57 protein-coding genes and 1 pseudogene (2 of these 58 cut by a window edge) are annotated in these 57671 nt (G+C 75.7%); 14 read left to right on the top strand and 44 right to left on the bottom strand.

Features of this window, described 5'->3' with window-relative positions:
- The 6 genes from F1641_RS02825 to dxr all read right to left on the bottom strand — a co-directional run.
- Nucleotides 1-639, bottom strand: the 5' portion of a protein-coding gene (locus tag F1641_RS02825; RefSeq protein ID WP_194902923.1) for a hypothetical protein. 252 nt of this gene lie to the left of the window's left edge; the window shows 639 of its 891 coding nt (coding positions 1-639); its start codon is at nt 637-639; its stop codon lies off the left edge, out of view.
- Nucleotides 640-793: 154 nt separating this feature from the next.
- Nucleotides 794-2149 (bottom strand): uracil-xanthine permease family protein, encoded by a 1356-nt coding sequence (locus F1641_RS02820; protein WP_194902922.1) that lies wholly within the window; start codon nt 2147-2149, stop codon nt 794-796.
- Nucleotides 2150-2258: 109 nt separating this feature from the next.
- The gene (locus F1641_RS02815; RefSeq protein ID WP_194902921.1) at nt 2259-3137 is read right to left on the bottom strand and encodes a DUF4081 domain-containing GNAT family N-acetyltransferase; all 879 of its coding nucleotides are present in this window, start codon (nt 3135-3137) and stop codon (nt 2259-2261) included.
- A gap of 96 nt (nt 3138-3233) precedes the next feature.
- Nucleotides 3234-4397, bottom strand: a complete 1164-nt coding sequence (gene ispG, locus F1641_RS02810; protein ID WP_194902920.1) for a flavodoxin-dependent (E)-4-hydroxy-3-methylbut-2-enyl-diphosphate synthase — start codon at nt 4395-4397, stop codon at nt 3234-3236.
- A 61-nt stretch (nt 4398-4458) separates the two neighbouring features.
- Nucleotides 4459-5877: an RIP metalloprotease gene (locus tag F1641_RS02805; RefSeq protein WP_194902919.1), complete on the bottom strand. Its 1419-nt coding sequence runs from the start codon at nt 5875-5877 to the stop codon at nt 4459-4461.
- A 3-nt stretch (nt 5878-5880) separates the two neighbouring features.
- On the bottom strand, nt 5881-7128 hold the full coding sequence (gene dxr, locus F1641_RS02800; protein WP_194902918.1) for a 1-deoxy-D-xylulose-5-phosphate reductoisomerase: 1248 nt from the start codon (nt 7126-7128) through the stop codon (nt 5881-5883).
- Between the two features lie 32 nt (nt 7129-7160).
- On the opposite strand from dxr, the gene F1641_RS02795 reads away from it, so the two are divergent.
- The 3 genes from F1641_RS02795 to F1641_RS02785 are packed head-to-tail and all read left to right on the top strand — an operon-like array spanning nt 7161 to nt 10664.
- Complete coding sequence (locus tag F1641_RS02795) at nt 7161-8294, top strand: lysylphosphatidylglycerol synthase domain-containing protein (protein ID WP_194902917.1); 1134 nt, start codon at nt 7161-7163, stop codon at nt 8292-8294.
- A 10-nt stretch (nt 8295-8304) separates the two neighbouring features.
- On the top strand, nt 8305-9720 hold the full coding sequence (gabT, locus tag F1641_RS02790) for a 4-aminobutyrate--2-oxoglutarate transaminase (protein WP_194902916.1): 1416 nt from the start codon (nt 8305-8307) through the stop codon (nt 9718-9720).
- Nucleotides 9721-9770: 50 nt separating this feature from the next.
- Nucleotides 9771-10664: a neutral zinc metallopeptidase gene (locus tag F1641_RS02785; protein ID WP_194902915.1), complete on the top strand. Its 894-nt coding sequence runs from the start codon at nt 9771-9773 to the stop codon at nt 10662-10664.
- 26 nt (nt 10665-10690) lie between these two features.
- Here the strand turns inward: F1641_RS02785 and F1641_RS02780 are convergent, their stop codons facing one another.
- Both F1641_RS02780 and F1641_RS02775 read right to left on the bottom strand, forming a co-directional pair.
- The gene (locus F1641_RS02780) at nt 10691-11929 is read right to left on the bottom strand and encodes an esterase family protein (protein ID WP_194902914.1); all 1239 of its coding nucleotides are present in this window, start codon (nt 11927-11929) and stop codon (nt 10691-10693) included.
- Nucleotides 11930-11936: 7 nt separating this feature from the next.
- Nucleotides 11937-12326 (bottom strand): hypothetical protein, encoded by a 390-nt coding sequence (locus tag F1641_RS02775; protein ID WP_194902913.1) that lies wholly within the window; start codon nt 12324-12326, stop codon nt 11937-11939.
- Between the two features lie 348 nt (nt 12327-12674).
- Between F1641_RS02775 and F1641_RS02770 the strand changes: the two genes are divergently transcribed.
- A complete protein-coding gene (locus F1641_RS02770; protein ID WP_194902912.1) occupies nt 12675-14504 on the top strand; it encodes a glycosyltransferase family 2 protein in 1830 nt (609 codons plus the stop codon).
- Nucleotides 14501-16555, top strand: a complete 2055-nt coding sequence (locus F1641_RS22815) for a galactose oxidase early set domain-containing protein (protein WP_206690408.1) — start codon at nt 14501-14503, stop codon at nt 16553-16555. The genes F1641_RS02770 and F1641_RS22815 overlap by 4 nt, the downstream gene beginning before the upstream one ends.
- Before the next feature lie 75 nt (nt 16556-16630).
- Here F1641_RS22815 and F1641_RS02760 read toward each other — a convergent pair whose 3' ends face one another.
- From F1641_RS02760 to F1641_RS02750, 3 genes are all read right to left on the bottom strand, one after another.
- Nucleotides 16631-17725, bottom strand: coding sequence for a glycoside hydrolase family 6 protein (locus tag F1641_RS02760; protein ID WP_194902911.1), 1095 nt, complete (start codon nt 17723-17725; stop codon nt 16631-16633).
- Nucleotides 17726-17803: 78 nt separating this feature from the next.
- Nucleotides 17804-19168 carry a glycoside hydrolase family 6 protein gene (locus F1641_RS22810; RefSeq protein ID WP_206690407.1) on the bottom strand — a complete coding sequence of 455 codons (1365 nt, stop codon included), beginning with the start codon at nt 19166-19168 and terminating at the stop codon, nt 17804-17806.
- 183 nt (nt 19169-19351) lie between these two features.
- Nucleotides 19352-19867 (bottom strand): GNAT family N-acetyltransferase, encoded by a 516-nt coding sequence (locus tag F1641_RS02750; RefSeq protein WP_309225333.1) that lies wholly within the window; start codon nt 19865-19867, stop codon nt 19352-19354.
- 93 nt (nt 19868-19960) lie between these two features.
- Between F1641_RS02750 and F1641_RS02745 the strand changes: the two genes are divergently transcribed.
- Complete coding sequence (locus F1641_RS02745) at nt 19961-20377, top strand: hypothetical protein (RefSeq protein WP_194902910.1); 417 nt, start codon at nt 19961-19963, stop codon at nt 20375-20377.
- A gap of 72 nt (nt 20378-20449) precedes the next feature.
- On the opposite strand, the gene F1641_RS02740 is transcribed toward F1641_RS02745, so the two are convergent.
- Together F1641_RS02740 and F1641_RS02735 are read right to left on the bottom strand one after the other, a co-directional pair.
- Nucleotides 20450-21178, bottom strand: a complete 729-nt coding sequence (locus tag F1641_RS02740) for an AAA family ATPase (protein ID WP_194902909.1) — start codon at nt 21176-21178, stop codon at nt 20450-20452.
- Between the two features lie 26 nt (nt 21179-21204).
- On the bottom strand, nt 21205-22476 hold the full coding sequence (locus F1641_RS02735) for a saccharopine dehydrogenase family protein (RefSeq protein WP_194902908.1): 1272 nt from the start codon (nt 22474-22476) through the stop codon (nt 21205-21207).
- A gap of 109 nt (nt 22477-22585) precedes the next feature.
- On the opposite strand from F1641_RS02735, the gene F1641_RS02730 reads away from it, so the two are divergent.
- The 4 genes from F1641_RS02730 to F1641_RS02715 all read left to right on the top strand — a co-directional run bounded on the left by F1641_RS02730 (nt 22586) and on the right by F1641_RS02715 (nt 26634).
- Nucleotides 22586-24145 (top strand): APC family permease, encoded by a 1560-nt coding sequence (locus tag F1641_RS02730; protein ID WP_194902907.1) that lies wholly within the window; start codon nt 22586-22588, stop codon nt 24143-24145.
- A 102-nt stretch (nt 24146-24247) separates the two neighbouring features.
- The gene (locus tag F1641_RS02725) at nt 24248-24724 is read left to right on the top strand and encodes an Lrp/AsnC family transcriptional regulator (RefSeq protein ID WP_194902906.1); all 477 of its coding nucleotides are present in this window, start codon (nt 24248-24250) and stop codon (nt 24722-24724) included.
- Complete coding sequence (locus tag F1641_RS02720) at nt 24721-26151, top strand: aspartate aminotransferase family protein (protein ID WP_194902905.1); 1431 nt, start codon at nt 24721-24723, stop codon at nt 26149-26151. The genes F1641_RS02725 and F1641_RS02720 overlap by 4 nt, the downstream gene beginning before the upstream one ends.
- 84 nt (nt 26152-26235) lie before the next feature.
- Nucleotides 26236-26634 (top strand): pyridoxamine 5'-phosphate oxidase family protein, encoded by a 399-nt coding sequence (locus F1641_RS02715; RefSeq protein WP_309225332.1) that lies wholly within the window; start codon nt 26236-26238, stop codon nt 26632-26634.
- Here F1641_RS02715 and F1641_RS02710 read toward each other — a convergent pair.
- Complete coding sequence (locus tag F1641_RS02710; RefSeq protein WP_194902904.1) at nt 26609-27121, bottom strand: hypothetical protein; 513 nt, start codon at nt 27119-27121, stop codon at nt 26609-26611. The two genes, F1641_RS02715 and F1641_RS02710, sit on opposite strands and share 26 nt — an antisense overlap.
- Nucleotides 27118-27375 (bottom strand): helix-turn-helix domain-containing protein, encoded by a 258-nt coding sequence (locus F1641_RS02705; RefSeq protein WP_309225331.1) that lies wholly within the window; start codon nt 27373-27375, stop codon nt 27118-27120. The genes F1641_RS02710 and F1641_RS02705 overlap by 4 nt, the downstream gene beginning before the upstream one ends.
- Nucleotides 27376-27463: 88 nt before the next feature.
- On the opposite strand from F1641_RS02705, the gene F1641_RS22805 reads away from it, so the two are divergent.
- Complete coding sequence (locus tag F1641_RS22805) at nt 27464-28066, top strand: YdeI family protein (protein ID WP_206690406.1); 603 nt, start codon at nt 27464-27466, stop codon at nt 28064-28066.
- Nucleotides 28067-28085: 19 nt separating this feature from the next.
- Here F1641_RS22805 and F1641_RS02695 read toward each other — a convergent pair whose 3' ends face one another.
- Entirely contained in the window at nt 28086-28592 is a 507-nt protein-coding gene (locus F1641_RS02695) for a hypothetical protein (RefSeq protein ID WP_194902901.1), read from the bottom strand.
- Nucleotides 28593-28665: 73 nt separating this feature from the next.
- Between F1641_RS02695 and F1641_RS02690 the strand changes: the two genes are divergently transcribed.
- Nucleotides 28666-29235 (top strand): hypothetical protein, encoded by a 570-nt coding sequence (locus F1641_RS02690; protein WP_194902900.1) that lies wholly within the window; start codon nt 28666-28668, stop codon nt 29233-29235.
- Nucleotides 29202-30578: a chorismate-binding protein gene (locus F1641_RS02685; protein ID WP_309225398.1), complete on the top strand. Its 1377-nt coding sequence runs from the start codon at nt 29202-29204 to the stop codon at nt 30576-30578. The genes F1641_RS02690 and F1641_RS02685 overlap by 34 nt, the downstream gene beginning before the upstream one ends.
- A gap of 127 nt (nt 30579-30705) precedes the next feature.
- Here the strand turns inward: F1641_RS02685 and F1641_RS02680 are convergent, their stop codons facing one another.
- From F1641_RS02680 to rpsB, 10 genes are all read right to left on the bottom strand, one after another.
- Nucleotides 30706-32118, bottom strand: coding sequence for a family 43 glycosylhydrolase (locus F1641_RS02680; protein WP_194902898.1), 1413 nt, complete (start codon nt 32116-32118; stop codon nt 30706-30708).
- 101 nt (nt 32119-32219) lie between these two features.
- Nucleotides 32220-32783 (bottom strand): DivIVA domain-containing protein, encoded by a 564-nt coding sequence (locus tag F1641_RS02675; protein ID WP_194902897.1) that lies wholly within the window; start codon nt 32781-32783, stop codon nt 32220-32222.
- A 50-nt stretch (nt 32784-32833) separates the two neighbouring features.
- Complete coding sequence (locus F1641_RS02670; RefSeq protein WP_194902896.1) at nt 32834-34579, bottom strand: ATP-binding cassette domain-containing protein; 1746 nt, start codon at nt 34577-34579, stop codon at nt 32834-32836.
- A 177-nt stretch (nt 34580-34756) separates the two neighbouring features.
- Nucleotides 34757-35812 (bottom strand): LLM class flavin-dependent oxidoreductase, encoded by a 1056-nt coding sequence (locus tag F1641_RS02665; RefSeq protein ID WP_194902895.1) that lies wholly within the window; start codon nt 35810-35812, stop codon nt 34757-34759.
- Nucleotides 35813-36114: 302 nt separating this feature from the next.
- Nucleotides 36115-37317, bottom strand: a complete 1203-nt coding sequence (rlmN, locus tag F1641_RS02660) for a 23S rRNA (adenine(2503)-C(2))-methyltransferase RlmN (RefSeq protein ID WP_194902894.1) — start codon at nt 37315-37317, stop codon at nt 36115-36117.
- A gap of 61 nt (nt 37318-37378) precedes the next feature.
- The gene (locus tag F1641_RS02655; RefSeq protein WP_309225330.1) at nt 37379-38302 is read right to left on the bottom strand and encodes a phosphatidate cytidylyltransferase; all 924 of its coding nucleotides are present in this window, start codon (nt 38300-38302) and stop codon (nt 37379-37381) included.
- Nucleotides 38303-38324: 22 nt separating this feature from the next.
- On the bottom strand, nt 38325-38882 hold the full coding sequence (frr, locus tag F1641_RS02650; protein WP_194902893.1) for a ribosome recycling factor: 558 nt from the start codon (nt 38880-38882) through the stop codon (nt 38325-38327).
- Between the two features lie 61 nt (nt 38883-38943).
- On the bottom strand, nt 38944-39729 hold the full coding sequence (gene pyrH / locus F1641_RS02645) for a UMP kinase (protein ID WP_194902892.1): 786 nt from the start codon (nt 39727-39729) through the stop codon (nt 38944-38946).
- A gap of 2 nt (nt 39730-39731) precedes the next feature.
- Nucleotides 39732-40568, bottom strand: a complete 837-nt coding sequence (tsf, locus tag F1641_RS02640; RefSeq protein ID WP_194902891.1) for a translation elongation factor Ts — start codon at nt 40566-40568, stop codon at nt 39732-39734.
- Nucleotides 40569-40704: 136 nt separating this feature from the next.
- A complete protein-coding gene (rpsB, locus tag F1641_RS02635) occupies nt 40705-41682 on the bottom strand; it encodes a 30S ribosomal protein S2 (RefSeq protein WP_194902890.1) in 978 nt (325 codons plus the stop codon).
- A gap of 332 nt (nt 41683-42014) precedes the next feature.
- Here rpsB and F1641_RS02630 point away from each other — a divergent pair, with 332 nt between their 5' ends.
- Nucleotides 42015-42653 (top strand): M23 family metallopeptidase, encoded by a 639-nt coding sequence (locus tag F1641_RS02630; protein ID WP_194902889.1) that lies wholly within the window; start codon nt 42015-42017, stop codon nt 42651-42653.
- Between the two features lie 4 nt (nt 42654-42657).
- Here F1641_RS02630 and whiG read toward each other — a convergent pair.
- From whiG to ffh, 18 genes and pseudogenes are all read right to left on the bottom strand, one after another.
- Nucleotides 42658-43465, bottom strand: a pseudogene (gene whiG / locus F1641_RS02625) (RNA polymerase sigma factor WhiG); the annotation flags it as partial.
- Nucleotides 43466-43615: 150 nt separating this feature from the next.
- On the bottom strand, nt 43616-44494 hold the full coding sequence (locus tag F1641_RS02620; RefSeq protein WP_194903323.1) for a tyrosine recombinase XerC: 879 nt from the start codon (nt 44492-44494) through the stop codon (nt 43616-43618).
- Between the two features lie 73 nt (nt 44495-44567).
- On the bottom strand, nt 44568-45860 hold the full coding sequence (gene dprA / locus F1641_RS02615) for a DNA-processing protein DprA (RefSeq protein WP_206690404.1): 1293 nt from the start codon (nt 45858-45860) through the stop codon (nt 44568-44570).
- A complete protein-coding gene (locus tag F1641_RS02610) occupies nt 45857-47398 on the bottom strand; it encodes a YifB family Mg chelatase-like AAA ATPase (RefSeq protein ID WP_194902888.1) in 1542 nt (513 codons plus the stop codon). The genes dprA and F1641_RS02610 overlap by 4 nt, the downstream gene beginning before the upstream one ends.
- Nucleotides 47395-47814, bottom strand: a complete 420-nt coding sequence (locus tag F1641_RS02605; protein WP_194903321.1) for a YraN family protein — start codon at nt 47812-47814, stop codon at nt 47395-47397. Before F1641_RS02605 ends, F1641_RS02610 begins: the two co-directional genes overlap by 4 nt.
- Nucleotides 47815-47960: 146 nt before the next feature.
- Nucleotides 47961-48284, bottom strand: coding sequence for a DUF2469 domain-containing protein (locus F1641_RS02600; RefSeq protein WP_194902887.1), 324 nt, complete (start codon nt 48282-48284; stop codon nt 47961-47963).
- The gene (locus tag F1641_RS02595) at nt 48281-49069 is read right to left on the bottom strand and encodes a ribonuclease HII (protein ID WP_309225328.1); all 789 of its coding nucleotides are present in this window, start codon (nt 49067-49069) and stop codon (nt 48281-48283) included. Before F1641_RS02595 ends, F1641_RS02600 begins: the two co-directional genes overlap by 4 nt.
- Before the next feature lie 55 nt (nt 49070-49124).
- On the bottom strand, nt 49125-49961 hold the full coding sequence (gene lepB / locus F1641_RS02590) for a signal peptidase I (protein ID WP_194902885.1): 837 nt from the start codon (nt 49959-49961) through the stop codon (nt 49125-49127).
- Between the two features lie 64 nt (nt 49962-50025).
- Entirely contained in the window at nt 50026-50376 is a 351-nt protein-coding gene (gene rplS, locus F1641_RS02585; RefSeq protein ID WP_194902884.1) for a 50S ribosomal protein L19, read from the bottom strand.
- 190 nt (nt 50377-50566) lie between these two features.
- A complete protein-coding gene (gene trmD / locus F1641_RS02580) occupies nt 50567-51373 on the bottom strand; it encodes a tRNA (guanosine(37)-N1)-methyltransferase TrmD (protein ID WP_194902883.1) in 807 nt (268 codons plus the stop codon).
- 22 nt (nt 51374-51395) lie between these two features.
- Nucleotides 51396-51926 carry a ribosome maturation factor RimM gene (rimM, locus tag F1641_RS02575; protein WP_194902882.1) on the bottom strand — a complete coding sequence of 177 codons (531 nt, stop codon included), beginning with the start codon at nt 51924-51926 and terminating at the stop codon, nt 51396-51398.
- A gap of 11 nt (nt 51927-51937) precedes the next feature.
- Nucleotides 51938-52192 (bottom strand): RNA-binding protein, encoded by a 255-nt coding sequence (locus F1641_RS02570; RefSeq protein WP_194902881.1) that lies wholly within the window; start codon nt 52190-52192, stop codon nt 51938-51940.
- A gap of 32 nt (nt 52193-52224) precedes the next feature.
- Nucleotides 52225-52692, bottom strand: coding sequence for a 30S ribosomal protein S16 (gene rpsP / locus F1641_RS02565; protein ID WP_194902880.1), 468 nt, complete (start codon nt 52690-52692; stop codon nt 52225-52227).
- Nucleotides 52693-52885: 193 nt separating this feature from the next.
- A complete protein-coding gene (locus tag F1641_RS02560) occupies nt 52886-53656 on the bottom strand; it encodes an amino acid ABC transporter ATP-binding protein (protein WP_194902879.1) in 771 nt (256 codons plus the stop codon).
- Nucleotides 53653-54498 (bottom strand): amino acid ABC transporter permease, encoded by an 846-nt coding sequence (locus tag F1641_RS02555; RefSeq protein WP_206690402.1) that lies wholly within the window; start codon nt 54496-54498, stop codon nt 53653-53655. Before F1641_RS02555 ends, F1641_RS02560 begins: the two co-directional genes overlap by 4 nt.
- Nucleotides 54499-54524: 26 nt before the next feature.
- The gene (locus tag F1641_RS02550; protein WP_194902877.1) at nt 54525-55415 is read right to left on the bottom strand and encodes an ABC transporter substrate-binding protein; all 891 of its coding nucleotides are present in this window, start codon (nt 55413-55415) and stop codon (nt 54525-54527) included.
- 71 nt (nt 55416-55486) lie between these two features.
- Entirely contained in the window at nt 55487-56599 is a 1113-nt protein-coding gene (locus F1641_RS02545; protein ID WP_309225327.1) for an amidohydrolase family protein, read from the bottom strand.
- A 22-nt stretch (nt 56600-56621) separates the two neighbouring features.
- Nucleotides 56622-57671, bottom strand: the 3' portion of a protein-coding gene (ffh, locus tag F1641_RS02540; protein ID WP_194902875.1) for a signal recognition particle protein. Its footprint extends 561 nt past the window's final position; only the last 1050 of its 1611 coding nucleotides appear in the window; its start codon lies off the right edge, out of view; the stop codon is at nt 56622-56624.

Raw genomic sequence — 57671 nt, 5'->3', positions numbered from 1 at the left:
GCGCACCCGCCCGTCACCGCACTCGAGCACCACCTGGGGCTCGAGCCCGAGCACCCCTGCCTCGACCGCGATGCCGCGCAGCGCCGACTCGAAGGGGTTGGCGGCCTTCTCGCTGGCGTGCTGGGCGACGCGCCGCACCGCCGAGCGCCCTGCTCCGCGCGTCGCCTCCGCCCTGGCGCGCAGCTCGCGAGGCCGCACGAGGCCGCGGCGCAGCGCGGAGTCGGCCACGGCCAGGGCGTCGGGGAAGGGCATCGAGCGGGCGCAGTCGACCACCGTGCGCAGCGGCGTGGTGACCCCGCCTTCGACGTCGGCGGGCGGGAGGTCGGCCCAGTGCCGGACGACGTCGGCGTCGCTGAGCCTGCGGTTGCGCGGCACGGTCACGTGGGGCAGCGCCGGCGCCGAGACGACCTCCATCAGCCACAGCTGCGCCGCGCTGGCGTGCGAGACGACGCCGCGCAACCGCGCCGCCGCCTGCTGGGCGGGCTGCCGGCTCGCCAGCGCGTACGTCCCACGCGCCAGGCGCAGCAGCTTCCCGCTGGCGAGGGCGCGGTCGAGCGAGCGCCAGTCGCAGGGGAGGTCGGTGCGGCGCACCGCACCACCGGCGCGCCAGACCAGGCGGCAGATCTCGTCGACGTCCACGCCGTCGAGCCTGGCGACGGCTCGCGGGAGATGTGGATCTTGTCCACAGGTGACGTCGGACGGGCAGAAGTGCCCTGGGCGGGGCGCCCGAGGCCCCTGAGGAGACTTCTGCCCGTCCGGCGTCACGCCACCCGGCCTGCCAGCCGAGGCGGGGTCAGCGGGTGAGGTCGGGGCGCGGCGCCGAGGCGGGGCTGGCGGGCTCGACGGCAGCCTCGCGGCCCCGGTCGGCGCCGGTGGCGTCACCCGGGTCGGTGCCGCGCCAGCGGCCCAGCGCCGCCATCAGGTGGTAGAGCCCGACGGCCGCGACCGTGCCCAGCGCGATGCCGGTGAACGTGAGCCCACCGACCGTCAGCGTGTAGTTCGCGATGCCGATGACCAGCGCGACGCCGGCGCTGGTCAGCACCGCGGGGCGGGAGAAGTCGACGCGGGCCTGCACCCAGATGCGGGCGCCCAGCACGCCGATGAGGCCGTACAGCACCGTGCCGGCGCCGCCCAGCACGCCGGCGGGCACGCTGGCGATGACCGCCCCGAACTTCGGGCTCAGCGAGAGCAGCAGCGCCGCGGCGGCCGCCACGGCGTACGCGGCGGTCGAGTAGACGCGGCTGGCCGCCATGACGCCGATGTTCTCGGCGTACGTGGTGGTGCCGGAGCCGCCGCCGAGGCCCGCGAGGGTGGTGGCCAGGCCGTCGGCGACGAGCGCGCGGCCGGTGAGCGGGTCCAGGTCGCGCCCGGTCAGCGCGGCGACGGACCGGACGTGCCCGACGTTCTCGGCCACCAGCACGAGCACCACGGGGATGAAGACGGCGATGACGGACAGGTCGAACGAGGGGGCCGTGAACTCCGGCAGCCCGACCCACGCGGCCCCGTCCACCTTCGAGAAGTCCACCTCCCCGCGCACCAGCGCCACGAGGTACCCGACCACCACGCCGAGCAGGATCGACAGGCGCCCCAGCAGCCCGCGGAACAGCACCGACGACAGCACGACCGCCGCGATCGTCGCCACCGCGGTCACCGGGCCCGCCTGCACGCTCCCCCACGCCGCGGGCGCCAGGTTGAGACCGATGAGCGCCACGATCGTGCCGGTCACCGCCGGGGGCAGCAGCCTGTCGATCCACGCCGAGCCGGCGCGCTGCACCAGCAGGCCCACCAGCGCCAGCAGCACGCCGGTGACCACGATGCCGCCGAGCGCCGCGGCGGGCCCGCCCGCCGCCTTGGCCGCGGCGATCGGCGCGAGGAAGGCGAAGCTCGACCCGAGGTAGCTGGGCAGGCGCCCGCGCGTGAGCAGCAGGAACAGCGCCGTGCCGACCGCCGAGAAGAACAGCGTGGTCGACGGGGAGAACCCCGTGATCGTCGGGACCAGCACCGTGGCCCCGAACATCGCCATCACGTGCTGCACGCCGATGCCGACGGTGCGCGGCCAGCTCAGCCGCTCGTCGGGGGCGACGACGGCACCCGGTCCGGGCACGCTCCCGTCACCGTGCAGCTTCCAGAACCCACCCGTGCGCGCCACGAAGAACCACCTTCACCAGTGCCGTCGACCCGCCGCCCGTGCTGCGCGGCCAGCAGACGGTAGTGGCTCGGAGCACCCTGCGGGTGACGCCGCTCGCGAGCGGGTGCCCTCAGAACAGGACGGTCGCGAAGGTGCCCACCCGCTCGAAGCCCACCGCCTCGTAGGCGCGGACCGCGCGGGTGTTGAAGTCGTTGACGTAGAGGCTGACCACGGGGTAGCCCGCGGCCTGGGTGGCGAGCACCACGGCGGACATCCCCGGCTCGGCCAGGCCCCGGCCTCGGTGGTCGGGGTGCACCCAGACGCCCTGCACCTGCGCGACCCCCGGCGCGACGGCCCCCAGCTCGGCCTTGAAGACGACCTGGCGGTCGTCGCCGGACCCCTCGATGCGCACGAAGGACCGCCCCGCGGAGACGAGCTCCTCCACGCGGCGGCGGTAGGTCGCGCCGCCGTCACCGGCGGTCGGCGAGTACCCGACCTCCTCGGTGAACATCGCGATGCAGGCCGGCACGAGGACGTCGAGGTCGGCGGGGGTGGCCCTGCGGACGGCGGTGTCGGGGGCGACCAGCGGCGGGGTGCGCACCGCCATGAGCGGCTGGTCGGGGCGCACGTCGCGGGCCGGGCCCCAGGAGCTCTCCAGGCGCGACCACAGGCCCATCACGGCGTCGGCACTGCCGACCAGCGACGAGCAGCGGCGGCCGCTGCGGCGGGCGCGGGTGGCGAAGGCGTCGAGCGCCGCCTCCGCGGCAGGCCCGGCTCCGCCCGGCAGCACGGGGACGAGGTTCGCGCCGTCCCAGCACAGCGCCTCGAGCCGCCCCGAGGGGCACCAGCCCCAGAGCTGCCCGCCCAGGCGCGCGGGGTCGGCGCCCACCGCGGCCACGCGGCTGGTGACGAAGATGCTCGCCACCGGGTCCTGGGCGCACAGGGCGAGGACGTCGGCGCGGTCGGCGTCGTCGAGGACGCGCAGCGGGCTGCGGAACACGCTGCGCATCCTGCCGGTCAGCGGCGCGGTCCGCGCCGCCAGCCGGTCGATGGACGCCCGCTCAGCCCCGGACCGGCCCTGGCCCGGGCTGGGACCGGACCCGGCTCAGCCGACGGAGACGGACGGCGCGGCGCCGTCGACCTCGCCCATCTCGGCGGCCAGGCGGTTGGCCTCCTCGATGAGGGTGGCGACGATGTCGTGCTCGGGGACGGTCTTGATGACCTGCCCCTTGACGAAGATCTGGCCCTTGCCGTTGCCCGAGGCGACGCCGAGGTCGGCCTCGCGGGCCTCGCCGGGGCCGTTGACGACGCAGCCCATGACGGCCACGCGCAGCGGCACGCTCATGCCCTCGAGGCCGGCGGTGACCTGCTCGGCGAGGGTGTAGACGTCGACCTGGGCGCGCCCGCAGGAGGGGCAGGAGACGATCTCGAGCTTGCGCTCGCGCAGGTTCAGCGACTGCAGGATCTGCAGGCCGACCTTGACCTCCTCGACGGGGGGCGCCGAGAGGGACACGCGGATGGTGTCGCCGATGCCCTGGGAGAGCAGCGCGCCGAAGGCCGTGGCCGACTTGATGGTGCCCTGGAAGGCGGGACCGGCCTCGGTGACCCCGAGGTGCAGGGGCCAGTCGCCGGAGGCCGCGAGCAGCTGGTAGGCGCGCACCATGACGACGGGGTCGTTGTGCTTCACGGAGATCTTGAAGTCGTGGAAGTCGTGCTCCTCGAAGAGCGACGCCTCCCACACCGCGGACTCGACGAGGGCCTCGGGGGTGGCCTTGCCGTGCTTGTCCATGATCCGCTTGTCGAGCGAGCCGGCGTTGACGCCGATCCGGATCGACGTGCCGTGGTCCTTCGCCGCGCGGGCGATCTCCTTGACCTGGTCGTCGAACTTGCGGATGTTGCCCGGGTTCACCCGGACGGCCGCGCAGCCGGCCTCGATGGCCGTGAAGACGTACTTCGGCTGGAAGTGGATGTCGGCGATCACGGGGATCTGCGACTTCTTGGCGATGATGTGCAGGACGTCGGCGTCGTCCTGGCTGGGGCAGGCCACGCGCACGATGTCGCAGCCCGAGGCCGTGAGCTCGGCGATCTGCTGGAGCGTGGCGTTGATGTCGGTGGTGGGCGTCGTCGTCATCGACTGGACGCTCACCGGCGACTCGCTGCCGACGCCGACGGACCCGACCTTGATCTGCCGGGTGGTGCGCCGCGGCGCGAGCACGGGCGGCGCCTCCTTGACGCTCGGCATGCCGAGGCTGACGGGGACCGATGCCATGAGCCAAGTATCACCCGCGCCGCGCACGGCTCCACCGCTCAGGCAGCCCTCACCCGGTGCCTCACCCCAGGGTGATCGGCCTGACGATGTCGGCGTAGAGCAGCAGCACGGACATCCCGATGAGGAGCGCGGTCACCACGTAGGTGACCGGCAGCAGCCGCGCCAGGTCGAACGGGCCCGGGTCGGGGCGCCCGCGCAGCGCGGCGACGCGGCGGCGCAGGCCCTCCCACAGCGCCCCCGCCACGTGGCCGCCGTCGAGCGGCAGCAGCGGCACGAGGTTGAAGACGAACAGCGCCAGGTTCAGCGAGCCGAGCACGGTGACGATCGCCGAGACGCGCTGGCCGGTGGAGGTGAACAGGTCGCTGCTGGCGATCTCGCCCGAGAGCCGCCCCACGCCGACGACGCCGATCGGCCCGTTCGGGTCGCGCTCGCCGCTGCCGAACGCGGCCTGGGCCACGCCGACCATGCGCTGGGGCAGCGTCAGCACGATCTTGGCGACGTTCCAGGTCTGCTCGGCCACGAACCCCGGCACGGCGGTGACGGGCTGCTCCACGAGCTCGGCGGTCGGCGTCACGCCGAGGAACCCGACGGTGTCGGTGAGGACGGTGCCGTCGGGGGCGGTCTCGACGGCGCCCGAGGAGCTCAGGCGGGCCACCTGGTTGGCGATGACGGGCGCCTGCAGCACCAGCTGCTGCGCCGAGCCCTCCGGGCCGCGCTCGACGACGACGGGGACGGTGCGGCCCGCGGCGGCGCGGATGGCGTCCTGCACGCGGGTCCAGTCGCCGTCGGCGGCGACGCCGTCGACGGACAGGATCCGGTCACCCGGCTGCAGCCCCGCCTGCGCCGCAGGGCTGGGGGTGTCGCCGGGGGCGCACTCGGTCTGGGTGCTGCCGGCGGGCAGCACGCACTGCGAGACGGTGCTGACGGTGGGCACGGTCTCGGGCAGGCCGGTGGTCGTGATGTAGGCGCCCAGCAGCAGCGTGGCGATGACGAGGTTGACCACCGGGCCGCCGAGCATGATGACGATGCGCCGCGGCACGGACAGGCTGTGGAAGGAGCGGTGCTCCTCCCCCGGCACGACCTCCTCGGCGGCCATCTCGCGGGCGTCGCTGACCATCTGCGCGAACGGCCCCGGCCTGCGCCGGCGCCGCCGCGCGGCCGCCTCCCCCGCTGCGCCGCCCTCCAGCTCGGCCACCTCGTCGTCGAGCCGCTCCTGCGCGACGGCGGTGAGCGGGGCGTACATCCCCACCATCCGCACGTAGCCGCCCAGCGGGATCGCCTTGACGCCGTACTCGGTCTCACCGCGACGGCGCGACCACACGGTGGGCCCGAAGCCGACCATGTACTGCGTCACCTTCACGCCGAAGCGCTTGGCGGGCACCAGGTGCCCCACCTCGTGCAGCGCGATGGAGACCCCCAGGCCGAGCACGAAGGCCCCGACGCCGACGACCCACGCCAGCACCTCGCCGAGCTGCCCCATCCGTCAGACCCCCACCAGCTCGCGGGCGCGCTCCCGCGCCCAGTCCTCCGCCGCCAGCACGTCGTCCACGGTCGTCCCGCTCCCTGTGAGGGGGCTGTGCTCACCGACGACGCGCGCGACGACGTCCACGATGCCCAGGAACGGCAGCCGCCCGCCGAGGAACGCCGCGACGCACTCCTCGTTGGCGGCGTTGAAGACCGCCGGCGCCGTCCCCCCGCTGGTCGCGGCGGCACGGGCCAGGGAGACGGCGGGGAAGGCCTCCTCGTCGAGCGGCTCGAACGTCCAGGAGGCCGCCGTCGTCCAGTCGATGCCGTAGCCGGGGCGCGCCACCCGGTCGGGCCAGCCCATGCCCAGGGAGATGGGCAGGCGCATGTCCGGCGGGGAGCACTGCGCGAGGGTGGAGCCGTCGGTGAACTCGACCACGGAGTGCACCACCGACTGCGGGTGGACGACGACGTCGATGCGCTCCAGCGGCAGGTCGAACAGCAGGTGCGCCTCGACCACCTCGAGGGCCTTGTTGACCATGGTGGCGGAGTTGGTGGTGACCACCGGTCCCATCGCCCACGTCGGGTGGGCGAGCGCCTGCTCGGGGGTGACCTGCGCCAGCGACGCCCGCGAGCGTCCGCGGAAGGGGCCGCCCGAGGCGGTCAGCACCAGGCGGCGCACCTCCTCGGCGGAGCCGCCGCGCAGGCACTGCGCGATGGCCGAGTGCTCGGAGTCGACCGGCACCACCTGCCCGGGGCGGGCGGCCGCCTTCACGAGCGGCCCGCCCGCGACCAGCGACTCCTTGTTGGCCAGCGCCAGCACGGTCCCGGCCTCGAGGGCCGCGAGCGTCGGGCGCAGCCCCACCGAGCCGGTCATCCCGTTGAGGACGACGTCGCAGCGCCGGCCCGCCAGCTCCACGGCCGCGTCCGGCCCGGCGAGCACCTCGGGCGCCCACCCGGTGCGGCCCGCGGCGCGGGCGGCCTCGGCCAGCGCCTCGCGCAGGGGGGCCTCGGCGGCGGGGTCGGCGACGCCGACGGCCTCGACCTCCAGGCGCACCGCCTGCTCGGCGAGCTGGCGCACGCGGGCGGGGTCGGAGCCGCCCGCGGCCAGCGCCGTGATGCGGAACCTGTCGGGCGCGGCGGCGGCGACCTCCTCCGCCTGCGTGCCGATCGAGCCGGTGGACCCGAGCACCACGACCTCGCGCACGGCCGGGGGCGCGGAGGGACCGCCGTGCTCGGAGGGGCCGGTCGGGCGCGCGAGGCTCACGCCACCATCCTCGCGCGCCGATGATGGGGGCGATGTCCACCCCGCCCGCCCCGTCCGCCCCGTCGTCGGCGCCCCCGGCCGCCGTGCGCCCGGGCGCCGCCTGGTGGCGGGTGGCGCGGTGGTTCCTCGGCGTCCTGCTGGTCGGCGTCGTGGTGGTCGAGCTGGTGGAGGGGCGCCAGGACCTGGCCCGCGCCGTGAGGGCCGTCAGCGACCCGCACTGGGGCTCGCTAATGCTCGCCGTCGTGGTCGACCTGGCCTCGATGGTCGCCTACGCGGTGATGCAGCGCCGGCTGCTGCTCGGTGCGGGGGCCCCGGCCCGGGGCGCGGGCCGGCGGGCCGTGACGTCGCTGGCCTTCACGGCGCACTCCCTGAGCGTCACGCTGCCCGGAGGCCCGGTCTTCTCCACCGCCCTCAACTTCCGCCGGATGACGGCCATGGGGGCCTCCGGCCCGGCGGCGTCCTGGGTGATCGCGGTCAGCGGGTTCCTCTCGGCGGCGGCGCTCGCCGCCCTGGGCGCGGTGGCGGGCCTGGCCACCGGCGCGCGCGGTGACGGGTCGCACCTGCTGGTGGCGGTCGGCGTGGTCGTGGTGGTGCTCGTGGCCGCGCGGGTGGTGCGCCGCCAGCCCGCCGTCGTCGCCCGCAGGCGGGCGCTGCGGCGGCGCGCGGCCGCGGGCCTCGCGGAGCTGCGCGAGCGCCGCCCCCGGGTGGGGGCCGCTGCCGGCGCGGCGCACTCGCTGGCGGCGCGCCTGGCGTCGGTGCGCGTCGGGCCGGCGACGTGGGCCTGGGCGGGCGGTGGGGCGCTGCTGAACTGGCTGCTCGACGCGCTCGCGCTGGCGCTGGTCTGCCGCGCCGTCGGTCTCGACGACCTGTCCGTGCTGCACCTGCTGCTGGCCTACACCGCGGCGATGGCCGCGGCGTCCTTCCCGGTGGTGCCCGCCGGGCTGGGGGTGGTCGACGCCGCCCTGGTGGTCGGCCTGGTGGCCGCGGGCGCCACCACGGGCGAGGCGCTGGCCGCCGACGTCCTCTACCGCGTGGTGAGCCTCGGCGTGGTCGGCGGTGCCGGGTGGGTGCTGTGGGGGGTCCACCGGGTGCACGAGCGCCGCGGGGCCGCGAGCGGGGCCGGCGCCACCCGAGAGGCCCTCGGCGGGGTCGGCGGCGAGGACTAGCCTGCCGCGCATGACGACGACGGCGCCCCGCCCCCAGACCGCTGCCAGCGCCGGCGGTGCGGCCAGGGAGCCGCTGGAGCAGGTGCGCCGGCTGGTCACCGAGGTGCCCGGCCCCCGCTCCCGCGCGCTGCAGGAGCGCCGCCTGGCGGTCGTGTCGAAGGGCGTCGGCTCCACGCTGCCGGTGTTCGTGGAGCGCGCCGAGGGCGCGGTGCTGCGCGACGTCGACGGCAACCAGCTCATCGACCTGGGGGCGGGCATCGCCGTGGTCAACGTGGGCCACGCCCAGCCCCGCGTGGTCGAGCGCGTGCAGGAGCAGGTGGCCGACTTCACCCACACCTGCTTCATGGTCACCCCCTACGAGGAGTACGTGGCCGTCTGCGAGGCGCTGGTGCGCCTGGCGCCGGTCGACGGGCCCGCCAAGGCCGCGCTGTTCAACACCGGCTCCGAGGCGGTGGAGAACGCCGTGAAGATCGCCCGGCACGCCACCGGCCGCGACGCCGTCGTCGTCTTCGACCACGCCTACCACGGCCGCACCAACCTCACGATGGCCATGACCGCCAAGGCCATGCCCTACAAGTCCGGCTTCGGGCCCTTCGCCGGCGAGGTCTACCGCGCCCCCATGAGCTACCCCTTCCGCGACCCGCAGGGCATGACCGGTGAGCAGGCCGCCCAGCGGGCGGTCCGCGTCATCGAGGCCCAGGTCGGCGCCGACCAGGTCGCCTGCGTGGTCATCGAGCCGGTCCAGGGCGAGGGCGGCTTCATCGAGCCCGCCCCGGGCTTCCTGCCCGCGCTGGCCGCGTGGTGCCGCGAGAACGGCGCGCTGTTCGTGGCCGACGAGGTCCAGACCGGCTTCGCGCGCACCGGCGACGTCTTCGCCTGCGAGCGCGAGGGCGTGCGCCCGGACCTGGTCACCCTCGCCAAGGGCGTCGCGGGCGGGCTGCCGCTGGCGGGCGTCGTCGGACGCGCCGACGCGATGGACGCGGTGCACTCCGGCGGCCTGGGCGGCACCTACGGCGGCAACCCCGTGGCCTGCGCCGCCGCGCTCGGGGCGCTGGAGGCCATGGCCGACCTCGACCTCACCGGGGCGGCCCGCGCCGTCGAGGAGCGCATGACGGCCCGCCTGCGCGCGCTGCAGGCCCAGCGCCCCGGCATCGGTGACGTCCGCGGCCGCGGGGCGATGCTGGCGGTCGAGGTCGTGACGACCGAGGACGACGGCGAGGGCGGCCGACGGGCGACCCTCGAGCCCGACGCCGCGGGCGCCGCCGCGATCAGCGCTGCCTGCCACGCCGCGGGCGTGGTCACGCTGACCTGCGGGACCTTCGGCAACGTGCTGCGCTTCCTGCCTCCGCTGACCATCGAGCAGGCACTGCTCGACGACGCGCTCGACGTCCTCGAGGCGGCGGTGCTGTCCGCTCTCGCCGGCTGACACCGGCTGAGCGCTGGCGGGCGGGGCCCGACGGGTCCAGGCTTCCGGGCGTGACCTTCGACCCCGGCGGCAGGATCGACCCGGGCCGCGCCTCGCGCGGCGGCGGAGGTCGACGCGGCGCCGCTGTCGGCGGCGGCATCGGCGGGCTGCTCCTGCTGCTCGTCGGCGCCTACTTCGGCCTGGACCTCACCGGGGTGGTCGGGGGCGGCTCCACGGGCGGTCAGCAGGCCGGGTCGCAGGAGCAGGCGACCGACGGCTCCGAGGCCTTCGCCCGGTGCACCTCCGGGCAGGCGGCCAACGAGGACGTCGACTGCCGCGTCATCGCCACCGCCGAGTCGCTCGACGCCGTCTGGTCGCAGCTGCTGCCCGGGGAGTACTCCGAGCCGGAGCTGGTGCTCTTCACGGGGTCCGTCTCGACCGCGTGCGGCGAGGCGACGAGCGACGTCGGGCCCTTCTACTGCCCCGGCGACCGGACGGCGTACTTCGACACCGCCTTCTTCCAGGAGCTGACGGACAGGTTCGGCTCCAGCGGCGGGCCGCTGGCGCAGGAGTACGTGGTCGCCCACGAGTTCGGCCACGCCGTCCAGGACCAGCAGGGCCTGCTCGCCGGGGTCGCCGGTGACCGCGCCGGCGCCAGCTCCGCCGCAGTGCGCAGCGAGCTGCAGGCCGACTGCTTCGCCGGCGTGTGGGCGCACCACGCCACCTCGACGCCCGACCCGGACACCGGCCAGCCGCTGCTGCAGCCGCTGACCGAGACCGACGTCGCGGACGCGCTCTCGGCCGCGGCGTCCGTGGGCGACGACCGGATCCAGGAGGCGGCCACCGGTCGCTCCGACCCCGAGACCTACACCCACGGCACGTCCGAGCAGCGCCAGCGCTGGTTCTCCACCGGCTACGACGGCGGCGACCCCGCCGCCTGCGACACCAGCACCGCCACCCTCTGACCCGCGCCCCCCGGGTCGAGGGGCGCTCAGCGCGTGGCGCTCGCGCTGCTGGTCGCCGACGGGCTGGTGGTCGCCGACGGGCTGGTGCTGGCCGGGGCGCTGGTGGTGGCCGACGCGGTCGCCGTCGCGCCGCCCTCGGGGGCGAAGCCCGCCTCCGTGGACCCGAGCCACTGGAGCGCCTTCGGCATCTGGGCGAGCCACACGTCGCTGCGGTGACCGCCGGTCTTCGCCACCAGCGAGGTCACCGACAGGGGCGCCTGCACCGCGGCCAGGAAGGTCCTGGTCGTGGGCCAGCTCTCCGGGTCGTCCTGGCTGCTCGAGACGAACATCGACACCGCCGGGGCCGAGGAGCTGCCGGCGAGGGCCACGAGGTCGTGCTGCTGGGCCTGCGCGCTGCCCCGCGGGAAGGGGACGTAGTCGGCCGGGTCGTACTGGAAGTACCCGCCCATGACGATGCCGGCGCCGTACTGCTGCGGGTGCAGCATCGTCAGCACCGCTGAGCACCACCCGCCCATCGAGAAGCCCATGCTCGCCCAGGCCTGCGGGCTGGTGCGGGCCCGGTAGCTGGCCTCCACGGCCTTCGGCAGGTCGGAGGAGAGCCAGGTCTCCAGCTGCGGCTGGCCGGCCGGGCCGTCGAGGCACTCCGTGTCGCGCCCGGCGGGCTGGGCGAGGTCGGGGATCACCACGATGGGCTCGTCGACCTGCCCGGCGTCGGCGGCGGAGTCGAGCGCGGAGCGCACGTCGAGGGCGGTCAGCCACTGCTCGGGACTGCCCGGGAAGCCGTGGAGGGCCACGAGGACCGGGTACGTCCGGCCGGCCTGCGCGGCGTCGTGGTACCCCCGGGGCAGCACCACCAGGACCCGCCCGGAGGTGCCGTCACCCGTGACGGTCATCTGCTGGACCCGGCCGCCGTAGCCGTCGACGGCGGTGCCCTCGGCAGCGGTGGGGGCGGTGGTGCCGGCGCGCACGGCAGCGGCCTGCGCCGCGGTGACGTCGCGGGGGGCGGCGCCGGCGATGTCCTCGGCGGCGTTCGCCGGGCCGCCCAGCAGGTCGTCCCAGCCGCTGTAGAAGGCGTAGTGCCGGTTGGCGGAGACCAGCAGCGCGAGGACCACCAGCAGGTTCACCACCACCAGCGACGTGGCGCGCAGGCCGACGCTCACCAGACCGGGGCGCCCCAGGCGGGGCCAGAGGAGCACGAGGGCCGCGCCCGCGAGCAGCGCGAGGAGGGCGGTCGCCCACTGGAGGGGGACACCGGTCAGCGACACGAGTCGATCATCCTCGGGGCGATGCGCCCGTCCTGGGGAGCGCCTGGGCGGGCGCTGGGAACCCGAAGCGGACCGCGAAGGCCCCGAGGCGGCGCAGCAGGGCCACCGCCTGCGGGCGCCACAGGGCCGGCTCGCGCTCCAGACCGCCCAGGCGCGGGGGCTCGGGCAGCAGCGCGAGGAACCGCCGGCTGCCCGGCACGTGCCGGCGCAGCACCAGCGCGCGGCCGACCCGGTCACCGCCCGCGGACTCCCACCCGAGCACGAGGGGCGACCAGGCCGGGTCGGCGGCGGCCCAGCCCGGCGGCCGCAGCTGCTCGTCGAGCACCGCGACGCGCAGCAGGTCGCCGTCACGAGCCCCGGGTGGGGCGTGGCGGAGCGGTGCGGCGGCGTCGTCCATCCCCCGAGCGTGGGCGGCCCGGCGCGCGCAGCGCGACCACCGAGGGGCGGGCAGCCGGCGCCCGCGCGTCATCCCCAGGGCTGACCCCGGGCCCGCGACGATCCCGCCCCTTCGCTCACCAGCACGACCGTTCGTGACTCTGCGTAGCTTCACCCACCCGGTGGGACCCGCGAAAGGTCCGGTTCGCCCAGGTAGGCGCTTACGTTCCGTGACGACGGCGAGTGCTTCGCCCCTGGGCCCTCACGCCCTGTGACCACCGCCGTCAGGGCCCCAGCTCGTGGGCCCACTCCCCGCAGGCCGCATCCAGACCCGAGGAGCACGGTGCCCTCCAGCACTCCCGCACGCCCGATGAGGCTCGTCCCCGGCGTCCCCGACCCCCGCGACGGGACGACGGACGACGCCCTCCACGACGACCCGACCCCGCTGGAGCGCTCCAGCACCCTCGCCGGCCCGCTGCAGCCGGCGCCGACGGGCCCCTACCGCGTCGAGCACCGGATGCTCACCCGCGAGCACGGCCGCCTGTGGCGGACCCTGGCGCTGGCTGTCGCGTGCATCGCCATCGAGGTCGCCTTCTTCACGTGGCTGCTCAAGCCCGCGCACCACCCGCAGTTCCTGCTGACCACCACCGCCGTCGTGCTGAACGCCGTGGTGATCGGGACCGTCGCGGTCATGGAGGTCCTGCGCCTGGTCAACGTGGTGTCGCTGGGTCGGGCCTCCGTCACCGCCTCCTACCCGGTGCCCGTCGAGGCCGAGCGCGGCACCCGCCTCGCCTTCGTCACCTCCTTCGTGCCGGGCAAGGAGCCGCTCGACATGCTCGAGCGCACGCTGGCAGCTGCCCGTCGCATCGAGGACCCCAGCGGCCTCGGCATCGACGTCTGGCTGCTCGACGAGGGCGACGACGCCGACGCCCGGCGCGTCTGCGCCGACCTCGGCGTGCGCCACTTCTCCCGGCGCGGGGTCGCTCGCTGGAACACCCCCCGGGGGGCGTTCCGCGCGAAGACCAAGCACGGCAACTACAACGCCTGGCTCGACGCCCACGGCGACGACTACGACTACTTCATGTCGGTGGACACCGACCACGTCCCGCTACCGGTGTACGCCCAGCGCATCCTGGGGTACTTCCACGACCCGGACGTCGCCTTCGTCGACGGCCCGCAGGTGTACGGCAACGTCGCGGACGGCTTCGTCACGCTCGGCGCGGAGAGCCAGCAGCGCCCCTTCCACTCGACGATCCAGCCCGCCGCCAACACCTCCGGCGGCGCGATGCTCGTGGGCACCAGCAACGCCTTCCGCATCAGCGCCCTGAAGCAGGTCGGGGGCCTGGCCGACTCCATCACCGAGGACATGGCCACCGGCCTGGTCATCCACACGTCGCGGAACCCGGCGACCGGCCGGCGCTGGCGCTCGGTGTACACGCCGGACGTCCTCGCCGTCGGAGAGGGCCCGACCGGCTGGGGCGACTACTTCCAGCAGCAGGACCGCTGGTCCCGCGGCACCTTCGAGGTGCTGCGCTCCCTGTGGTGGCGCCGCGCGCACCGGATGCGCCCCGGCCAGCTGCTCCACTACGCGCTGATCACCACGTTCTACCCGTCCATGGCGCTGGCCTGGCTGCTCGCCGCCTTCAACGCCGGCCTCTACGCGTTCACCGGCACCGCCGGGCTCGACGTGCCGCCGCAGGCGTGGGCCGCGTTCTACCTCGACGCGACCCTCCTCCAGGTCTGGCTGTACGTGTCGAACCGCCGCTACAACGTCAGCCCGTTCGAGCACCGCGAGTCCTACGGCCTCGGCGGCATGCTCATGTCGGTCCTGGCGGCGCCGATCTTCGCCGGCGCGCTCCTGAAGACGCTCCTGCGGCTGCCGGCCCGCTTCGCCGTCACGCCCAAGGGCCTCGGGGAGCAGCGGGAGTCGCTGCACTCCTTCCGCTTCCACCTCGCGTGGGCGGCGTTCTTCGCCCTGGCCCTCGTCGGCGCCGTCGTCAACGGCTACGCGACCCCGGCCTCCAGCGTCTGGCCCGTGGCCGCGATGGCGATCTGCCTGGCCCCGCTGGCCATCAGCGCCGTCGAGTCGCGCCGCCGCAGCCGCGCCGCGTCCGCCGGCTCCGACGCCGACGGCCCCGCCGCCGGCACCACCGCCCCCCAGCACCTGCAGCTCGTCACCGCCGCCCAGGAGGCCTCGTGAAGCTCCCCAGCCCCCTCCCGCTCCAGCGACTGCGACGGCCCGGCCGGCGCGGCGCCCTGTCCGGTGGCGCCTTCGCCGTCGCCCTGGTCCTGTCCGCCTCGCCCGTGGCGGCGTTCGTCCAGCAGGTCCAGCACGACGTCGAGATCGGCACCCAGGAGTACAAGGCCGCCAACGGCTCCTGGAGCACCTTCGAGTTCCCGGAGGAGTTCCGCGTCAACGCCATCCACGCGGCGCTGCTGAAGACGGGCAAGGTGCTGGTCGTGGCCGGGTCCGGCAACGACCAGGAGTCGTTCGACGCCGGCACCTTCAAGACCGTGCTCTGGGACCCGGCCACCGACCAGTACACGCAGGTCCCGACGCCCGCGGACCTGTTCTGCTCCGGGCACGCCTTCCTCCCCAACGGCGACCTCGTCGTGGCCGGCGGCACGCAGCGCTACGAGCTGCTCGAGGACCAGGTCACCCACGCCTCGGGTGCGGTGACGCTGAAGAACGAGAACCCGCACGACGCCGTCCGCACCTTCCCGAAGGGGACCCGGCTGGTCGGGCCGAACGGCAAGGAGTACGAGACCACCAACGAGTCCGTGCTCGGCCCGGCCGTGAAGACCGAGCTCGCCGGCGGCGGCGTGACCGTGACCGCGAGCGAGACCGTCGTGTGGGTCCAGGCCGTGGAGGAGGGCGCCGCCGCGGTGCTCGACACCGGCGGCCAGTTCGCCGTCGAGGGCCTCACCGGCCAGCTGGGCCAGGACGTCTACGGCATGGCCGAGAAGATGACGATGGACAAGCAGGACTTCCAGGGCCTGCAGACCACCTACGTCTTCAGCCCCGAGACCGAGCGCTACGAGCGCGTCGGGGACATGGCCCACAAGCGCTGGTACCCGACCATCACCCCGCTCGAGGACGGCACGCTGCTGGCCTCCTCCGGGCTGGACGGCACCGGCGAGGTCGTGCAGGGGCAGACCGAGGTCTACGACCCGGCCACCGCCACGTGGACGGAGCGGCCCGACCTGACGCAGTACTTCCCGACCTACCCGTGGCTGTACCCGATGGCCGACGGCCGGCTGTTCTACTCGGGCTCCAACGCCGGGTACGGCCCCGCCGACAAGGGCCGCCAGCCCGGCATCTGGGACCTCACCACCAACACCCTCACCCCCGTGCACGGGCTGGAGGACGCCGACCAGCTGGAGACCAGCGCCTCGGTGATGCTCCCGCCGGTGCAGATGCAGACCGCCATGGTGGTCGGCGGCGGCGGCGTCGGGGAGTCGGAGCTGTCGACGGCCCGCACCGCGCTGGTCGACCTCACCGCGCAGGACCCGTCGTTCCGCGCGGGGCCGGACCTGCAGGCGCCGACGCGCTACCCGAACGTGGTCAACCTGCCGGACGACACCGTGCTCATCACGGGCGGCTCGAAGGACTACCGCGGCAAGGGGCTGTCGGACAACCTCCTGGCCTCCGTCTACCACCCGAGCACGGGCGCCATGCAGACCGTGGCCTCGCCCTCCATCGGCCGCGACTACCACTCCGAGGGCATCCTGCTCCCGGACGGCCGCGTCGTCGTGATGGGCTCCAACCCGCTGTTCGCCGACGCCGACGACACCATCGTCGCGCCGTTCGAGCAGCGCCTGGAGATCTACTCGCCGTCCTACCTCTTCCGGGGTGAGCGGCCGGTCGTCGACAGCGCACCGGACGAGGTGGAGCGCGGCGCCTCCTTCGACCTGACGACGTCGGGGCCCGCGGTCACCTCGGCGCGCCTGATGCGCCCGAGCGCGGTCACCCACGCCACCGACGTCGAGCAGCGCACCGTCGCCCTCGACCTCGTGGTCGGGGCCGACGGCCGGGCGAGCGCCGCGGTGCCCGCGGAGCGCGGGCTCGTGCCGGACGGCTGGTACATGCTCTTCACCGCCACCGCCGACGGGATCCCCTCGGTGGCGCGGTGGGTGCACGTCCAGGGCGGCACCGGCGCGGACGACGGCTCGGCCAGCGGCACGCCCGCTCCCGTGGCCGACCCGGTGGCCGACATGCCGGGCATGGACCACGCGGCGATGGGTCACTGACCAGGCGCTGACGACGAGGGGGGAGGCCCGGCCGGGCCTCCCCCCTCATCGCGTCCGCGGGCTCCCCGCCCCGCCTCAGGAGCCGAGCTGCACCGCGAGGTCGTGGTACCACTGCCCCGCGGCCGGCTCCCCCGGGCGGCAGTCGCCGTCGGAGTCGCCGGGCTGCTTGACCCACAGCAGGGCGTCGAGCAGCGGGTCGTCCGTGGTGGTCGTCGGCGGCTCGCCGATGCGCGCCTCCGGCGGGTTGCACCACTCGACCCCGCCGGGGGTCCCGGCCGGGACGACGGCGCCGTTGCGCGAGGTGTCCACCACGAAGTGCGCGCCGCCGAGCTCGGCGGACAACCGCCGCCCGTACTCGACGCTCTCGGCCGTGGAGACGAAGTTCGACGTGTTGAGCGCGAAGCCCGCGGCGTCGTCGACGCCCGAGCTGCGCAGCGCCTCGGCCAGGCCGGGCAGGTCCTGCACCCAGGTGGCGTTGCCGGCGTCGACGTAGACCCTGGTGCCCGGACGCTCGGTGAGGATGTCGACGGCCGTCGCCAGCTGGCGGTACCGCCCCTGGGCGGCGGTCTCCTCGGCGCAGCCCGCGAAGGTGTGGGCCACCGCGTCGGGCTCCAGGACGACGACCGCGTCGGCGTCGCCGATCCCGGCGGCCAGCGCGCCGATGCCGTCGAAGTAGGAGCCGTCGTCGGGCGCGCCGCCGGCGGAGTACAGCCCGCAGTCGCGGTCGGGCAGCGTGTAGGCCACCAGCACGGCGGTCTGGCCCGCGGCGCGCGCGCCGTCGGCCACCGCCTTCGCCGTGGTGTAGGCGCCGTCGGGGTCGTGGTCGGCCACCCACGTGGCGGTCGGCTGCTCGGCGATCCGCCGGATCTGCGCGGTGGCGGGGTCACCCGTGGCGAGCGCTCGCTCCAGCTCGGCCGGGGCCGGGCCCTGCGGGTCCAGGTACAGGGGCACGCCGAGCCCGCCAGCACCGGGTGCGGCCGCTCCGCTGGGGCTCCCCGTCCCGCCCGAGCCGGGGCTCGCGGACGGCGCCCCGCCGGACGGGCCCGACGAGCACGACGCGAGCACCAGCGCCAGCGAGGCGCCGGCCACCGCCAGGACCGGCGAGCGGCGAGCGCTCCGCCCCGCGGCGTGCTCCGCCGTCGTGCCGCCCGTGCGCTCGTGGCCCCTCATCGACACCGATGGTAGGCAGCCGGAGCACCACCGGCCGGTCTCGCTGGGCCGTCCGGGGGCGGTGGTGACCCAGGTCGGTCAGCGCGCCCGCTGCGCCAGCCCGACGGCGTAGGCGGGCCACCAGGTGCCCGGGGCGGGCTCGCCCCGCCCGCACTGCCCGTCGCTCTCCCCGACGCGCTTCACCCACAGGTACGCGTCGGCGTGCGCCCCGCTGGTCGTGGTGGTCGGCGGCACGCCGAGGGCGCGGCCGGCCGGGTTGCACCACGACTCGGCGCCGGAGGCCGGGCCGTTGCCGTTGCGGCTGGTGTCGACGACGTAGTGGCTGCCGCCCAGGGCCGCGGACAGGCGCTCGCCGTAGGCCTCCTCGTCAGCGGTGCGCTTGAAGTTGGACGTGTTCAGCGCGAACCCGCGGGCCCGGTCGACCCCGGCGTCGCGCAGGCGCTGCGCCATGGTCGCCGCGTCGACCCAGCCGGAGTTGCCCGCGTCGAGGTAGGTCACCGCGGCGGTCCCGGCCAGGACGCCCACCGCGTCGCGCAGCATCGCTGAGCGCTCGGTGCGGGCCCCGCCGGAGAGGCAGTCGACCTGCGCGAGGGCGTCGGGCTCGAGCACCACCACGGCGCGGCGGTCGCCGATGCCCGCCGCGACGGCGCGCACCCACGCCCCGTAGGCGGAGGCGCTGCCCAGCCCGCCGGAGGAGTAGCCGCCGCAGTCGCGGCCGGGGACGGCGTAGAGCACGAGCACCGGCACGCTCCCCGCGGCGGCGGCGCGGTCGACGACGCCGGCGGTGCGTGCGCGGACCTGGTCGGTCGGCACCCAGTCGCCGAGCCAGAGGGCGCTCGGCGCGTCGGCGATCCTCGCCAGGGCGGGGTCCCCACCGCGGGCGAGCTCCCGGCGCGCGTCGCTGTCCGGGTCGACCCAGAACCGGGCCCCGGCGAGGGGGCCCCTGCCACCCTGGACGGCCGCGGGGGCCGACGAGGCGGAGGGGCGGGTCGTCGTGGGCGTCACGGCCGCACCGGCCGAGGCGCTGCTCGACGTGCTCGTCGCCGGGGTGCTGCTCAGGCCGCTCGGCGGGGTGCTCGTGGCGCTGCCGGGGGCGCTGCTCGTGGCGCTGCTGGGGGCGCTGCCCTCGACACCGGCCGACGCCGCGGCGGCCCGGGCGGCCACGGCCAGGGCCGCCGCCTCCTGGGCGCGGGCGAGCACCTCGGAGCGGTCACCGACCGGGGCCGCCTCGACGAGCGCCCTCGCGGCGGGAGCCGCGGAGGCCGGGGCGGCCTGCTCGTCCGGGACGCCACCCACCGCGCTGGTGGCCCAGGCCGCGGGGACCACCGCTGCTGCGGCCAGGGCGGCGACGACCAGGGCCCGGCGGCTGGTGCTCCCCCGGCGGGCGGCGCGGCGCGGCGCTCGCCGGCCCTCGGGGGTCTCGCGGCGGGTGCGGTCGGTCACAGGAGCTCCTCGGCCGGGCGCCGGGACGGTCCCCGGTGCGGCGGGCCCATGCTGGACGGCGGCCCGTGCGCTCCGCAGGCGTTTGCGAGGACTCGTCCGGTTCGTCCGGCCACCCCGGTCGCGGCCGGCAGCGGCCGGGCAGCGGCCGGCAGCGGCCGGCAGCGGCCGAGGTCGGCCGGGGGCTCAGGCGGGGAGGGCCTTCGCCAGGTGCAGGCTGTGCTCGGAGTCGGCGTAGTAGCCGTAGGGCGCCGTGTCCTCGTACCCCGCGGACCGGTACAGCGCCACCGCCTCGGGCTGCATCAGGCCGGTCTCCAGCACCAGGCGGCGGTGGCCCAGCGCGCGGGCGCGCTCCTCGACGGCGGCCAGCAGCAGGCGCGCGTACCCGCGGCGGCGGTGGGCGGTGCGCACGTACATGCGCTTGAGCTCGACGTCTCCCCCGCCGTGGTCGCGCAGGCCGGCGGTGCCCACGGGCTCGCCGTCGACCAGCGCCACGAGGAAGGCGCCCCCGGGCGGGGCGAACTCCGCGGGGCTCAGCGGGGTGTCGTCGGGCCCGCCGTAGCGGACCACGTACTCGGCCTGCACCTCCTCCACCAGGGTCTGGACCAGCGCGGAGTCGTACGCGGCCTCGACGAGCACGAGGCGGTGCCCGCCGGGGTGAGCGGGAGGGAGGGGAGGGACCGGCGCGGACGGCGGGAGCACGGCGCCAGCGTGCCAGGCCGCCCGGACAGCGGTAGACACGTCCTCCAGAGGTCAAGACGCGAAGCCTTCCCCGACCAGACCCGGAGGTCCCCCGTGGGCAAGAAGTCCCTCATCGTCGGTGCAGCGATCGGCTACGTGCTCGGTGCGCGCGCCGGGCGCAAGCGCTACGACCAGATCGTGGCCCAGGTGTCGAAGCTGTGGAACGACCCGAAGGTGAAGTCGAAGGTCGACCAGGCCCAGACCGCCGCCGTCGACACGGCCAAGAGCGCCGCGTCCTCCGCGAAGGACGCCGTCTCGAACAACCCGACCGTTCAGAGCGCGGTGCAGACCGCGAAGGACAAGCTGCCCGGCTCCGGCTCGGACGCCTCGTCCTCGGGCGGCGCCGCGACGAACGGCGGCACCCAGCCGGGCTCGGCCACCCCCGCCACCCCGCGCACCGGTGGCGGCACCGGCACCACCACCCTGCCGACCACCCCGGCGAGCGCCAGCAACACCGGCGGACGCCCCTGACGTCCTGTGCCCCGCGAGCGCGAGAGGCCCCCGGATCAGCTGGTCCGGGGGCCTCTCGCGCGGTCAGCGCCGTCAGAGGTGGCGCAGGTAGCGGCGCGGGTCGTCCAGGAAGGCCCTCCAGTGGCCCACGAGGGGCAGCTCCTCCCAGCGGGTCTCGGTGAGCCCGTCGCCGTCGACCAGCAGCAGCCTCGCCCCGGGCAGCGCCGCGAGCACCGGTGAGTGCGTCGCCACGAGCACCTGCGCCGTCCCGGTGGCGACGACGTCGCTCAGCTGGGCCAGCAGCGCCAGCTGGCTCGTGAACGACAGGGCGCTCTCGGGCTCGTCGAAGCAGTAGAGGCCCGGCCCGTCGTAGCGCTGGGTGCCGAGGAGCGCGGTGAAGGCCTCGCCGTGGCTCATGGCGTGGAAGTCCTCGGGGTCGTCCCGGCTCCCGGCGACGGTGTCGAAGACCTGGTGCATCGTCTCCGCGCGCAGGAAGAAGCCCCACCGCCCCGCGCCGTGGCCGCGCAGCACGCGCAGGGCGCGCCCGACGGGGTCGGGCTCGTCGTCGTCCACCAGGCCGCGGGTGTTGACCGACCCACCGCGCGCGTCCAGGCCGTAGGCCCAGGCGACCCCCTCCAGCACGGTCGACTTGCCCGCGCCGTTCTCCCCCACGAGCACCGTCGCCGGCCCGAGGTCCAGGCCGTCGCGCAGCAGCTGCGCGACGGCCGGCACCGTGGCGGGCCAGGCGCTCGGGTCGAGCCCCTGGGCACGGGGGTTGCGCTCGACCCTGCGGACCGGCAGGCCCCAGCGCGTGGTGTCCACGTCGGTCAGGGGCGATCAGGAGGCGATCAGGAGGCCGTGGGCGTGCGCTCCTGCAGGCCCCAGGGGCTGGCGTACCCGTCGTCGGCCGCGAGCAGGTCGAGGAAGGGCCGGTGCGGGAGCGCCTCCGGTCCGAGCACGCCGGCGCCCGACCAGCGCCCGTCGGCGAGGAGCTCGAGGGCCACCGCCGGGTTGACGGCGGTCTGCCAGACGACGCACTGGGCGCCGTACTCCTCCATCGACCAGGCGTTGTCGACCACGTGGTGCAGGTAGACCTCGCGGGGGCGCCCCTCGAAGCCCTCCCCCCTGCCGGTGCCCGTGACCAGCAGGCCCGCGCACGTGGAGCCCGTCATGAGGGGGCCCAGCGTGGCCGGGTCCGGCAGGGCCGCGGCGACCAGGTCGCGCGGGCTGACCGGAACGCCCTTGACCATGACCGGCTCGGTGCGGTCGAGCCCGAGCTTGTGCAGGTCCTTGAGGACGGCGATGAACTCCGCCCCGAGGCCGTACTTGAAGGTCACCTTCTCGGCCTCGAGCCAGCGGGGCATGAGGAGCACCTCCTCGTGCTCGACGTGCACGCACTCGACCGGGCCGATGCCGCCGGGGAAGTCGAAGACCTCGGGGTCGCTGAAGGGCTCGAGGGTGTGCCAGGCGCCGCGCTCCCAGACCACCGGCGGGTTGAGGCACTCCTCGATGGTGGTCCAGATGGAGAACGACGGCGCGAAGTCGTAGCCCTCGACCTGCAGGTTCGCGCCGTCGCGCACGCCCAGCTCGGTGACGTGGGTGAAGAGCTCCTCGGTGGCGTAGCGGGCGAAGACGTCCGCGAGGCCGGGCTCGACGCCGATGCCGACCAGGGCCAGCTGCCCGGCGTCCTCCCACTGCCGGGCCATGGCGAACTGCTCGTCGCCGAGCTTCACCCCGGTCAGCTCGTGGGGGCGCTCGGGGTGGGGGTGCGACAGCGACATCGCCATGTCCAGGTAGCCGGCGCCGGCCTCCAGCGCGCCCGTGAAGACGGGCATGACGAAGCGGGGGTCGACGGCGTTCATGACGTGCGTCGCCCCCACCTCCTTCGCCAGCGCCGCCACCGAGGCGGCGTCGGAGGCGTCGACCCGGGCCGCGCTGAATCGCGCGGCGACAGCGGCGCCCTCGCGCTCGCGGAGCACGGCGACGGTGCGCTGCGCGCGCGCCTCGTCGTAGTCGGCGACGACGACGGCGTCGAAGAAGGCCGCGGAGCGCGAACGCCGCGCGAGGATGCGTGCCAGGGCGTCACCGACGCCACCCGAGCCGACCACCAGGAGCCTCATCTGCGGAGGCTAGCCCCGCCGGGGCCGGGTGGGGCCTGTCGCCGTCGCCCGTTCAGGGCCATGATGCGGCGTCCGCTCGTGGAAGGACACGGGCAGCGAGGAGGACGGCGTGGCGCAGGCGGTCGGAGCCGGGTCCGGGGCGGGCAGCAGCCCCGCGGGCCCGAGCGGTGGCGGGGGCAGGGGCGAGGGCAAGGGCCTGGCGAAGGGCACGCTGGGGCTGTGGGGCAACACGGTCATCGGCCTGGCCTCGACGGCCCCGGCCTACGGCCTCGCGGCGACGCTCGGGTACCTCGGCGTCGGGGAGAAGGCGCCGGCGATGTTCATCGTGGCCTTCATCCCCATGGTGCTCACCGCGATCGCCTACCAGCAGCTCAACCGGGCCGTGCCCGACTGCGGCACCACGTTCACCTGGGGCACGAAGGCCTTCGGCCCGTTCGTGGGCTGGATGGGCGGCTGGGGCGTCGCCGTCTCGGCGATCATCGTGCTCGCCAACGTCGCGGAGATCGCGGCCATCTACACGCTGCGGGTGGTGGGGCTCGACGGCCTCGCCGACAGCCAGTGGGGCCGCATGGTCTTCGCCGTCGTCTTCATCGCCGTCATGACCTACGTCAGCTACCGCGGCATCCTGCTGTCCGAGCGGATGCAGAACGTGCTCGTGGCCTGGCAGTTCATCTTCCTCGTCGTGCTCGCGGTGTGGGCGCTGGTGCTCGTCTACAGCGGCCAGGCCGGGCCGCAGGCCGTGCTCCCCCAGGCCAGCTGGTTCGTCCCCACCGGGGTCGGGTTCCGCGAGGCCGTCGCCGCCATCGTGCTGTGCATCTTCCTGTACTGGGGCTGGGACGCCTGCCTGGCCGTCAACGAGGAGAGCAAGGACCCCGACCGCATCCCCGGTCGCGCGGCGACCATCGCCACCGTCATCCTCGTGGTCACGTTCACCGTGGTCGCCACGGCGATCCAGGCCTACAGCGGCTTCGGGACGACGGGCATCGGCCTCAACAACCCCGACAACGCCGACGACGTGCTGACCGTGCTCGGCGCCCCGCTCGGGGGCTCCGTGCTGGCGGCCCTGCTCATGGTCACCGTGGCCGTCTCGGCGGCCGCCTCCACGCAGTCGACGATCCTGCCGACGGCCCGCGGCACCCTGGCGATGGCGGTCTACGGCGCGCTGCCGCCGAGCTTCGGGCAGGTGCACCCGCGCTTCAAGACCCCCGGCTTCTCCACGCTCGTCATGGGGGCGACGGCCACCGGCTTCTACGTGCTGCTTTCGCTCATCAGCACCAACGCCCTGGCCGACTCGATCGCCTCCCTCGGCCTGGCGGTGGCGTTCTACTACGGCATCACGTCGTTCGCGTGCGTGTGGTTCTTCCGCTCGGTGCTGCGGCGCTCGGCGGCGGACCTGTGGCTGAAGGGCGTCCTCCCCTTCCTCGGTGGCCTGTTCATGCTGGTGATCTTCGGCTACAGCGTCGTCGACATGGCGCGGCCCGACTACGGCGAGACCGTCATCGGCGGCGTGGGCGGCGTCTTCGTCCTCGGCGTCGGGATGATCGCGCTCGGCGTGCCGCTGATGCTCCTGTGCGCCATCCGGCTGCGCGCCTTCTTCCGCGGCGAGACGCTCAACGCGGACACCGAGGTGCTCGTCCCCGACACCGCGCCGCCGAAGGCCGGCCTCTGACGCGTCGACCACGACGGATCCAGTGGCGGATCCGGTTGATGACGACCGGATCCGTCACTGGGCCCTTGTGCTGGGCGCCGGGCAGGGGCATGCTCGGCCGGCATGGCAGCACCGCCCCGCGAGCGCAGCTCGCCCGCCCTGGACGCGACGTCCAAGCGGATCATCGAGCACCTGCAGGCCGACGGCCGCCGCTCGTACGCGGCGATCGCGGCTGACGTCGGCCTGTCCGAGGCCGCGGTGCGGCAGCGGGTGGCCCGCCTGGTCGAGGCGGGCGTCATGCAGGTCGTCGCGGTCACCGACCCGATGCAGGTGGGCTTCCCGCGCCAGGCGATGGTCGGCGTCCGCTGCGCGGGCGACGTCACCGAGGTGGCGCGGGCCCTGGCCGAGCTCGACGAGGTCACCTACGTGGTGGCCTCCGCAGGCACCTTCGACGTGCTGCTGGAGGTGGTCTGCGAGGACGACGACCACCTGCTCGACCTCATCTCGCGCCGCGTCCGCGCCGTCCCGGGCGTCGCCTCCACCGAGACGCTCGTCTACCTGAAGCTCATCAAGCAGCGCTACGACTGGGGAACCCGATGACGACCACGCCGCTCGACCGCACCCCCGCCACCGGCACGCCGACCTCCTCCGGCGGCACCACTCCCGCGGGCACGCCGCGCGCCCAGGCCGCGCGCGACCACCTGTGGGGGCACTTCACGCGCCAGTCGGCGTGGGAGCAGAGCGTCCCCGTCATCACCCGCGGCGAGGGCTGCTGGATCTACGACGACGCCGGCAAGCGCTACTTCGACGGTCTGGCGGGGCTGTTCACCGTGCAGGTGGGCCACGGCCGCCGCGAGCTGGCCGAGGCCGGCGCGAAGCAGGCGAGCGAGCTGGCGTACTTCCCGCTGTGGTCGTACACCACCCCGCCCGCGATCGACCTGGCCGAGCGCCTGGCCTCGTACGCGCCGGGTGACCTGAACCGGGTGTTCTTCACCACCGGCGGCGGCGAAGCCGTCGAGACGGCGTGGAAGCTGGCCAAGAACTACTTCAAGCTCACCGGCAGGCCGCTGAAGACGAAGGTCATCAGCCGCTCGGTGGCCTACCACGGCACCCCGCAGGGAGCACTCGCCATCACCGGCATCCCCGCGGCCAAGGCCGTCTTCGAGCCGCTGGTGCCGGGCACCTTCCGCGTGCCCAACACCAACCAGTACCGGGCCCCCGAGCACCTGCGCGACGACGCGGAGGCCTTCGGCCGCTGGGCCGCCGACCGCATCGAGGAGGCGATCCTGTTCGAGGGCCCCGAGACGGTGGCCGCGGTGTTCCTCGAGCCGGTGCAGAACTCCGGCGGCTGCTTCCCCCCGCCCCCGGGGTACTTCCAGCGCGTGCGGGAGATCTGCGACCGCCACGACGTGCTGCTCGTCTCCGACGAGGTGATCTGCGCCTTCGGCCGGATCGGCGCCATGTTCGCCTGCGACGAGCTCGGCTACGTGCCCGACATGATCACCTGCGCCAAGGGCATGACCAGCGGGTACGCGCCCATCGGCGCGTGCATCGCCTCGGACCGGCTCTTCGAGCCCTTCAAGAACGGGTCGACCTCCTTCGCCCACGGCTACACCTTCGGCGGGCACCCGGTCTCCGCGGCGGTGGCGATGGCCAACCTCGACGTCTTCGAGCGCGAGGGCCTCAACCAGCACGTGCGCGACAACGCCCCCGTGTTCCGCGCGACGCTCGACCGGCTGCGCGACCTGCCGATCGTGGGCGACGTGCGCGGCGCCGGCTTCTTCTACGGGATCGAGCTGGTCAAGGACAAGGCCACCCGGGAGACCTTCACCGGCCCCGAGGCGGAGCGCCTGCTGCGGGGCTTCCTCTCGAAGGCGCTGTTCGAGGCGGGCCTGTACTGCCGCGCCGACGACCGGGGCGACCCGGTGGTGCAGCTGTCCCCGCCGCTGATCGCCGGGCCGGAGGACTTCGACATGATCGAGGCGACCCTGCGCGACGTCCTCACCCGGGCCTGGCAGCTCCTCTGACACCAGGTGCTCGGGAGGCCCGTGATCACCGTGATCACGGGCCTCCCGAGCAGCGCCGGAGTCACGTCCGCCACCCTGGACGGCGTGCAGCTGACCCCCGCCGCCCTGGCGTTCGTGACCGAGCGCCGCCTGGCGACCCTCACCACCCACCGCCCCGACGGCACCGCGCACGTCGTGCCGGTGGGGTTCACCTGGGACGCCGAGGCGGGTCTCGCCCGCGTCACGGCCCGCTCCACCTCGCGCAAGGTCCGCAACGCCCGGCTCGCCGAGACCGCCGGCGGCCGAGCGGTGCTGTGCTCCTTCGAGCGGGCCCAGTGGCTCACCCTCGAGGGCCCGGTGCGCGTGCGCGACGAGCCGGAGGTGGTCGCCGACGCCGTCGCCCGCTACGCGGTGCGCTACGAGCGCGAGCCGCGGGAGGACCCGCTGCGCGTGGTCGTCGAGATCGCGGTCGACCGGGTCATGAGCTCCTCGCACCTGCGCTAGCCCGGCGCGCCCGGCGCCGGCCGACCAGCACGCCCACCGCGACCGCCACGACGGCCAGCGCCGCACCGACGACGAACCCGGTGGCCATCCCTCCGGAGAACCCGTCGGTCGAGCCCTGGGCGCGCACCACGCCGGCGCAGAAGGCGACGCCCAGCACCAGCCACGCCACCACGCGGCCGCGCAGCGGCTTCACGCCGCGGACGTCCGCGCCGAGGACGCCGTGGGCCTTCGCGTAGCCGAGGACCACCCACGAGGCCAGACCCGGCACCAGGAACATCGCCAGCGCGTACGGCACGGCGGGCGCACCACCCACCCACACGGACACCACCGCGAGGGCCGGGAGCAGCCACAGCAGCAGCTGGAACCCGATGGCGCTGGCCTCGTTCCAGACGTCGCGCTGGTGCTCCTCGTCGTAGAACGGGCTGCCGAGGTCACCCACGCGCGCCGCCGTCCTCAGGAACCAGCCGTCACGCACCTGCTCGCTCATCGCCTCTCCCCTCCTGCCGCCGCACCGGCGGCTGCTGCCTCGTCCTGCCCGAAGAGCTCCTCGACGCTGCGGCCGAGCCGTGCCGCGAGCGCCAGGGCCAGGTAGACCGACGGGGCGTAGTCGCCCGCCTCGACGGCGACGACGGTCTGCCTCGTGACGCCCGCCGCCGCGGCGAGGTCGGCCTGGGTGATGCCCAGCGCCGTCCGCGCGGCGCGGACCCCGTTGCTGCGGCCCCTGGCCGACGTCCTCCCCACGCCTCCAATGTCCAGTAGACCCGACACGATGTCAAGGGAACCGGACACCCCTGCCGCGCCGTCAGTGCAACGCGGCACACTCGGGGGCGTGCCCGCCGCACCCGCCGCGCCCCAGCAGCCGCTGCCCGACCTCGTGGTGCCCGACGCCGCTGCCTGGGCCGCGTGGCTGGAGGAGAACGCCGCCACCTCGCCCGGCGTCCGGCTCGCCCTCGCCAAGGGCGGCGCCACGCAGCCCACGTCCCTCGTCTACGAGGCGGCCGTGGTCGAGGCGCTGCGCCACGGCTGGATCGACGGCCAGGTCACCACCCGCGACGACGCCAGCTACGCGATCCGCATGACCCCGCGCCGCCCCCGGTCGAACTGGTCGGCCAAGAACGTCGAGCGCGTCGCGGCGCTCGAGGCAGCCGGGCGGATGTGCCCCCGGGGCACCGCCGAGGTGGCCGCGGCCCGCGCCGACGGGCGGTGGGAGGCCGCCTACGCGGGGTCGGCCACGATCCAGCCGCCCCCGGAGCTCGCGCAGGCGCTGGCCGACGACGCCGCGGCCGCAGCCGCCTACGAGGCGATGCCCCGCGGCGAGCGGTACTCCTGGCTGTACCGGATGCACACCGTCAAGCGGGCGCAGACCCGCGCCCGCCACGTCGCCGCACTGCTGGAGCACCTGCGGCCGCAGGCCCCGGGCGACCCGTCCTGAGACGACCGCGCCCGCGGGGTCAGCCCTCGCCGCGGGCTGCCCGCCGCCGCAGCCGCCACCACACCGCGCCCACCGCCGCGACCACCAGGAGCACCAGCACCGCCGCGCCCCGGGGTGAGCCGGACAGGGCCGCCAGCGCCGCCGTCCACGCCGCCCACCCCACGGTCGCGTAGATGGTGGCGTGCACGGCGCAGCCCAGCAGCATCGCCGCGGTGTACCGGCCGAAGGGCATCCGCAGCAGCCCCGCGGCCCCGTTGACGGCGGTCTTGGTGCCCGTGGCCAGGAACGACGCCGGGACGGCCACCAGGCCCCACCGCTCCAGGGCCCGGGCGCCCCGCCCCCGGGCGAGCCCCTCCAGCCACGCGCCGGCACGGGCCACCCACGCCGGCCGGGCGCGGCGCTGGTCGGCCGACCACGCGGCCACCACGCGGGCCAGCCAGTACGTGGCCTGGGTGCGCACGAGGACCACGGTGAAGAACACCGCGAAGAGCACCCAGAACGGGGCGCCGTCGGTCCGGGCCGGCACCCCAGCACGCTAGCCGCCGGCGCCCCCGGGCACTCCCGGGCACTGCGAGCGGCACCTGCGGCACACTCCCCCGGTGCCCCCGACCGCCGTCCCGCCGCACCCGCCCCACGGCGTGCTGCGCTGCGACGACCTCGCCGCCGGCACCGCCCTGCTCTTCGCCGACGCCGCCCGTCCGGCGCGGAGCGTGGTGGAGGCGCGGACGCTGGACGCCGTCGTCCCCGCCCTGGAGCGGGTGCAGGCCGCGGTCGCCGCGGGCAGCTGGGCGGTGGGCTTCGTGGCCTACGAGGGCGCGCCGGCGCTCGACCCGGCGCTGGTGACCCGTGAGCCCGGCCCGGGGGTACCGCTCGTCTGGTTCGCGCTGACCGACGCACCGCGCGCGGCACCCGTCGTCCCCCCGGCCACCGGGACGCGGGGGTGGACGGCGGGTGCGTGGACCGCCGACACCGACGAGGCCCAGCACGCGGCGGCCGTCACCGGGGTCCGCGAGCGCATCGCCCGGGGTGAGACGTACCAGGTCAACCTCACCCTGCGGCTGTCCGCGCCCTTCGACGGCGACGCCGGCGCGCTGTACGCCGACCTCGTGCACGGCCAGCGGGGGCGCACAGCGCGCTGCTCGAGCTGGCCGGCGGCACGGCGGTGGTGAGCGCGAGCCCCGAGGCGTTCTTCGCGGTCCACCACGACGCCGGCGGTGCGCCGCGCCTGGTCACCCGGCCGATGAAGGGGACGGCACCGCGGGGCCGTTCAGCGGCCGAGGACGCGGAGGCCCTGCGGCGCCTGGCCGGCAGCGCCAAGGAGCGCGCCGAGAACGTGATGATCGTCGACCTGCTCCGCAACGACCTGCACCGCGTCTGCGCGCCCGGCTCCGTCGAGGTCACCGAGCTGCTGGCAGCGCAGACCTACCCGACGGTGCACCAGGTGGTCTCCACGGTCGAGGGCCGGCTGCGGCCGGGCACCTCGACGCTCGAGGTGTTCCGCGCGCTGTTCCCCTGCGGCTCGGTGACGGGGGCCCCGAAGGCGTCGACGATGCGGGCCGTCGCCGAGCTCGAGCGCTCGCCGCGCGGGGTCTACTGCGGCGCCGTGGGCTGGCTGGCCCCTCCGGGCGAGCCGGTGACGGCGCGGTTCTCGGTGGCGATCCGCACCGCGGTCGTCACCACCGGCACCGGCGCAGGCGGCAGAGCAGACAGCAGCGCAGACAGCAGCGCAGGCGGCATCGCTGGGAGGACGGCCCGCACCGTCGAGTACGGCACCGGCAGCGGCGTGACCTGGGGCTCGCGCGCCGGGGCGGAGCACCGCGAGGTGCTGGCCAAGGCCGCCGTGCTCGGACGCCGCGCGGAGCCGTTCGGCCTGCTGGAGACGCTGGCCCACGTGCCGGGCGACCATCCGGGGGCCGGGCTGCGCGACGTCGAGCGGCACCTGGCGCGGATGGCGGCGTCCGCGGCGTTCTGCCACCTCAGGTTCGACCCCGCCGAGGCGCGGGACGCCCTGGGCGGGGCCGTGCGGGCCGCGGGTGGGGGCGCGCTCAGGGTGCGCCTCGAGCTCACGCCCGCCGGGGAGGTCTCGGTAACGACGGCGCCGCTCCCCGCGAGCGGGCCGTCGTCGTCGCCCGTGCTGCTCGCGGTGGAGGCGACCCCCCGGGTGCGCAGCGCCGACTGGTGGCCGCGGCACAAGACCACCCGCCGGGGCTGGATCGACGCGCTGCGGGCGGAGCACCGCGTCGGGGAGCCCGGCGGGCCCGGCGAGGTGGTGTGGACCAACGAGCGCGGTGAGCTCTGCGAGGCGAGCACGGCGAACCTCGCCGTGCGCCTCGACGGGCGCTGGTGGACGCCGCCGGTGGAGTGCGGGCTGCTGCCCGGGGTGCTGCGGGGGCGGCTGCTCGACTCCGGTGAGCTGGAGCTGCGCGTGCTGCACGCCGACGACCTGCGCCGCGCCGACGGCCTGGCCGTGCTGAGCTCGCTGCGGGGCTGGCGGTCCGCCGCCCTCGCCTGACCTCCCCGGTCCCCCCGCCGTCGCAGCCCCCCCCCCGCGACGATCATGCACCTGGGCGCCACGTCACGCCCCTCGCGCGACACCGCTGTGGCGCGCAGGTGCATGATCGTGCGGGGGCGTGCCGGGGTCAGCGCTTCGACGTCTTGGACGTCCTCTTCGTGGTCGTCGCGGCCTTCTTCTTCGTCGTCGTCGCCTTCTTGGTGGTGGCCTTCTTCGTCGTGGTGGTGGCCTTGGGCGTCACCTTCGCGGGCGGTGCGGCCTTCGCCACGGGGGCCTTCGCGGGCGGGGGCGTCCAGGCGCCGACGGGTGCGGTCCCGGGGACCGCGCTGAGGCGTCCGTCGGCGGCGCGGGTCAGCGTGCCGATGCTGAGGCGGCGGGGCTGGCGGATGGCCTGGCCCACGCGGTCCTCGCCCAGGAAGTAGGTCGCGTAGGCGATCCGCAGGTTCCCGCTGGCGTCCAGGAAGGCCGCCGAGCCGCCGGGGCCCTGGGCGGTGCCGCTGCTGGACAGCAGCGGCCGCTCGTCGGGGCGGGCGCACGGCCCGGTGGGCCCCTGCGGGCAGATGGCGTAGCCGGTCGCGTAGGCGCTGCGCCCGGCGGCGTCGGTCGTCCCCCAGTGGTTCGCGGAGTAGAAGAGGTACGTGGTGCCGCCGTAGGTGACCATCGAGGGGTTCTCGATCGTCGTCCCCTCCCAGCCGCCCTCGTGGGTCGCCAGCAGCTGGGTCCAGGGCGCTCCCGGCAGGGGCTTGCCGTCAGCGCCGAGCTCGACGGAAAGGATCGAGCTGGGGTGGCTGCGCACCTTGCCCAGCGCCTTCCACAGCAGGTAGCTCCTGCCGGTGGCCGGGTCTCGGTAGGCCGAGGGGTCGATGGAGCCGTCGGGGTCGGTCTCCACGGGCTGGCACTGGATCGGGCCGGTGGTGGTGTCGCGGAACGGGCCGAGCGGCGAGGGGCCGCTGGCCACCGTCAGGCAGAAGCGCGTCGCGCCGACCCGCACCGCCGAGTAGAGGTACCAGGTGGAGCCGATCTGGAAGACCTCCGGCGCCCAGTACTCCGTGCGCACCCACGGCCCGTCGGACGTCTTGAGCCCCCAGGAGGCGGGCTTCACGAGGACGTCGTTGTTGTTGTAGCGGTCGTGCTCCGACCACGGCGCGGTGCGGAACTCCTCGGGGACGCTCGGGTCGGAGGTCACCGAGTAGCCGGGGCGGCCGGGCGGGCCGGCCTGGCTGTACGTCGGGCGGGCGCGCCAGGTGACCAGGTCCGTGCTGGTCAGCGCGGGCACGTACCGTCCAGCGGTGTTGGTGGCGAAGGCGTAGTAGACGTCGCCCACGCGGGTCACGGCGGGGTCGGCGAAGTCGCCCTGCCAGACCTCCCCGGGCACGGTCCAGTTGTTCTTGACGTCCGGCGCGCGGGTCTCGGTGCCGTCGACGGCGGCGGCCGCGCCCGCGGGCACCAGCACCAGGCCGCCGAGGAGCCCGGTGAGCGCGGTCAGGCAGAGCGCAGCGCTCAGCAGCGAGCGGACGCGGGACTTCGCAGGACGTGCCACCCCGAGGTCATCGGCGCCGGTGGCCCCGGACCGCAGGTCCCACCCCCGGACGGGTCAGCGCCCGAGCGCTCGGGCCGCCGCCGCCGGCGGTGGGGCGGGGCTCAGACGGAGACGGAGGCCATGACCTCGACGGCGCGGTCGATGAACGCGTCGACCTGGTGCTCGGCGTACCCGTGGTCGCCGCGGCGCGTGGTGAAGACGGCGCGGCGCAGGTCGTCGTGGCCCAGGCCGGGGTGGCCGTCGAGCCAGGCGCCGATGCGCTCGCACAGCTCGTCGACCTCCTCGGGGTCGTACCCGGGCTGGCCGTGCTCGGCGCGGTCGAAGCGGTCGCCGTCGGGGCGGTCCAGGCGGGGCCGCAGGGTGGCGGCGCGCGACGACAGCTCGGCGTGCGCGCGGTCGGCGCCCAGGCGCCCCTTGACGACCTCCTGCTCTCGGCGCAGGAACGCGTCCTCCATGCGGTCGAGGGCGGCGTCGACCATCTGCACGTCGTAGCCGCGGCGCACCAGGTCGAAGCCGACCTCGCGCACGTCGCGGCTGCTGACGCCGCCGCGGGGCCCGCCGGTCTCGTAGGAGACGCGCGCCTGCGCGAAGAACTCCTCGACCTGGTCGACGGCGTAGCCGCGCTTCCAGCCGGCGGTGCGCGCGAAGGTGGGCCCCGGAGTCACTCCAGCATGGTGCCCGAGCGCGGCCTCCGAGCGCAGGAGAAACACGCGCCTCAGCGGACCCTCTGCACGCGCGCCTCGTCCCAGACCGGCTCGGGGGTCTCTCGCACGGTGCCGTCCGCGCCCAGCACGAGGAACCTGTCGAAGCCCCGCGCGAACCACCGGTCGTGCGTCACGGCGACGACCGTGCCCTCGAAGCGCTCGAGCGCCGCCTCCAGCGCCTCGGCCGACTCCAGGTCGAGGTTGTCGGTGGGCTCGTCGAGGAGGAGCAGGGTCGCCCCCGACAGCTCCAGCAGCAGCACGCCGAAGCGCGCTCGCTGCCCGCCGGACAGGGTCGCGACCCGCTGCTCCGCGGCGTGCGCCAGCCCGTAGCGGTCCAGCGCCCGGGTGGCGGGCTCGCGCGGCAGGCCGGCGCGGTGGCCGTCGCCGCGGTGGAGGACGTCGAGGAGGGTGCGCTCGTCGCGCTTCGTGCGAGACCCCGCGGTGTCGCCAGCGGCTCCACCGGCGCTGGTGCCCGTGTCGCGGGGACCGGTGTCGGCGGCGGAGGACTGCCGGAACCAGCCCGGCCGCACGCGCGAGCCCAGGCGGGCGGCGCCGGTGTGCTCGACGGGCTCGGGCGGCGGTCCGTCGCCCACCGGCTCGTGCTCGGCCTCGGGGTGGGTGCCGCCCGCGGCCAGCAGCCGCAGCAGGTGGCTCTTGCCCGACCCGTTGGACCCGAGGACGGCGAGGCGGTCGCCGAGGTGCAGCTCCAGGTCGAAGGGGGCCACGAGGCCCGTCATCCCCAGCTGCTCGAAGGTGACGGCGCGCTTGGCGGTGCGGCCGCCGTGCAGGCGCATGCCCAGCTTCTGCGGCACGGGAGCGGCGATCGGCGGGCCCGCCTCCTCGAAGCGCGCGAGCCGGGTCTGCGCCGCCTGGTAGCGGCTCGCGATGCCGTCGTTGAAGGTGGCCTTGGTCTTCAGGCTCAGCACCAGGGCCTTGAGCGCGGCGTGGTCCTCGTCCCAGCGGCGGCGCAGCTCCTCCAGGCGCGCGGTGCGGTCGGCGCGGGCGTCGGCGTAGCCGTCGAAGCCCCCGCCGTGGACCCACATCCGCGCGCCGGCGGCGCCGGGCTCGAGGGTGGCCACGCGCGTGGCGGTGCGGGCCAGCAGCTCGCGGTCGTGGCTGACCAGCAGCACCGTGCGTCCGCTGGCCACGAGCGCCTCCTCGAGCCACCGCTTGCCCGGGACGTCGAGGGAGTTGTCGGGCTCGTCGAGCAGCAGCACGCCCCGGGGGCCCCGCAGCAGCGACTCCAGCAGCAGCCGCTTGCGCTCACCGCCCGACAGCGTGGCGACGTCGCGCCAGCGCGCCCGCTCGTACCCGGTGCCGAGGGCGGCGTCGCACACGACGTCCCACGCCACCTCGGCCTCGTACCCGCCCGCGTCGCCCCAGCCGGCGATGGCGGTGGCGTAGCGCATCTGGGTGGGCTCGTCCTCGGCCTCCACCATCGCCAGCTCTGCGGCGTCGAGCTCGGCGGCGGCGGCCTGCAGCTGGGGCGGGGCCACGGACAGCAGCAGGTCGCGGACCTCCTTGGCGCCCGCACCGGCGGTCTGCTGCATCACCTGCAGCCCGCCGCTGCGCACCACGGACCCGGCGTGCGGGGCCACCTCACCGGTGATGATGCGCAGCAGGGTCGTCTTGCCGGTGCCGTTGGGGCCGATCAGCGCGGTGCGCTGGCCCTCCCCGGCGCGCAGGCTGACCTCGCGGAGCAGGGGGCGCCCGTCGGGGAGGTCGTAGGAGACGCCGTTGACCTCCAGGTGTGCCACGGACGTCGATCCTCCCCGACGCGCCCCGCCGCCGTCACCCGGGTTCTCCCCTCGGTGCCGCTCCCCCCTTCCGCACCCTCCGCGGAGAGTGGGCTCCCGAGGGGCGCTCGGACCGCACCCTGCGCGGAGGGTGCGGTCCGAGCGGACCCGACGGGGGCTGGCCGGGTCAGACCGGGGTCAGACGGCGGCGGGCTGCTGCTCGTCGGCGCGCAGGTGCGCGGGGGTCCAGCCCAGGGCCGGTGCCACGTGCTCGGCGATCGTCGTGAGCAGCCGGGCATTGTACTCCACGCCCAGCATGTTCGGGATCGTCAGCAGCAGGGTGTCGGCCTCCTGGACGGCGACGTCGCGCGCGAGCTGCTCGGCGACGGCGTCGGGGTCCCCGGCGTAGTGCCGCCCGAAGCGGGCGAGCCCGCCGTCGAGGTAGCCGACCTGGTCGTCGCTGCCCACGTCACCGCCGAAGTACATCCGGTCCTCGTCGGTGGTGATGGGCATGACGCTGCGCGAGACGGACACCCGCGGGGTGCCCGACCAGCCGGCCTCGGCCCACGCGGCGCGGAACCCGGCGATCTGCTCGGCCTGGAGCTGGTCGAACGGCACGCCCGTGTCCTCGGTGAGCAGGGTGGAGCTCATGAGGTTCATGCCCTGCTGCCCGGCCCAGCGGGCCGTCGCGCGAGTGCCGGCGCCCCACCAGATCCGGTCGGCGAGGCCCGCGGACTGCGGCTGCACGGCCAGCAGGCCCTCGCGGCCGGTCATCCGGGAGTCCATGGGCGCCACCCCGGCGCCGGCGACGGCCGCGCGGAAGCGGCGGGTGTGCTCGCGGGCCAGGTCGGCGTCGCTCTGCCCGTCAGCCGGGACGTGCCCGAACGCCTCGGCACCGCGCAGCGCGGGCTCGGGCGACCCCCGGCTCACGCCGAGCTGCAGCCGGCCGCCGCTGATGAGGTCGGTGGAGGCGGCGAGCTCGGCCATCGCCAGGGGCTCCTCGTAGCGCATGTCGATGACGCCGGTGCCCAGCTCGATGCGCGAGGTGCGGGCACCCATCGCCGCGAGCAGCGGCCACGGCGAGCTCAGCTGCGGCGCGAAGTGGTGCACGCGCACGTAGGCGCCGTCGAGACCGATCTCCTCCGCGGCGACGGCCAGATCGACCGTCTGCAGCAGGGCGTCGGCACCGGTGCGCACCCGGGAGCCCCGGGCGGGGCGCCAGTTGCCGAAGTTGAGGAACCCGATGTGCTTCACGCTTCAACCAACTCCCGGAGGGTCACGGGTGTTCCCGAGGCAGCACGGACCGGTGCGTCGGCACCCACCCGAGGTTCCCGCCGCTGCCCGTGGCGGGCGCGCCGGACGAGGCCTCCTGGAGCTCCGAGGGACCTGCGCTGCGCGCCCAGGTCGAGGCGGAGCGCCGCCCGTTCGTGGGGTCGACGACCGCGCCACCACCCCGGAGCGGACGGCGTGGGCCGCGGCGGTGGCTCGACGCGACGGCGGCGGCTGCACCCGCGTCAGACGACCCACCGGGCTCCCCCGCCGCACCGCCTGGTCGATCAGGCGGGCGGGACCGGGGCGGGCGCGCCCGAGGGCTGCGTGATGTCGGTGGCGGCGAGCTGGCCGCAGGCGCCGTCGATGTCGCGGCCGCGGGTGTCGCGGACCGTGGTCGGCACGCCGGCCGCGCGCAGGCGGCGGACGAACTCGTCCTCGACGGCGGGGTCGGACGCCGTCCAGCGCGAGCCGGGCGTGGGGTTCAGCGGGATCGGGTTGACGTGCACCCAACCGCTGCCGCGCGCGGCCAGCTGCTCCCCGAGCAGCTCCGCGCGCCAGGCGTGGTCGTTCACGTCGCGGATGAGGGCGTACTCGATGCTGACGCGACGCCCCGTGGCGTCGAAGTAGCGCTTGGCGCTGTCGAGCACGGCGGCGACGTTCCAGCGGCTGTTCAGCGGCACCAGCTCGTCGCGGAGGGTGTCGTCGGGGGCGTGCAGGCTGAGCGCGAGCGTCACCGCGAGGCCCTCGCCGGCGAGCTTGTCGACGGCGGGCACGAGGCCCACCGTCGAGACGGTGACCCCGCGGGCGGACATCCCCAGGCCGTCGGGGGCGTCGTCGACCATCCGACGGACCGCGCCGATGCACGACTTGTAGTTGGCGAGCGCCTCGCCCATGCCCATGAAGACGATGTTGTTGACGCGCTCACCCGTGGGCGCGAGGCGGCGGTTGGCGGCGGCGACCTGCTCGACCACCTCGGCGGCCGAGAGGTTGCGCTGCAGCCCGCCCTGACCGGTGGCGCAGAAGGGGCACGCCATGCCGCAGCCGGCCTGGCTGGAGACGCAGAGCGTGACCCGGCCCGTGTAGCGCATGAGCACGCTCTCGATGCGGGCGCCGTCGAAGAGGCGCCACAGCGTCTTGACCGTGTCGCCGCCGTCGGCCTCGAGCTCCTTGACCGGCGTCAGCAGCTGCGGGAGCAGCGCCTCGCCCAGGCGCGAGCGCAGGTCGGCGGGGAGGTCGGTCATGGTCGCCGCGTCGGACTCGCCGCGGCCGAAGTAGTGCTGCGCCACCTGCTTCACGCGGAAGGCGGGCACCCCCAGCTCCGCGGCGGTGGCGGCGCGGTCGGCGGGCGCGAGGTCGGCCAGGTGGCGCGGCGGCTTGGCCCGCCGGGGCGCGGCCAGCTGCAGGCCCGGTCGGGTGGGCCGAGCGGCCTGCTCGGCGGGCGCAGCCGACACGGCGGCGGGGGCGGCGGGAGGCGTGGCAGCAGTCATGACGTGGTCCATGGTCCCACGCCCGCGGGCCCGCGTCACCGCTCGCGGCCAGCGCTCGCGTTCAGCGCACGAGGAGGTGCAGCAGCAGCCAGGTGGTGGGGGCGACGGCGAGCAGGGAGTCGAGGCGGTCGAGCACCCCGCCGTGGCCCGGCACCAGGGTGCCCATGTCCTTGATGCCGAGGTCGCGCTTCAGGATCGACTCCGACAGGTCGCCGAGGGTGGCGGCGAAGACGGCGGCCAGGCCGACCAGCGCCCCGGCCCACCAGGTGCCGCCGAGCATGAGGGTCACCGAGGCCACGCCCGCCACCAGGCAGAGCACCACCGAGCCGCCCAGGCCCTCCCAGGACTTCTTGGGGCTGACCGTCGGGGCCAGCGGGTGGCGCCCGAACAGCACGCCCGCCACGTAGCCGCCGACGTCGCTGCACACCGTCAGCAGCACGAAGACGACGACGCGCTGGGCGCCGTCGTCGGCGGCCAGCATGAGGACCGCGAACCCGGCGAGCAGCGGCAGCCAGCCGACCACGAGCACCGCCGAGGTGGCGTCGCGCACGAGGGCCACGCCCGGGGCGGCCGTGCCGTCCTCGGCGGGCGAGGGCAGGTCGGGCACCTCCAGCGCCCGCCAGGCGACGGCGGCCAGCGCCGTCAGGCACACCCCGACCAGCAGCGCGTCCAGGCCGCCGACGTAGGTGGCCACCAGCGTGGCGATCGACCCCGCGATCAGCGGGACCTGCGGCACCCTGCGGTGCCGGGTGGCCAGGGCGGTCGCCAGCTCGCGCACCGACAGGGCGACGGCGAGCGCCGCGACGGCGATGAAGACCTCCTTGACGAGGAGGACCGCCGCGAGGAAGCCACCGCCCAGCACCACCCCCGCGAGGATGGCCTGGGGCAGGTTGCGACCGGCCCGCCCGCCGCTGGGCGGGGCGGAGCCGGTCACCGCCGGGCCGGCGGCCGTGCCGTCGGCCGCGCTGGGCGTCGCTGGTACCACCCGGAGGACCTGCGGAGGCCCCTCACACCGTGAGGAGCTCCGCCTCCTTGTGCTTGAGCAGGTCGTCGATGACGTCGACGTGCTTGCGGGTCAGGGCGTCGAGCTCCTTCTCCGCGCGGGCGACCTCGTCCTCGCCGGCGTCGCCGTCCTTGACCACGCGGTCGAGCTCGTCCTTGGCCTTGCGGCGGACGCTGCGCACGGAGACGCGAGCGTCCTCGGCCTTGCTGCGGGCGATCTTGATGTAGTCGCGCCGGCGCTCGTCGGTCAGCTGCGGCAGGATCACGCGGATCGCCACGCCGTCGTTCGACGGGTTCACGTCGAGGTCGGACGCGCGCAGCGACCGCTCGATCGCGGGGATCGAGGTCTTGTCGTAGGGCGTGATGAGCACCGTGCGGGCCTCGGGCACGTTGAACGACGCGAGCTGCTGCAGGGGCGTCATGGCCCCGTAGTACTCGACGTTGATCTTCGTGAACAGCGCCGGGTTGGCCCGGCCGGTCCGCAGGGCCGAGAAGTCGCTCTTGGCGACCTCCACGGCCTTCTCCATCTTGTCCTCGGCCTCGAGGAGAGCGTCGTCGATCACAGGTCCATCCTCCGCGTCCGCCCTTGCCCTGCGCCACCCGGGCCCCCGCAGGGGCCCGGGCTCAGCCCGCAGAGACCAGGGTCCCGATCTTCTCGCCGCGCAGCGCGGCCGAGATGGCTCCGTCGCCCTCCATGCCGAACACGACCATGGGGAGGCCGTTGTCCATGCACAGGCTGAACGCAGTCGCGTCGACCACCTTCAGCTGCTGGCGCAGCGCGTCGCCGTAGCTGACCTCGTCGAGCCGCGAGGCCAGCGGGTCCTTGCGCGGGTCGGCGGTGTACACGCCGTCCACGCCGTTCTTGGCCATGAGCACCGCGTCGGCGCGGATCTCCAGCGCGCGCTGGGCCGCGACCGTGTCGGTGGAGAAGTAGGGCAGGCCCGCGCCCGCGCCGAAGATGACGACGCGGCCCTTCTCCATGTGCCGGATGGCGCGCCGCGGCACGTAGGGCTCGGCGACCTGGCCCATGGTGATGGCGGTCTGCACCCGGGTGTCGACGCCGGCCTGCTCCAGGAAGTCCTGCAGCGCCAGGCAGTTCATGACCGTGCCGAGCATGCCCATGTAGTCGGCGCGGCTCCGGTCCATGCCGCCCTGGCTCAGCTCGGCGCCGCGGAAGTAGTTGCCGCCGCCGACGACGATCGCCACCTGCACGCCCTCGCGGACGGGCCCGACGATCGCGCGAGCCACGCTGGAGACGACGTCGGGGTCGACGCCGACGCGCCCGCCGCCGAAGGCCTCGCCCGAGAGCTTCAGGACGACGCGGCGCCAGTCGTCGTCGCGCCCGGCCGCACCCTGGGTGGGTGCGGCCGGACGGTCCGACGCGACCGCGGAGGTCGGCTCAGCGCTCAAGCTCAGGCGCCGACCCGGAAGCGGGCGAAGCCGGTCGCGCTGGCGCCGGCGTCCTTGAGGACCTGCTGCACGGTGCGCTTGGGGTCCTTGGCGAAGGACTGCTCCAGCAGCACGTTGTCCTTGAAGAAGCCGTTCACGCGGCCCTCGACGATGCGCGGCAGGGCGGCCTCGGGCTTGCCCTCCTCGCGCGCGGTGTCCTCGGCGATGCGGCGCTCGTTGGCGACGGTCTCCTCGGAGACCTCGTCGCGGGTGAGGTGCAGCGGGGACATGGCGGCCGTGTGCATCGCGATGTCGCGGGCGGTGTCGGCGTCCTCCTTGTCGAGCGCCACGAGCACGCCGATCTGCGGGGGCAGGTCGGGGCTGGTGCGGTGCAGGTAGGAGGCGACGAGGGGGGCCTCGAGGCGGGCCACGCGGCGCACCTCGATCTTCTCGCCGATGGTGGCGTTGGCCTCGTCGAGCACGTCCTTGAGCGCCTTGCCGTCGAGCTCGGCGGCGAGGAGGGACTCGGCGTCCTTCGCACCCGAGGACACGGCGAGGTCGAGGACCTGGCCGGCCAGGGCGATGAAGCGGTCGCCCTTGGCGACGAAGTCGGTCTCGCAGTTGACCTCGACGAGGGTGCCGACCTGGGCGCCGGGCTCGCCGGTCACCTGGGCGGCCACGAGGCCGTTGCTGGCGCTGCGGCCCTCGCGCTTGGTCACGCCCTTGAGGCCCTTGACGCGCAGGATCTCGATCGCCTTGGCGCGGTCGCCGTCGGCCTCGTCGAGCGCCTTCTTGACGTCGAGCATGCCCGCGCCGGTCTGCTCGCGCAGCGCCTTGATGTCAGCGGTGGTGGTCGCCATGGTCCGTCCCTCTCGCCCGTGTGCGGCTGGTAGTCGGCTGGTGTGCCGGGTGGTCTGGGGTGCCGGCGCCGGGCGCTGGTAGAGCGCGGCGCGGCAGGGCCGCGCCGCCCCGGTGGGGACGGCGCGGCGGAGCGCCTCAGGCGCTGGGGGTCGCCTCGGCGGCGGGGGCCTCGGTGCTGTCGGCGGCCGGGGCCTCGGTGGCGGCAGCGGTGTCGCTGGCCTCGCCCTCGGCCTGGTCGACGGCGGCGGCGGGCTCGGTGCCGGCGGGCACCTGCTCGGCCGCAGCGGCCTCGCCCTCGGTGGCCGCGGCGGTGGCGCCCTGGGTGCCGGCGGTGCCGGTCTGGGTCTCGCCGGCCAGCAGCTCGGCCTCCCACGCGGCCAGGGGCTCGGTGGCGGCGCCCGCGGCGCCGGCCTCGGAGCCGCCGGCGCGGGTGCGCAGGCCGTCGGCGACGGCGTCGGCGATGACCCGGGTCAGCAGGGTGACCGAGCGGATCGCGTCGTCGTTGCCGGGGATCCGGTAGTCGACGACGTCGGGGTCGCAGTTGGTGTCGAGGATCGCGACGACCGGGATGCCCAGCTTGTGCGCCTCGTCGACCGCGAGGTGCTCCTTGTTGGTGTCGACGATCCACACGGCCGAGGGGATGCGGGCCATGTCGCGGATGCCGCCCAGGGTCTTCTGGAGCTTCTCCATCTCCCGGCGCATCATCAGCAGCTCCTTCTTCGTGCGGCCGGAGGAGGCCACGTCGTCGAAGTCGATCTGCTCGAGCTCCTTGAGGCGCTGCAGGCGCTTGCTCACCGTCTGGAAGTTGGTGAGCATGCCGCCCAGCCAGCGCTGGTTCACGTAGGGCATGCCCACGCGACCGGCCTGCTCGGCCAGGGGCTCCTGGGCCTGCTTCTTCGTGCCGACGAACAGGATCGAGCCGCCGTGGGCGACCGTCTGCTTGACGAAGTCGTAGGCGCGGTCGATGTGGGTCAGCGACTGCTGCAGGTCGATGATGTAGATGCCGTTGCGCTCGGTGAAGATGAAGCGCTTCATCTTCGGGTTCCAGCGCCGGGTCTGGTGCCCGAAGTGGACGCCGCTCTCGAGCAGCTGGCGCGTCGTGACGACAGCCATGCCGCACTCCTCTCGGCGCCTCCGTGCTCGGAGGCGCGCGTCGGTTGGTCGCAGCGGACCTGGTCGGCCGCCGCCCTGGTGCCTGCGAGGCGCCGCCGCCCGGCTCTCGCCGGGACCGAGGCGGCGCACCCCCGCCCTGGGGCGGTGTGCGGGCACGCGAAGTACCGGTCGTGAGACCGGCCCGGGGTCATCCTACGCCGCGGCGCCGATCCCCTCCGACCACGACCCCGCCGCGGCCCCGCTCCGCCCACAGGCCACCACCCGGGGAGCGCCCGTCCACAGGAGCCCTCGGACCGCGCCACCGCACCCCTGCGCCGCGCCAGCCTCGGCGGGTGACCACCGCACCACCCGCCGCACCACCCAGCTCGCCGCCCACCCCGCGGAGCGCGCCGGCGGCCCTGCTGGGGCTGCTGGCGCTGCTCGTCGCCGGCCCCCTCCTCCTCGCGGGCACCCCGGCCACCGCGGCGCCGCGTCAGCGCGCGGCCCCCGCCACCGCGGCGACCGCTCCTGCGGCGGCCTGGTCGTGGCCGCTGGACGCCACCGGGGGCGCCCCCGAGGTGCTGCGCCCCGCGGTGCTGCCCGGCAGGCCCTGGCAGGCGGGGCACCGCGGCGTCGACCTCGCGGCGGCGCCCGGCCAGGCGGTGCTGGCGCCCGTCGACGGGGTGGTGGTGGCCGCGGGGCGCGTGGCCGGCCGCGGCGTCGTCAGCATCCGCTCGGCGTCGGGGTGGCGGGCGACCCTCGAACCGGTCGACGCTGCGGTGGCCGTCGGCCAGGTGGTGTCCCGCGGTCAGGTGGTGGGTGCCCTGTCCGCGCCGGGCGCGGGCGGCGCGCAGCACTGCGCTGCGCCCGGCTGCCTGCACTGGGGCGTGCGGACCGGCTCGGGCGCCCAGGTGGTCTACCGCGACCCGCTGTCGCTGCTGCGCCGCCCGGTGCGGCTGCTGCCCGTGCCCGGCTGGGCGGGGGCCGGATGACCCGTCAGCTGGCCTCGGACAGCTTGGCGCGCATCGCGATGACCGCCTTGGTGTGCATCTGGCAGACCCGCGACTCGGTGACGCCGAGCACCTTGCCGATCTCCGACAGGGTCAGGTTCTCGTAGTAGTACAGCGTCACGACGATCTTCTCGCGCTCGGGCAGCTGGTCGATCGCGCGGGAGAGCAGGTACTTGGTCTCCTCGTTCTCGAACGCGGTGACCGGGTCCTCGACGCGCGGGTCCTCCAGGGTGTCGCCCAGCGACAGCGACTCGCCCTTCTCCCCCGAGACGCCGAGCAGCTCGTCGAGGGCGACGACGTTGACGTAGGAGACCTGGCTGAAGATGCCGTGGAGGTCCTTCAGCGTGATGCCCATCCGCGCGGCGACCTCGGGCTCGGTGGGGGTGCGGTGCAGCTCGGCCTCGAGCGAGGCGTACGCGCGCTCGACGTCGCGGGCCTTGCTGCGCACCGAGCGGGGGATCCAGTCCATGGCGCGCAGCTCGTCGATGATCGCGCCGCGGATGCGGGTGATGGCGTAGGTCTCGAACTTGATGGCCCGCTCGAGGTCGAACTTCTCGATCGCGTCGATGAGGCCGAAGACGCCGTAGGAGACCAGGTCGCCCTGGTCGACGTTCGCGGCAGACCGACCCCGACCCGGCCGGCGACGTACTTGACCAGCGGGGCGTAGTGGAGGATCAGCCGCTCGCGCACGACCGGGTCGCCGTGGGCCTTGAAGCGCTCCCACAGGTCGCGCAGCAGCGCCTCGTTGGCGGCGACGGCCTCGGCGTCGGCCCCGGTGCGGTTGGAGACGCGGCTCGACAGGCGGGGGGCGCGGACCGGACGTGCTGCCGTCGCCGTGCCGGCGCCGCCCGGCGCGGAGGTCGCGGCGGGGGTCTCCAGGGACGCTGCCTCGGTCATGTCCAGCCTGCCCTCCCCCGGCGGCCCCGCGGTGCGCGGGCGCGCGCTCACGCCCTCGGATGGGCCTGTTCGTAGCTGCGGCGCAGGCGGTCGATCGAGACGTGCGTGTAGACCTGCGTGGTCGCAAGGCTAGCGTGGCCGAGCATCTCCTGGACGGATCTCAGGTCCGCGCCGCCGTCCAGCAGGTGGGTCGCCGCGGTGTGCCGCAGGGCGTGCGGAGCGGCGTCGATCCCCTCTTCCAGGCCCCTGACCAGCCCGTGGACGACGGCGCGCACCTGGCGCTGGTCCCAGCGCCCGCCGCGGGCCCCCAGCAGCAGGGCCGGCGGCGAGCCGGGCGTGGCGAGCCGCGGCCGGCCGCGGGCGAGGTAGTCGCCCACGGCGCGGTCCGCGGGCTGGCCGTAGGGCACCACGCGCTCCTTGCCGCCCTTGCCGAGGACGCGCAGGGTGCGCCGCGCCCTGTCGACGTCGTCGACGTCGAGGCCCACCAGCTCGGCCACCCGGATGCCGCTGGCGTAGAGCAGCTCGGCGGCGGCGCGGTCGCGCAGGTGGCCCGGGTCGTCGTCGTCGGCCCGGGTCGCCGCGAGGTCCATGAGGCGGTCCGCCTGGTCCGAGCGCAGCACCACCGGGAGGGTCCTCCCCGGCGACGGGGAGCGCAGGCGCAGGGCCGGGTCGACGGCCATCCGCCCGGTGCGGACCGCCCAGGCGGTGAAGCTGCGGACCGCCGAGGTGCGCCGCGCGAGGCTCGAGCGCGCGGCGCCGTCGGCGGCGAGCGCCCCCAGCCACTCGCGCAGGTCGGCCAGGGACAGCTCGTCGAGACCCGCCCCCGAGCGGTCGAGGTGGGCCTGCAGGGAGGCGAGGTCGGCCGCGTAGGCGCGGGTGGTGGCCGGGGAGGAGCCCCGCTCCAGCTCCAGGTGCCGGCAGAACAGCGCGGGCCACTCCGCCGGAGCGCCGCTCGCGCCGCCCGCGCCGTCCGCCTCGTCGGTGCTCACCTCACCACTCTCAGCGACCGCCCCCTCGGGCGTCGAGCCCGCCGCGCCGCCACCCGCCGGGCTCCTGCACGGCCAGGCCCCGGAAGGACAGCTCTCCGAGCGCGGCCCGCACGTGCTCGACCGGCAGCCCGGCGGTGACCGCCAGCCGGTCCAGCGGACGGGGAGACGCGGCCGGCAGGGCGTCCAGCACGGCGCGCCCCAGCTCGCCGAGGCCGTCGTGCGGCTGGGCGGGACCGGCGCGCCCCGGGTCGCGGTCGCGGTCGGAGTCGCCCCTGACGCCCGCGACCAGCTGCACCAGCTCGTCGGCGTCGGTGATGCACGCGACCTCGTCGTGCGAGCGCAGCAGGCGGTGGCAGCCGGTCGAGCTCGCGGAGGTCACCGGGCCGGGCACGGCCCCGACGTGCCGGCCGATCTCGAGCGCCCGGTTCGCCGTCGCCAGGGAGCCCGAGCGCCACCCCGCCTCGACGACGACCGTGGCGCGGCTGGCCGCCGCGATGAGGCGGTTGCGCTCCAGGAAGCGCCGCCTCATGGGGCTCGACCCGGGCGGCAGCTCGCTGAGCACCGCCCCCTCCTCGGCGATCGCGGCGAGGAGCCGGTCGTGGCTGCGCGGGTAGGCCCGCTCGACGCCGCACGCGAGCACCGCGACCGTGGGCGCCCCCACCGCGAGCGCCCCGCGGTGGGCGGCGCCGTCGATGCCGAGGGCGGCCCCCGAGACGGTGGTGACGCCGCGGTCACCGGCGCCGGCGGCGAGCTCCGACGCCAGCCGCTCCCCGTAGGCGGTGCAGGCGCGGGCGCCCACCAGGGCGGCGCTGCGGGCGCACAGCGCGGCGGGGTCGCCGCCGCCGCGGACCCAGAGCACGAACGGGCGGACGTCGCCCAGGTCGTCCAGCCCGGCCGGCCACTGGGGGTCGTCGGGGAGCACCGCGCGCCCGCCGGCGGCGGCCACCGCGGCGAGGTCGCGCTCCGGGTCGGTCTCGGGCAGCCGCACCCGCCAGCGCGCCAGGCCCGCCGCGAGGCTGCGGGGCTCCTCGCCGGCGTCGCACTCCCCCGGGGTGACCGGTGCCGGGGAGGCGAGCCGCTCCAGCGCCGCGACGGGTCCACGGGCCGCCACGAAGCGCAGGGCCACCTGGTCCTCCGGCTCGGCCAGGCGCGACCACGCGACCTGGGCGAGGCGCGGGTCGGCGGCCCAGCGGGGCGGCCGACCGCCGGCGAGCGGGAGCGCCGGCTGCCAGCCGCCGGCAGCGCCCGGACCGCTCGCGCGCGCCACGTCACCCGCGCCGGTCGGGCCGGTCGGGCCGGTCACGCCGCGACCCAGGGCAGGCGCCACGCCTCGGCCGCGGCGACGTCGTCAGCGGTGGGCCGGTCCCGGCCGTCCAGGTCGGCGAGCGTCCACGCCGCGCGGAGCACCCTGTCGAGGCCGCGCAGCGTCAGGTCACCGCGCTCCAGGCTGGTGTGCGCCGAGGCCGTCACCCGCGGCGGCAGGCGCAGCGGACCGCGCAGGTGGGAGCCCGGCACCTCGCCGTTGCACCGCCACGGGGTGCCCCGCAGCCGCTCGAGCGCCACCTCGCGAGCCGCCGCCACCCGGGCGGCCACCGCTGCGGAGCTCTCCCCGCCCGCGGCCTCGGCGAGCTCGGTGCGGCTCACCGGGTCGACGGGCACCTGCAGGTCGACCCGGTCGAGCAGCGGCCCCGACAGGCGGGCCCGGTAGCGGCGCCGCTCCACGGAGGTGCACCGGCACGACGTGCCCCTGCCGCTGTCGCGGCCGCACGGGCACGGGTTGGCGGTGAGGACCAGCTGGAACCGCGCCGGGAAGCGCGCCGTCCCCCGGGCGCGCGCCAGCACGATCTCGCCGTCCTCCAGCGGCTGGCGCATCCCCTCCAGCACCCGGCGGTCAAACTCCGGGGCCTCGTCGAGCAGCAGCACGCCCCGGTGGGCCCGGGACACCGCCCCCGGGGAGGGGACCGCCGAGCCCCCGCCGAGCACGGCCGCGGCGCTCGCGGTGTGGTGCGGCGCCTCGAACGGCGGGGTGCGGACGAGCCCGGCCGCGGGGTCGAAGGACCCGCTGACCGAGTGCACCGCGGTCACCTCGACGGCCTCGGCCTCGGTCAGCGGCGGGAGCACGCCCGGCAGGCGGGCCGCCAGCATCGACTTGCCCGCACCGGGCGGGCCCAGCAGGAGCAGGTGGTGCCCGCCCGCGGCCGCGACCTCCAGGGCGCGGCGGGCCGCCGCCTGGCCGACGACGTCGGCGAGGTCGGGCGGGGACGACGCCGCGCCCCCGCCCGCGGCGTCGTGCCCGGTGACCGGGATGCGCGGCGGGGCGGGCACGTCCTCGCCGCCGTGCACGCGCACGACGTCGGCCAGGTGCTCCACCCCCACCACCTCGACCCCGGGCACCAGCGCGGCCTCGGCGGCGTTGGCCGCCGGCACCACCACGCGCTCGACGCCGGCCGAGGCCGCCGCGAGCACCGCGGGCAGGACCCCGCGCACCGGGCGGAGCCAGCCGTCCAGGCCCAGCTCGCCGACGTGCACCGCTGAGGCCGCCGACGCCGGCCGCAGGCTGCCCTGGGCCGCGAGCAGGGCGACGGCCACGCCGAGGTCGAAGCCGGTGCCGGCCTTGGGCAGCGACGCCGGGGACAGGTTGACCACGACGCGGCGGTCCGGCACCGCGAGGCGGGCGTTGCGCAGGGCCGCGCGGACCCTGTCGCGGGACTCCACCAGCGAGGCGTCGGGCAGGCCCACGAGCACGAACGCCGGCAGCCCCGCGGTGACGTCGGCCTCGACCTCCACCACGTGCCCGGCCAGGCCGACGAGCGCCACCGACAGCGCGCGCCCGACGCTCACGCGCCGACCCCGCGCACGTGCTGCACGCGGGCCGCGCCGCTGCGGGGCAGCACCACGGCGACGACGTCGAGGCGCAGCCCGGCCGGGCGCACGGGGTGGTCCTGCCGCCACAGCCCCAGCAGGCGCCGCAGACGGGCCACCTTGCGGGGGGTGACGGACTCCAGCGGCGTCCCCGCCGCCAGGGAGCGGCGGGTGCGGACCTCGACGCCGACGAGGACGTCACCGTCGCGGGCGACCAGGTCGAGCTCGCCCCACCGGCACCGCCAGTTGCGGTCGAGGACCACCATGCCCGCCGCCTGCAGGTGCTCCGCGGCCAACCGCTCCCCGTACCTGCCGACGGCGAGCCTCGCCGAGCCGCTCGGACCCGAGCCGCTCGAACCCGAACCGACACCCGGCCCCGGGCTCGGGACCTCCACCGCTGCTGCGCGCTCCACGCGACCACCTCCGGGTGGTCACGCTGCCCTCCGGCGTGTGGCCCTGGTGGCCCCTCGGACGCGCCTGTGGACGACGGCCGCGACGGGGCTGCCTGTGGGCGCAGCGGTGCACCCACGGGGCAGCGGGGTCAGCGGGTGAAGCCCTCCGGCTTGGGCACCTCGAGGTCGCTCTTGGACAGCTCCTCGACGTTGACGTCCTTGAACGTCACCACGCGCACCGTCTTCACGAACCGCGCCGAGCGGTACACGTCCCACACCCAGGCGTCGGAGAGCACCAGCTCGAACCACACCTCGCCGTCGGTGGTGCGGGGCCGCAGGTCGACGGAGTTGGCGAGGTAGAAGCGCCGCTCGGTCTCCACCACGTAGGAGAACAGCCCGACCACGTCGCGGTACTCGCGGTAGAGCGCGAGCTCCATCTCGGTCTCGTAGTCCTCGAGGTCCTCAGCGCTCATCGCGGCTCATCATGCACCAGCGCCGCCACGGGCACCCGCAGGTCCACCGAGCGGTCCGCACCGGCGGCGTCGACGCCGTCGACGAGGCCCAGCAGGTCGAGCTGCTCGGCCAGCGCCTCCCCCGCCGCTGCGGCGGGCGCTGCGGGGAGCCGCCAGCTGCGGCGGTGCTGCTCGCAGGGCCCGAGCTCGCGCAGCGCTGCCAGGTGCCCCGGGGCGCTGTAGCCCTTGTTGCCCGCCCAGCCGTAGCCGGGGTGCTCGGCGTCGAGGTCGGCCATGAGGCCGTCGCGCTCCACCTTGGCCAGCACCGAGGCCGCGGCGACGGCCGCGCACCGCAGGTCGCCCTTGACGAGCGTCGACACCTCGACCGGGCCCGGCAGCGGCGCGCAGGAGCTCTCCGGAGGCGCCGGCGGACGGCGCAGCCAGTCGTAGTCGCCGTCCAGGAGCACCGCCGTGGGCAGCTCGGGGAGGGCGTGCAGGGCACGGGACCCCGCCAGGCGCAGCGCCCGCAGGATGCCCAGCGCGTCGACCTCGGCCGCGCTGGCGTGGCCGACGGCGCTGGCGGGCGCCCACCGCCGCAGCTTGGGCACCAGGGCCTCGCGCGCCCGAGGGGCGAGCAGCTTGGAGTCGCGCAGCCCCACCGGCGCGCTGCGGGTGGACGGGTCGACGACGACGACGCCCACGCTCACCGGCCCGGCGAGCGCCCCCCGCCCGACCTCGTCGACCCCGGCGACCAGCGCGTGGCCGCTGCGCAGCACCTCGCGCTCGTGGCGCAGGGTCGGGACCACCGACCGCGCCGGCCGAGCCGGCTGCGCTGCCCGCGCCGACCGCCGGCTGGGGGTCTCAGCCACCGGTCGCGGCGCTGGAGCTCGCGGCGGGGACGTCCAGAAAGACGTCGCCGTACCGGGAGAGCCAGGTGATCCTGTCAAGCGGCCACACGGTCACCACGGCGCGCCCCACGACGTCGTCGACCGGCACCGCTCCCCCGCCGGCGCCGCCCTGGTGGTAGCGGGAGTCGCCCGAGCGCTGGCGGTTGTCGCCCTCGACCCAGATCGAGCCGGCCGGCACCGTGACGTCGAAGGCCACCTCGGTGGGGACGGACCCGGGCTTGAGGTAGGTCTCGTCGATGGCGACGCCGTTGACGGTGGTGGCGCCCCCCACCTCCCCGACGACGTGGTCGCCGGGGAGGCCGATGACGCGCTTGATGAGGTGCTGGCCGGAGTTCTGCGGGAGCACGCCCACGAAGGTCAGGGCGCCGACGACGGCGTCTCCCACGGGTCCGCGCTCGGGCTCGACCACGGGGGGGAGCCAGTTCTCGGGGTCGGAGAAGACCACGACGTCGCCGCGCTGGAGGTCGAACGGCCCGGGGGTGAGCTGGCTGACGAGCACCCGGTCGCCCTCGACCAGGGTGTCCTCCATCGACTCCGACGGGATGTAGAAGGCCTGCACCAGGAACGTCTTCACCAGCAGCGACAGCACCAGCGCCGCCACGACGACGATGACGCCCTCGCGCAGCGCCGCCAGCGCGCTGTGGGCGGGCCCCGAGCGGCGGCGCCCGCGCCGCTGCTCCCCGTCTCCGGGCGCCGGGGTCCCGTGCCGCGGCTGCTGGTCGACCACTCGTCCTCCGCGGGTGCTGCGCCGGGGCCCCCGCGCGGTCGCGCAGAGGTGGTGCCCGGTCACGGCCAGGCTACGTCGGGAACGCGAGAGCGCCCCCGGCGGTGTGCCGGGGGCGCTCTCGGGCGGGTCAGCGCGCCTCGCGCTTCTCCTTAATCTTGGCGGCCTTGCCGCGCAGGTTGCGCAGGTAGTAGAGCTTCGCGCGACGGACGTCACCGCGGGTGACGACCTCGATGCTCTCGATCGCCGGGGAGTGCACCGGGAAGGTGCGCTCGACGCCGACGCCGAAGCTGACCTTGCGGGCGGTGAAGGTCTCGCGGACGCCGCCGCCGGAGCGGCGGATGACGGCGCCCTGGAAGACCTGGACGCGGGAGCGGGAGCCCTCGACGACCTTGACGTTCACCTTGACGGTGTCGCCGGGGCCGAACTCGGGGACGTCGCTCCGCAGGGAGGCGGCGTCGAGCGCGTCGAAGGTGTGCATGGTGGTGTCCCGTTCCCGCGGTGCCACAGGTCACGCGCGTGACGATGGCCGCGCTGCGCGCGCGGACCGGATGGTCTGCTGTCGTCGTGCTGCTGGTCTCCGGAGACCGCACGCCCCCTGTGGCAGGGGCGGCACCGGTCAGCGCACGGCCACCCATCTTGCCACAGCGCCGGAGCGCTCCCCGCAGTGATCAGCCCCGCTGGCGCAGGCGGCCGCCGTCGACGGACCAGCCGAGCTCGTCGAGCACGGCCCGGTCGGCCTTCGACAGCGACGCGGCGTCGACGGCCGCGAGCAGGTCCGGGCGCCGGGCGGCGGTGCGGCGCAGCGACTGCTCGCGCCGCCAGGCGGCGACCCGGGCGTGGTGCCCGGACAGCAGCACCTCGGGGGCCTCGCGGCCCTCCCACGCGGCGGGCCGGGTGTAGACCGGGGCCTCCAGGAGACCGCCCGTGGCGGGCGCGTGCGACTCCTCGACCAGGCTGTGGGGGTTGCCGACCACGCCGGGCAGCAGCCGGGCCACGGCCTCGACCACCGCCAGCACGGCGACCTCGCCGCCGTTGAGCACGTAGTCGCCCAGGCTCACCGGGGTGACGGGGCCCTGCTCGGCCGCGGCCTCGAGGACGCGCTCGTCGATGCCCTCGTACCGGCCGCAGGCGAACGCGAGCCACGGCTGCTCGGCGAGCTCGTGGGCCATCGCCTGGGTGAAGGGGGCTCCTGCGGGGCTCGGCACCAGCAGGTGCGGCACGGCGCCGTCGCCCAGCGAGGCGCGGCCCGCGGTGCGGACGTCGTCCAGCGCGGCGGCCCACGGCTCGGGGCGCATCACCATGCCGGCGCCGCCGCCGAGCGGTGCGTCGTCGACGGTGCGGTGGCGGTCGGTGGTCCAGGAGCGCAGGTCGTGGACGGTCAGGTCGAGCAGGCCCGTCGACCGGGCCCTCCCGATGAGCGAGAGCTCCAGCGGCGCGAGGTACTCCGGGAAGATCGTGACGACGTCGACCCTCACCCCCCGACCACCAGACGCACCATCAGCGGGCGTCCTCGGGCTCGCCGTCGCCCTCGAGCAGGCCACCGGGCGGGCTGAGCACCACGCGGCCGCCGGGGACGTCGACGACGGGCACGAGGGCGGACACGAACGGCACCCGGGCCAGCGCCCCCGAGGGCTGGCGCACCACGAGCAGGTCCTGGGCGGGACCGTGCTCGACACCCACGACCACACCGGCCTCGCGGCCGTCCTCGCGCTCGGCCCGCAGGCCCACGAGGGCGGGCACCGACCAGGCGTCGGCGTCGTCGTCGTCCTGGTCGGGGACGTCGGCCAGGAGGAGCACACCCCGCAGGCCCTCGGCGGCGTTGCGGTCGGCGACGCCCTCGAAGCTGAGCAGCACCACGCCGTTGTGGTCCTGCGCGGCGCCGAGGGTCAGCGGACCGGCACCCGCGGGGTCCGTCGTGAAGACGGCCCCGCGGGTGAAGCGCAGCTCGGGCGCGTCGGTGCGGACCTCGACGCTGACCTGGCCCCGGACCCCGTGAGGGCGCCCGATGCGGGCGACGACGGCTTCCACGCGCTGCGGTGTCAGGCGGAGCGGCGGCGGGGTCGGTCGACGTCGACGACGTCGACGCGCACCCCGTCGTCATCGGCGAGCGCACCGACGACGGTGCGCAGCGCCTTGGCGGTGCGTCCCGCGCGGCCGATCACCCGGCCGAGGTCCTCGGGGTGCACGCGCACCTCGAGGACCTCGCCCGAGCGGAGCCGGCGGGTGGTGACGCGGACGTCGTCGGGGTGGTCGACGATGCCGCGGACCAGGTGGTCGAGCGCGTCGGTGAGCACGACTGCCTGCCCCTTCTGCTGCGGTGCTGCGGTCAGGCCGAGGTGCCCGAGGAACCGGCCTCGGCCGGCTCGTCGGTGCCGTTCGGCTGGTCGGCGTTGGCGACCTCGGCCGGCTGGACGGCGTCGCCCTCAGCGGCCTTGTCGGCCTTCTTCGGCTTCTCGCGCTTGTCGGCGGAGAAGTCCGCGGCCTCGGCGGCGGGCGCCTTCGGCTCCTTGGTCTTCAGGGTGCCCTCGGCGCCCGGGAGGCCCTTGAACGCCTGCCAGTCACCGGTGATCTTGAGGATCGCCTCGACCTGGGGGGACGGCTGGGCGCCGACGCCGAGCCAGTAGCGAGCGCGCTCGCCGTCGACCTCGATGAACGAGGGCTCCTCGGTGGGGTGGTACTTGCCGATCTCCTCGATCGCACGACCGTCGCGCTTGGTGCGCGAGTCGGCGACGACGATGCGGTAGTACGGGGCGCGGATCTTGCCCAGGCGCTTGAGGCGGATCTTGACTGCCACGGGTGTGTCGCTCCTGCTTCGGTTCAGGGGGTGGGCCTGAGCGCCAGCGCGTGGGGCGCGCACCGCGTCAGGGCCCGAGGACCAGCGGATCGCGGAGAGAGGGGCCGCACACCGCCGAGTACAGCCCTCGATTGTGCCAGAGGCCGGGCGGTGCTCGTCACCACCGCTGGGCGCCCACCTCCCGGGCAGCCCCTCAGAGGCGGCCGGCGGCGACGACCCGGCGCAGGAACTGCCGGGTCCGCTCGTGCTGGGGGTCGACCAGCACCTGCTCCGGCGGCCCCTGCTCCAGGAGCACCCCGCCCTCCAGGAAGCACACGACGTCGGCGGCCGAGCGCGCGAAGCCCATCTCGTGGGTGGCCATGAGGATGGTCATGCCGCCCTCGGCCACCTCGCGCACCAGCGCCAGCACCTCCCCCACCAGCTCGGGGTCGAGCGCGGAGGTCACCTCGTCGAGCAGCAGCAGGCGCGGCTGCACGGCGAGCGCGCGCACGATCGCCGTGCGCTGGGCCTGTCCGCCGGAGAGCTGGTCGGGGTAGGCGCGGGCGCGCCCGGCCAGGCCGATGCGGTCCAGCAGGGCCACGGCCCGCTCCTCCGCCTCGGCGCGGTCGACGCCGTGGACGCGGCGCGGGGCGAGGGTGATGTTGTCGAGCACCGACAGGTGCGGGAACAGGTTGTAGGCCTGGAACACCACCCCGATGCGCCGGCGGACCGCGTCGGCGTCGACCCGCGGGTCGGTGACGTCCTGGCCGTCGAGCCAGACCTGGCCGTCGTCGACCTGCTCGAGCAGGTCGACGCAGCGCAGGAGGGTCGACTTGCCCGACCCGGAGGCGCCGATGAGCGTGACCACCCGGTGCTCGTCGACGTCGAGGTCGACGCCGCGCAGCACGGGGACGTCGCCGTAGGACTTGACGAGGTTCCGCACGCGCAGCACGGGCTGCTCGACCGCCGGGGTCGGGTCGGTCACAGGAGGCCTCCCGCCTGCTGCCGGCGCCGCGCCCGGGCGGTGGCCCAGTCCGCGAGCCGTGCCGTGGGCACCGCCAGCAGCACGAAGAGGACCGCGGCGACGATGTAGGGCGTGAAGTTGGCGGTCGTCGCCGAGAGGATCTGCGCCTGCCGCACGGCGTCGATCGCGCCGAGCACGGAGATCAGGCCGACGTCCTTCTGCAGGGCGACGAGGTCGTTGAGCAGCGGCGGTGTCACGTTCCTGACGGCCTGCGGCAGGACGACCAGCCGCGTGGTCTGCCGGTGCGTGAGCCCCAGGGCCCTCGCCGCCGCCCGCTGGCTGGGGTGGACCGACTCGATGCCCGCCCGGAAGACCTCCGCCACGTAGGCGGAGTAGATGAGGATGATCGCGGTCGCGCCCAGGACCACCTTGTCCGTGGGGACGCCCTGCAGCCGCAGCCCGGGGACGCCGAACCCGATGATGTAGAGCAGCACGATGAGCGGCATGCCGCGGAAGACGTCGGTGTAGAGCGTCATGAGCAGCCGCACGGGCGCCCAGACGGGCCCCCTCAGCGTGCGCAGGAGCGCCACGACCAGCCCCAGCGCCAGGACGCAGACCGCCGCGACCACGAGCACGCGCAGGTTCAGCCACAGCCCCTCGAGGACCAGCGGGAGCGCCCGCCGCGCCACGCCGGGGTCGAGGAAGGACTCCTGGGTGCGCTGCCAGCCGGGGGCGCTGACGGTCCCCACCACGAGGACGGCGGCGAAGACCAGGGTGGACGCGACGGCCACCCACGTCGAGCGTCGCTGCCGCGAGCGCCGGTAGGAGCGGCGCGCGACCTCGACCTCGGAGACCGGGGGCACCACAGCACCCGCTGCAGGAGGTGCGCTCACGTGAGGACGGGCGCCTCGGCGGCCTCGTCGAGCCACTGCTGCTGCAGGCGGTCGAGGGTGCCGTCCTCGCGCAGGGCGTCGACGGCGCGGCTGACGCACCCGGTCAGCGGCGAGCCCTTGTCGAGCACCATGCCGAAGGAGTCGGTGGCGCCGCCGGTGGGCGTCTCGAGCTGGCCCACGACCTTGCCGTCGTCGAGCTGCGCGGCGGCCATGTAGAACGCGGTCGGCAGGTCGACGACGAGGGCGTCGACCTGGCCCGCGACCAGGGCCGCCACCGCGTCGTCGTTGGAGTTGTAGACGCTCGCCCCGGTCGTCGGCGCGATCTGGTCGGTGATCGCGGTGTAGCTGGTGGTGCCGACCTGCGCCCCCAGGCGCAGGCCCTTCAGGCCCGCCAGGTCGGTGACGCCCGCGGCGGCCGAACCGCCGGTGGTGACCACGGCCTGCGCCACCTCGTAGTACGGGGTGGAGAAGTCGACGGCCTCCTTGCGGTCCTCGGTGATGGAGAACTGGTTGATGTCGACGTCGAAGTCCTTCGGGCCGGGCGCGATGGCCGCGTTGAAGCTGCCCACCACCCAGCTGACCTGGTCGTTCGAGTACCCGAGCTGCCCGGCGACGGCGTACGCGACGGCGGACTCGTAGCCCTTCCCGTTGCTGGGGTCGTTGTCCGAGAACCACGGCTCGTAGGCCGGGGTGTCCGTGGCCACGGTGAAGGTGCCGGGGGTCAGCGTCTGCAGGTCCGCGGGGGTGCAGCTCGACGACGTCGACGCCGACGCGGCGGTCGAGGCCCCCTCGGCGGCGGTGGTGCTCCCCTCCTGCGGGGCGCAGCCGGCCACGGCCAGGAGGGAGGCGCCGGCGAGGGCGGTCAGCAGCAGGGGTCGGCGCAGCACGGGCGAACAGTAGTTGAGTCGTCCACGACCCGGAACCCGCCGAGGGCGGACCGGCTCACCGCCGTCGGGCGTCAGCCGCGGACGATGCGGCCCCGCAGGACGACGGCGGTGGGCGCGCGCAGCACCTCGACGTCGTCGCGGGGGTCGGCCGGGAGCACCAGCAGGTCGGCGGGCGCCCCCTCCTCGAGCACCTGCGCACCGAGGTAGTCGCGCGCGCCCCAGCTGGCGGCGTCGAGGGCCTGCACCGGGGTGAGCCCGACCTCCACGAGGGCGCTCACCTCGTCGGCGACCTTCCCGTGCGGCAGCTCGGTGCCGGCGTCGGTGCCCACCAGCAGCCGGACGCCGGCGTCGACGGCGTCGCGGACCGCCTGGGGACGCCGCGCGTGCAGGGCGCGCACGTGCGCGGCGTAGACCGGGAACTTGCCCTCCCCCGCCGCGGCGAACTCCAGGAACCGCGCCGTCTGCACCAGCGTCGGGGTGATGACCACCCCCGCGGCGGCGGCGCGCGCGGCGGTCTCGCCGTCGAGCCCGGTGGCGTGCTCCCAGCAGTCGACGCCCGCGGCGAGCAGGTCGGGCAGGGTCTCCTCGGAGAAGGTGTGGACGGTGACGCGGGCGCCCTCGGCGTGGGCGGCGGCCACCGCGCGGGTGAGCTCCTCGACCGGCCAGCAGGGCGCGAGGTCTCCGCGGTCCCTGTCGATCCAGTCGCCGACGACCTTGACCCAGCCGTCACCGGCGCGGGCCTGGGCCGTGACGGTGGCGACCAGGTCCTCCGGCTCGACCTCGTCGCCGACGCCCCGCAGGTAGCGGCGCGAGCGCGCGACGTGGCGGCCGGCGCGGAGCAGGCGGGGCAGGTCGGGCTCGTCGTCGACCCAGCGGGTGTCGGCGGGCGAGCCGGCGTCGCGGATGAGCAGCACGCCGGAGTCGCGGTCGCGCTCGGCCTGCGCCCGCGCGGCGGCCCGGTCGACGGGGCCGTCCGGCCCGAGGCCGACGTGGCAGTGCGCGTCGACGAGGCCGGGGAGCACCCAGCCCTCGAGCTCCTGCGCCGCCCCCGTCGAGCCCGCGGTGGGCCGGTCGTAGGTGATGCGCCCGTCGAGCACCCACGCCTCGTCGCGGACCTCCACCTCACCGCTCGCGTCGAGGCGGGCGAGCACCGGCCCGCGCAGGTGCAGCACGTCAGCCGCCACGTCAGCCACGGTCAGCCGCCGGTCAGCGACCGAGGTGCTTCTCGAAGCCCGGGGGCAGCTCGAAGCCGGGGGGCAGCCCGGCGTCGTCGCCGCCCGCTCCGAAGGCGGCGCCGGCGCCGAAGGCCGAGCCGCGGCCGGCGGCAGCCTTCTCCCCGGCGGCGCGCTCCTGCTCGGCGCGCTTGGCGGGGTTGCCCGACTTGCCCTTCTTCGTCTTCGCCGGCGGTGCGCTCATGCGGCCGCGCGACTTCTTGCCGCCCGCGAGGCCGGCCATGCCGCCACCCGGGCCCCCACCCATGCCGCCGAGCGCGCCGGCGAGACCGCCACCGCCCTTGGCGCGCATGGCGCGCATGACCTTCTGGGCCTCGGTGAACCTGTCGATGAGCTGGTTGACCTCGCTCACCTCCACGCCGGAGCCGCGGGCGATGCGGGCCCGGCGGGAGCCGTTGAGCACCTTGGAGTTGCGGCGCTCCAGCGGCGTCATCGAGCGCACGATCGCCTCGATGCGCTTCATGGCGCCGTCGCTGGCCAGCTCGTCGAGCTGGTCCTTCATGGCGCCCATGCCGGGGAGCATCCCGAGCACCTTGTTCAGGGGGCCCATCTTCTTCAGGGCCTGCATCTGGGAGAGGAAGTCCTCGAGGGTGAAGTCCTCCCCCGCCTCGAAGCGGCTGGCGAGGTCGGCGCTCTCGCGGGCGTCGAAGGCGCGCTCGGCCTGCTCGATCAGGGTGAGCACGTCACCCATGTCGAGGATCCGCGAGGCCATGCGGTCGGGGTGGAAGACCTCGAAGTCGGCCAGGCCCTCGCCGGTGGAGGCGAACAGCACCGGGCGCCCGGTCGTGGTCGAGACCGACAGGGCGGCGCCGCCGCGGGCGTCGCCGTCGAGCTTGGTGAGGACGACGCCGGTGAGGTCGACGCCCTCCTGGAAGGCCTGGGCCACGGCGAGCGCGTCCTGGCCGATCATCGCGTCGACGACGAAGAGGACCTCGTCGGGCTGCACGGCGGCGCGGATGTCGGAGGCCTGCTGCATCATCTCGGCGTCGACGCCGAGGCGGCCCGCGGTGTCGACGACGACGAC

Source organism: Quadrisphaera sp. INWT6 (genome assembly GCF_015390235.1).
Lineage (GTDB): Bacteria > Actinomycetota > Actinomycetes > Actinomycetales > Quadrisphaeraceae > Quadrisphaera.
The sequence above is the reverse complement of the archived record's forward strand: the minus strand, read 5'-3'. Positions and strand labels throughout refer to the sequence as shown.

Coding starts and splice junctions, on each gene's coding strand:
- F1641_RS02815 (WP_194902921.1), bottom strand. CDS start 3,137: ATGCGCAGCGTGTTCCGCAGCCCGCTGCGCGTCCTCGACGACGCCGAC.
- ispG (WP_194902920.1), bottom strand. CDS start 4,397: ATGGCATCGGTCCCCGTCAGCCTCGGCATGCCGAGCGTCAAGGAGGCG.
- F1641_RS02805 (WP_194902919.1), bottom strand. CDS start 5,877: ATGGGGCAGCTCGGCGAGGTGCTGGCGTGGGTCGTCGGCGTCGGGGCC.
- F1641_RS02795 (WP_194902917.1), top strand. CDS start 7,161: ATGTCCACCCCGCCCGCCCCGTCCGCCCCGTCGTCGGCGCCCCCGGCC.
- gabT (WP_194902916.1), top strand. CDS start 8,305: ATGACGACGACGGCGCCCCGCCCCCAGACCGCTGCCAGCGCCGGCGGT.
- F1641_RS02775 (WP_194902913.1), bottom strand. CDS start 12,326: ATGGACGACGCCGCCGCACCGCTCCGCCACGCCCCACCCGGGGCTCGT.
- F1641_RS02770 (WP_194902912.1), top strand. CDS start 12,675: ATGAGGCTCGTCCCCGGCGTCCCCGACCCCCGCGACGGGACGACGGAC.
- F1641_RS02760 (WP_194902911.1), bottom strand. CDS start 17,725: ATGAGGGGCCACGAGCGCACGGGCGGCACGACGGCGGAGCACGCCGCG.
- F1641_RS02735 (WP_194902908.1), bottom strand. CDS start 22,476: ATGAGGCTCCTGGTGGTCGGCTCGGGTGGCGTCGGTGACGCCCTGGCA.
- F1641_RS02725 (WP_194902906.1), top strand. CDS start 24,248: ATGGCAGCACCGCCCCGCGAGCGCAGCTCGCCCGCCCTGGACGCGACG.
- F1641_RS02720 (WP_194902905.1), top strand. CDS start 24,721: ATGACGACCACGCCGCTCGACCGCACCCCCGCCACCGGCACGCCGACC.
- F1641_RS02710 (WP_194902904.1), bottom strand. CDS start 27,121: ATGAGCGAGCAGGTGCGTGACGGCTGGTTCCTGAGGACGGCGGCGCGC.
- rlmN (WP_194902894.1), bottom strand. CDS start 37,317: ATGACTGCTGCCACGCCTCCCGCCGCCCCCGCCGCCGTGTCGGCTGCG.
- tsf (WP_194902891.1), bottom strand. CDS start 40,568: ATGGCGACCACCACCGCTGACATCAAGGCGCTGCGCGAGCAGACCGGC.
- rpsB (WP_194902890.1), bottom strand. CDS start 41,682: ATGGCTGTCGTCACGACGCGCCAGCTGCTCGAGAGCGGCGTCCACTTC.
- F1641_RS02600 (WP_194902887.1), bottom strand. CDS start 48,284: ATGAGCGCTGAGGACCTCGAGGACTACGAGACCGAGATGGAGCTCGCG.
- rplS (WP_194902884.1), bottom strand. CDS start 50,376: ATGCACACCTTCGACGCGCTCGACGCCGCCTCCCTGCGGAGCGACGTC.